This is a genomic window from Pigmentiphaga sp. MLSB6-MA01, assembly GCF_058793475.1.
This window is the reverse complement of sequence record NZ_JBXAFV010000004.1, coordinates 394,275-436,525: the sequence shown is the minus strand read 5'-3', so window position 1 is coordinate 436,525 and position 42,251 is coordinate 394,275. Positions and strand designations below refer to the sequence as shown.

The 42,251-nt window shown below is 66.4% G+C and carries 42 protein-coding genes (1 of these 42 only partly in view); 22 read left to right on the top strand and 20 right to left on the bottom strand.

All coding sequences use genetic code 11. The annotated features are described in order from the left end of the window. Positions 1-81: 81 nt before the first annotated feature. Positions 82-2,190: an LVIVD repeat-containing protein gene (locus AC1Q6E_RS09735; protein WP_152792917.1), complete on the bottom strand. Its 2,109-nt coding sequence runs from the start codon at positions 2,188-2,190 to the stop codon at positions 82-84. Positions 2,191-2,248: 58 nt separating this feature from the next. Then, positions 2,249-2,854 carry a hypothetical protein gene (locus tag AC1Q6E_RS09730; RefSeq protein WP_296556831.1) on the bottom strand — a complete coding sequence of 202 codons (606 nt, stop codon included), beginning with the start codon at positions 2,852-2,854 and terminating at the stop codon, positions 2,249-2,251. A 269-nt stretch (positions 2,855-3,123) separates the two neighbouring features. Here AC1Q6E_RS09730 and AC1Q6E_RS09725 point away from each other — a divergent pair, with 269 nt between their 5' ends. Continuing rightward, positions 3,124-3,594 carry a hypothetical protein gene (locus AC1Q6E_RS09725; RefSeq protein ID WP_152798495.1) on the top strand — a complete coding sequence of 157 codons (471 nt, stop codon included), beginning with the start codon at positions 3,124-3,126 and terminating at the stop codon, positions 3,592-3,594. Continuing rightward, entirely contained in the window at positions 3,584-4,078 is a 495-nt protein-coding gene (locus tag AC1Q6E_RS09720) for a Cif family virulence factor (protein WP_296556830.1), read from the top strand. Before AC1Q6E_RS09725 ends, AC1Q6E_RS09720 begins: the two co-directional genes overlap by 11 nt. 9 nt (positions 4,079-4,087) lie before the next feature. Here AC1Q6E_RS09720 and AC1Q6E_RS09715 read toward each other — a convergent pair whose 3' ends face one another. From AC1Q6E_RS09715 to AC1Q6E_RS09705, 3 genes are all read right to left on the bottom strand, one after another. Beyond that, entirely contained in the window at positions 4,088-5,524 is a 1,437-nt protein-coding gene (locus tag AC1Q6E_RS09715; protein WP_492572632.1) for a hypothetical protein, read from the bottom strand. A gap of 61 nt (positions 5,525-5,585) precedes the next feature. Then, entirely contained in the window at positions 5,586-5,945 is a 360-nt protein-coding gene (locus AC1Q6E_RS09710; RefSeq protein ID WP_152798498.1) for a cupredoxin domain-containing protein, read from the bottom strand. 14 nt (positions 5,946-5,959) lie between these two features. Next, positions 5,960-6,940, bottom strand: a complete 981-nt coding sequence (locus AC1Q6E_RS09705; RefSeq protein ID WP_152798499.1) for a tripartite tricarboxylate transporter substrate-binding protein — start codon at positions 6,938-6,940, stop codon at positions 5,960-5,962. Here AC1Q6E_RS09705 and AC1Q6E_RS09700 point away from each other — a divergent pair. Continuing rightward, the gene (locus tag AC1Q6E_RS09700; protein WP_492572631.1) at positions 6,892-7,659 is read left to right on the top strand and encodes a LysR family substrate-binding domain-containing protein; all 768 of its coding nucleotides are present in this window, start codon (positions 6,892-6,894) and stop codon (positions 7,657-7,659) included. The two genes, AC1Q6E_RS09705 and AC1Q6E_RS09700, sit on opposite strands and share 49 nt — an antisense overlap. Here the strand turns inward: AC1Q6E_RS09700 and AC1Q6E_RS09695 are convergent. Beyond that, the gene (locus tag AC1Q6E_RS09695; protein ID WP_492572630.1) at positions 7,637-8,125 is read right to left on the bottom strand and encodes a nuclear transport factor 2 family protein; all 489 of its coding nucleotides are present in this window, start codon (positions 8,123-8,125) and stop codon (positions 7,637-7,639) included. The genes AC1Q6E_RS09700 and AC1Q6E_RS09695 overlap by 23 nt on opposite strands. A 244-nt stretch (positions 8,126-8,369) precedes the next feature. Between AC1Q6E_RS09695 and AC1Q6E_RS09690 the strand changes: the two genes are divergently transcribed. Next, complete coding sequence (locus AC1Q6E_RS09690) at positions 8,370-9,353, top strand: Bug family tripartite tricarboxylate transporter substrate binding protein (RefSeq protein WP_492572629.1); 984 nt, start codon at positions 8,370-8,372, stop codon at positions 9,351-9,353. Positions 9,354-9,577: 224 nt separating this feature from the next. Further along, positions 9,578-10,321: an IclR family transcriptional regulator gene (locus tag AC1Q6E_RS09685; protein WP_296556827.1), complete on the top strand. Its 744-nt coding sequence runs from the start codon at positions 9,578-9,580 to the stop codon at positions 10,319-10,321. Positions 10,322-10,344: 23 nt separating this feature from the next. On the opposite strand, the gene AC1Q6E_RS09680 is transcribed toward AC1Q6E_RS09685, so the two are convergent. From AC1Q6E_RS09680 to AC1Q6E_RS09665, 4 genes are read right to left on the bottom strand one after another with little or no spacing between them, the layout of a single operon-like run. After that, the gene (locus tag AC1Q6E_RS09680) at positions 10,345-11,337 is read right to left on the bottom strand and encodes a Bug family tripartite tricarboxylate transporter substrate binding protein (protein WP_492572628.1); all 993 of its coding nucleotides are present in this window, start codon (positions 11,335-11,337) and stop codon (positions 10,345-10,347) included. Positions 11,338-11,378: 41 nt separating this feature from the next. Further along, positions 11,379-12,986 carry a rhodanese-like domain-containing protein gene (locus tag AC1Q6E_RS09675; protein ID WP_492572627.1) on the bottom strand — a complete coding sequence of 536 codons (1,608 nt, stop codon included), beginning with the start codon at positions 12,984-12,986 and terminating at the stop codon, positions 11,379-11,381. Positions 12,987-13,022: 36 nt separating this feature from the next. Then, a complete protein-coding gene (locus AC1Q6E_RS09670; RefSeq protein ID WP_152798505.1) occupies positions 13,023-13,574 on the bottom strand; it encodes a cupin domain-containing protein in 552 nt (183 codons plus the stop codon). A 10-nt stretch (positions 13,575-13,584) separates the two neighbouring features. Next, positions 13,585-13,992, bottom strand: a complete 408-nt coding sequence (locus AC1Q6E_RS09665; protein WP_296556824.1) for a VOC family protein — start codon at positions 13,990-13,992, stop codon at positions 13,585-13,587. A gap of 144 nt (positions 13,993-14,136) precedes the next feature. On the opposite strand from AC1Q6E_RS09665, the gene AC1Q6E_RS09660 reads away from it, so the two are divergent. Then, positions 14,137-15,090 carry an alpha/beta hydrolase gene (locus AC1Q6E_RS09660; protein ID WP_152798507.1) on the top strand — a complete coding sequence of 318 codons (954 nt, stop codon included), beginning with the start codon at positions 14,137-14,139 and terminating at the stop codon, positions 15,088-15,090. A 10-nt stretch (positions 15,091-15,100) separates the two neighbouring features. Here the strand turns inward: AC1Q6E_RS09660 and AC1Q6E_RS09655 are convergent, their stop codons facing one another. Both AC1Q6E_RS09655 and AC1Q6E_RS09650 read right to left on the bottom strand, forming a co-directional pair. Beyond that, positions 15,101-15,895, bottom strand: coding sequence for an IclR family transcriptional regulator (locus AC1Q6E_RS09655; RefSeq protein WP_152798508.1), 795 nt, complete (start codon positions 15,893-15,895; stop codon positions 15,101-15,103). Beyond that, positions 15,895-16,704 (bottom strand): IclR family transcriptional regulator, encoded by an 810-nt coding sequence (locus AC1Q6E_RS09650; RefSeq protein ID WP_296556823.1) that lies wholly within the window; start codon positions 16,702-16,704, stop codon positions 15,895-15,897. The genes AC1Q6E_RS09655 and AC1Q6E_RS09650 overlap by 1 nt, the downstream gene beginning before the upstream one ends. Before the next feature lie 231 nt (positions 16,705-16,935). Between AC1Q6E_RS09650 and AC1Q6E_RS09645 the strand changes: the two genes are divergently transcribed. From AC1Q6E_RS09645 to AC1Q6E_RS09600, 10 genes are all read left to right on the top strand, one after another. Beyond that, complete coding sequence (locus AC1Q6E_RS09645) at positions 16,936-17,382, top strand: MaoC/PaaZ C-terminal domain-containing protein (RefSeq protein ID WP_152798510.1); 447 nt, start codon at positions 16,936-16,938, stop codon at positions 17,380-17,382. A gap of 31 nt (positions 17,383-17,413) precedes the next feature. Then, positions 17,414-18,553, top strand: coding sequence for an acyl-CoA dehydrogenase family protein (locus tag AC1Q6E_RS09640; protein WP_152798511.1), 1,140 nt, complete (start codon positions 17,414-17,416; stop codon positions 18,551-18,553). Positions 18,554-18,617: 64 nt separating this feature from the next. Then, positions 18,618-19,598, top strand: a complete 981-nt coding sequence (locus AC1Q6E_RS09635; protein ID WP_492572626.1) for a Bug family tripartite tricarboxylate transporter substrate binding protein — start codon at positions 18,618-18,620, stop codon at positions 19,596-19,598. A 126-nt stretch (positions 19,599-19,724) separates the two neighbouring features. Then, the gene (locus AC1Q6E_RS09630; protein WP_296556822.1) at positions 19,725-20,735 is read left to right on the top strand and encodes a LacI family DNA-binding transcriptional regulator; all 1,011 of its coding nucleotides are present in this window, start codon (positions 19,725-19,727) and stop codon (positions 20,733-20,735) included. 139 nt (positions 20,736-20,874) lie between these two features. Continuing rightward, positions 20,875-21,858 (top strand): Bug family tripartite tricarboxylate transporter substrate binding protein, encoded by a 984-nt coding sequence (locus tag AC1Q6E_RS09625; RefSeq protein ID WP_296556821.1) that lies wholly within the window; start codon positions 20,875-20,877, stop codon positions 21,856-21,858. A 17-nt stretch (positions 21,859-21,875) separates the two neighbouring features. Then, complete coding sequence (locus tag AC1Q6E_RS09620; RefSeq protein ID WP_492572625.1) at positions 21,876-22,607, top strand: HpcH/HpaI aldolase family protein; 732 nt, start codon at positions 21,876-21,878, stop codon at positions 22,605-22,607. Between the two features lie 17 nt (positions 22,608-22,624). Further along, entirely contained in the window at positions 22,625-23,896 is a 1,272-nt protein-coding gene (locus AC1Q6E_RS09615) for a 3-isopropylmalate dehydratase large subunit (RefSeq protein ID WP_492572624.1), read from the top strand. A 28-nt stretch (positions 23,897-23,924) separates the two neighbouring features. After that, positions 23,925-24,464, top strand: coding sequence for a 3-isopropylmalate dehydratase small subunit (locus tag AC1Q6E_RS09610; RefSeq protein ID WP_492572623.1), 540 nt, complete (start codon positions 23,925-23,927; stop codon positions 24,462-24,464). A gap of 95 nt (positions 24,465-24,559) precedes the next feature. After that, positions 24,560-25,222 carry an FABP family protein gene (locus tag AC1Q6E_RS09605; protein ID WP_152798518.1) on the top strand — a complete coding sequence of 221 codons (663 nt, stop codon included), beginning with the start codon at positions 24,560-24,562 and terminating at the stop codon, positions 25,220-25,222. Between the two features lie 161 nt (positions 25,223-25,383). Further along, positions 25,384-26,118, top strand: a complete 735-nt coding sequence (locus AC1Q6E_RS09600; protein WP_492572622.1) for a hypothetical protein — start codon at positions 25,384-25,386, stop codon at positions 26,116-26,118. A 54-nt stretch (positions 26,119-26,172) separates the two neighbouring features. Here the strand turns inward: AC1Q6E_RS09600 and AC1Q6E_RS09595 are convergent, their stop codons facing one another. Both AC1Q6E_RS09595 and AC1Q6E_RS09590 read right to left on the bottom strand, forming a co-directional pair. Continuing rightward, positions 26,173-26,730, bottom strand: a complete 558-nt coding sequence (locus AC1Q6E_RS09595) for a hypothetical protein (protein ID WP_152798520.1) — start codon at positions 26,728-26,730, stop codon at positions 26,173-26,175. 76 nt (positions 26,731-26,806) lie between these two features. Continuing rightward, entirely contained in the window at positions 26,807-27,730 is a 924-nt protein-coding gene (locus tag AC1Q6E_RS09590; RefSeq protein ID WP_152798521.1) for a LysR family transcriptional regulator, read from the bottom strand. Between the two features lie 131 nt (positions 27,731-27,861). On the opposite strand from AC1Q6E_RS09590, the gene AC1Q6E_RS09585 reads away from it, so the two are divergent. Genes AC1Q6E_RS09585 through AC1Q6E_RS09565 form a run of 5 tightly spaced genes read left to right on the top strand, consistent with a single transcriptional unit; the run spans position 27,862 to position 33,117 of the window. Then, the gene (locus AC1Q6E_RS09585; RefSeq protein ID WP_152798522.1) at positions 27,862-28,563 is read left to right on the top strand and encodes a pirin family protein; all 702 of its coding nucleotides are present in this window, start codon (positions 27,862-27,864) and stop codon (positions 28,561-28,563) included. A gap of 36 nt (positions 28,564-28,599) precedes the next feature. After that, a complete protein-coding gene (locus AC1Q6E_RS09580; RefSeq protein WP_152798523.1) occupies positions 28,600-29,280 on the top strand; it encodes a hydrolase in 681 nt (226 codons plus the stop codon). Between the two features lie 59 nt (positions 29,281-29,339). Next, entirely contained in the window at positions 29,340-29,618 is a 279-nt protein-coding gene (locus tag AC1Q6E_RS09575) for a XapX domain-containing protein (protein ID WP_152798524.1), read from the top strand. Beyond that, complete coding sequence (locus tag AC1Q6E_RS09570) at positions 29,615-31,501, top strand: amidohydrolase (protein WP_492572621.1); 1,887 nt, start codon at positions 29,615-29,617, stop codon at positions 31,499-31,501. Before AC1Q6E_RS09575 ends, AC1Q6E_RS09570 begins: the two co-directional genes overlap by 4 nt. An 11-nt stretch (positions 31,502-31,512) precedes the next feature. Then, entirely contained in the window at positions 31,513-33,117 is a 1,605-nt protein-coding gene (locus AC1Q6E_RS09565; RefSeq protein ID WP_296556817.1) for an MFS transporter, read from the top strand. Between the two features lie 36 nt (positions 33,118-33,153). Here AC1Q6E_RS09565 and AC1Q6E_RS09560 read toward each other — a convergent pair whose 3' ends face one another. Then, a complete protein-coding gene (locus AC1Q6E_RS09560) occupies positions 33,154-35,445 on the bottom strand; it encodes an NADP-dependent malic enzyme (protein WP_152798526.1) in 2,292 nt (763 codons plus the stop codon). Positions 35,446-35,631: 186 nt separating this feature from the next. Between AC1Q6E_RS09560 and AC1Q6E_RS09555 the strand changes: the two genes are divergently transcribed. Then, entirely contained in the window at positions 35,632-36,570 is a 939-nt protein-coding gene (locus tag AC1Q6E_RS09555) for a LysR substrate-binding domain-containing protein (RefSeq protein WP_492572638.1), read from the top strand. 8 nt (positions 36,571-36,578) lie between these two features. Here the strand turns inward: AC1Q6E_RS09555 and AC1Q6E_RS09550 are convergent, their stop codons facing one another. The 5 genes from AC1Q6E_RS09550 to AC1Q6E_RS09530 all read right to left on the bottom strand — a co-directional run. Continuing rightward, complete coding sequence (locus tag AC1Q6E_RS09550) at positions 36,579-37,253, bottom strand: ankyrin repeat domain-containing protein (RefSeq protein ID WP_152798528.1); 675 nt, start codon at positions 37,251-37,253, stop codon at positions 36,579-36,581. Between the two features lie 371 nt (positions 37,254-37,624). Further along, entirely contained in the window at positions 37,625-39,385 is a 1,761-nt protein-coding gene (locus AC1Q6E_RS09545) for a sensor histidine kinase (protein WP_492572620.1), read from the bottom strand. A 68-nt stretch (positions 39,386-39,453) separates the two neighbouring features. Further along, the gene (locus AC1Q6E_RS09540) at positions 39,454-40,116 is read right to left on the bottom strand and encodes a LuxR C-terminal-related transcriptional regulator (protein ID WP_492572619.1); all 663 of its coding nucleotides are present in this window, start codon (positions 40,114-40,116) and stop codon (positions 39,454-39,456) included. Positions 40,117-40,301: 185 nt separating this feature from the next. After that, positions 40,302-41,393 (bottom strand): 4-oxalomesaconate tautomerase, encoded by a 1,092-nt coding sequence (locus tag AC1Q6E_RS09535; RefSeq protein WP_152798531.1) that lies wholly within the window; start codon positions 41,391-41,393, stop codon positions 40,302-40,304. Between the two features lie 2 nt (positions 41,394-41,395). Further along, positions 41,396-42,251, bottom strand: the 3' portion of a protein-coding gene (locus AC1Q6E_RS09530) for a Bug family tripartite tricarboxylate transporter substrate binding protein (protein ID WP_296557206.1). The gene runs 155 nt beyond the window's last position; the window shows 856 of its 1,011 coding nt (coding positions 156-1,011); its start codon lies beyond the right edge, outside the window; it ends in the stop codon at positions 41,396-41,398.

The window sequence follows — 42,251 nt, the reverse complement described above, 5'->3', positions numbered from 1 at the left end:
TTCTGCCCCCCCGCCCCCCGCTCCGCCCCCGGGCGGCGGCTTGCCGGTCTGTTTCGAACGGCGTGCCGCCGCCGGGGTCCGTCAGCCCTTCTGGCCTACCGCCAGCTTGTTGTCACCGCTGTTGTCCATGTAGCCGCTGGTCGAGAAGTCGCATCCCGACGTGCAGGTGAAGGAGAAGATGCCGGTGTTGTTGCTGTTGTCCTGCACCAGGACGCGGAACGTCGCCGGCTTGCCGTCGAAGGTGCCGCTGCCGTCGATCTGCACCGAGTTCCGGGTCGCGGTGATGTCGCCGCTGGCATCGATGGCCGAGCCGAGTCGCGTCACCGAGGTCAGTTGCGCGTCGTGGCCCTGGCCCTTCAGCGTCATGCTGGCCACGGCGGGGGCGCCGTTGCCGTTGCGGCTGGCTTCCACGGTGACCTCCAGGTTGCCCTTGGCCGAAGCCACCTTCCCCTTGACGCTCGCGCTGCGGCTCATGCAGGCGTTGTATTCGGGGTTGGTCAGCTCCACCGATACCAGGCCGCCCTGGTTCCACCCGGTGTAGTACAGGCAGTTCTCGGTGTCGTAGCGCGGGTCGGGACGCGTGAAATCCATCTGGTCGCTGGTGTTGCGCTCCTTGATGTAGTAAGCGACTTCGATGGGATGGGTGGGGTCTTTCCAGTCCACGAAGCGCATGCCGCCGTAGGCGCTCGCATAGACCGCCAGGCGCATGTTGCTGCGGTCGTCAAAGCCGAGATAGTGCGTCATGCCTGCCCAGGTATCCTCGGCCAGGTTCTTCTCGCAGTTCTCGGGCTTGTTGGCATCGGACTTGTAGGTGCCGACGACTTGCGGGTTCTTCTCGTCCGAGATGTCGATCATGCGGGCGTAGGATTGGTGCCCGCAGATTCCCGAAGGCGTGCCGCCCAGGCCACCGCCCGACTCTTCGGTCGAAACGATGTATTCCTTGCCGTTGACGTGGCGCACCCATTCGGTCGCATGGGCCGAGGCCGTCTCGCCGTTGCCGAAGTCGGGGTCGATCATCTGCTTCTCGTCGCACCACGAGACGAAGCTGATGTACTTCAACTTCGGGTTGGGCACCCGTTTGACGACGTCGCTCGAGTCCATGATGAGCAGGCCGTTGCCGCACCGCTGGGTTCGTGCCTCGATGGCGGTCTTGTTGCCTCCGCCCAGGGAGTTGGTGCCGCCATACAGCGCCATGTAGACGCGCGTTCCATCGTCGTTGGTGCTGACGTCGTGGAAGTGCGTCGTGTTCAGGATCTTCCAGCCCAGGTTGTCCTGGACTGCCTGGGGCAGGTCCAGGCGGTTCCAGTTCAGCAGGGCCTTCGGTTTCTTGGGATCCGAGAGGTCGGTCACATGCATGTCGATGCGATTGACGGCCTCGGGAACGACCTGGTTCTTGTTGCCGTTGTCGACGTTGCCGCGGCCGATGATCGGATCGCCGCTGAACGGGATGCCGTAGTAGGTCTTGCCGTCGGGCGTGAGCCAGCCGTCGTGGTTGCCCTGGGGTGTGTTGTAGGTGGTGCTGAGCGGAACGGGGTGCAGGCAGTCGCTGACGTCGTAGACGTCCAGCGGGTTGGTGACCTTGCCGTCCACGGTGGGGCCGTTGTCCTTGTAGGCGCCGATCATGATGTTGCCCTGCAGTTCGAGCGCCGAATAGGCGCGGATCATCGCGGGCGTGCGCAGGACCTTCCCGTACGGGTTCGGGCCGGCCGGGTCGAAGGAAGCGTGGCCGACCTGATCGTCGTCGGGCGTGATGACCATCTTCGTCGGGGTCTTCATGTCGAACACGATGGTTCCGACGTATTGCTTCTGGTCGGTAATCGGCTGGCCCAGGGCATCCTTGGTGCCGTCGCGCCGGGAGGCGTAGGCGCAGCGGTCCTTGAGTTGCAGGTCGCCGAAGGCGCCGCGATCGAACAGCTTGTGCTGGGCGACCTTGCGGGCGCCGCACCAGAAACCCTTGAAGGTGATGTCGTTCTTGGAGGGGCCGCGATCGGCCGCGGGGATCGCGCCACGCAGGCCGGTCTCGGGCTGGTCCCCGGGGCCCGGTTCGCAGTAGTCGATCTTCTTGGCCGGGATGGGGTCGCCGGCGACGGGTTTGTCCGTGCCGGGCACCGGGTTGTCGTCGCTGCCGCAGGCGGCGATCAACGCGACCGTGGCCAGGGCGGCCATCGATAGGCCTAGATGCGTTTTCACTGGGTGTCTCCTCTCGTTTCAGAGTGGTTGTGGGTAAGCGGAGCGGGGAGTGTTCGGGTCAATGCCCTTCGACTTCGTTCCCGGGCGCGGGCCCTCTGTACGCCTCGGGGAGTTGCTCGATGGGAAGCAGGGGAGGGGGCGCCTCGGCGCCGGCCGGTGGAAGCGGTTTTGCAGCGGCGGGGGCCGGGGCAGGGGCCGGGGCCGCGGCTGCCTGGGTCCAGGTCTCGATCGCGACAGGTCCCCCCGTGCCGGTCAGCACGACCCTGCCGGATTCGATTCCGGTAACGACGAAGTCATCGACGCGGTCGCCCACGCGAAGCTGCAACAGCCGCGAATCGGTCGTGTGCCGCACCATCGCGAAGCTGCCCGCGCCGCCGACGACCGTGCCCTCCAGCTTGAACGCCGGCACGGGCGAGGTCGTCGCGGCCTGGAGGGAGGCGGTGGATTCATCCGTATTGGAGGCACACATCGGCGCGGAGTCCGGAACCCAGGCCGTCGCCGGCTCGGCCGGATCGTCGTGCCATGGTTGCCACCACATCCCCGCCAGTACGGCAACGATCGTGGCCAGGAGCCACCACGGCCAAGGTTTTCTCTCTGTCAGGGAAGATTGCATGTCATGTTGTTCAAATTCATCAATGCGGATCACCGAAGTCGTGTGAACCATGGCCGTGGCCCCGGTTATAGACGCGGGCCTCCGTACGCCGGAAGACAACTGGCGGTTAACTCGTTCGGCACAGGTGAACAGCCCGGCCTTGCGGCCGGCAGGCCAGGGCTGTTGTACCGGCCGAAAACCCGCGCGAATGCTGGTTCCCACGCGTTCAGGCGATGCCGGCATCGCACACGGGCCCGGATTGGCGGCCGGCACCTCCCTCTTGCACGCGCTCGCGGCGCTGGTTGATACTGCGAGCCTTCAAGCCAAGGACGGGGACGACGATGTTGCTGAAATGGATCTCGAGCGGTGCTCGGGCCTCGTTGATGGCGGGCGCCTTGCTGCTGGCGCTGGATGCCTCGGCCGATCCCGCGTGGCGCGGTGGCGTGCTGCTCGCCGGCCATGACCCGATCGTCGATCCCGTGCTGCGGCGCTTTCCCGGCAAGGTGACGGGTCTTGGCTCGGCCAACAAGGCGGGCCGGATCTACACGCTGCGTCTCCAGCCGCTTGGCCCGAAAGCGGTGCCGCCCGCACCCAATGCACTGCGCGGCTGGCGGTTGACCGTGCTGAAAGGCGCGCGTTTCGGGAACGTCTACTGGGTCCAGAGCAATACCGCGGACGCGATCACCGTGCGCAGCAAGGACGGATCGCTGGAAGGGATGGCCGCGGGCGACCTGTTCGTGGTCGAAGAACTCGATCCCAACCCGCCGGCAACCTCGCGCGGCGACGACAAGGAAATGCAGCGTGTGGCCTGAACGGGGGCGCGCGCTGCTGGTTGCCGCGAGCCTGTCGCTGGCCGGCACGGCATGGGCGCAGAGCGGGAAGCTGCCCGCCGATGCGGTCGACGGCTTCCATGCCGCCCTCAAGCGCAAGGATACGGGCGCGGCGCTTTCGCATCTGGACCGCGGGCTGGTCGTATTCGAGTTCGGCACCATGGACGCGACGGTCGAAGCCTATGCGTTGAGCCATCTGCCGAGCGACATCGACATGGCCGCCATTTCCGATTGGAAACTGCAGGCCAGGCGCCTGGGCGGCAGCGGCAACGAACGCTGGGTGCTGAGCACCTACCGCGTTACCGGCAAGCTGCCCAACGGCCGGGAAATCGACCAGGTCACGCTGGAGACGGCGATCGTGCGGCGTGTCGGCGACAGCTTCCGCATCGTCCACCTGCATTGGTCGAGCGATAAAAGCGACTTCCAGTCCTGGGCGCAGGCGCAGCAGCAGCGCCCCGCGCCCTGATATCGGATATCAGCCCACGATGGGCTGGGCCATGATCCACAGGCTCAGGCTGGTATAGGCCACCATCAGCGCGAGCATTGGCAACTGGCTTGTCAGCGCCGCGCGGTGGCTGGCGAAACGCCGCGCCGCTTCCACGTGCGCGACGATGACCGCCAGCACATGGCCGACGACGATCAGCGTGACCGCGACGTACCAGTAGACGGCCGGGCTGAGGATGCCCAGGTCGACGGCGCGCCCGCGCGTGCCGAACAGATTCCAGCCCCAGCCGAACGGATCCGACGCGAGGGGGATGATGAACTGGCCGGTGGTCAGCAGTAGCGACGCGTAGTGCGCCAGGTGGTAGGCCACGGCAATCGGCACCAGGCTCCAGACCATTGCGTTCAGATCCGCCTGGGCACGGCCGGCGTGGGCCGTTTCGCCGGCCAGGCGCAACATCCATGCACTGACCCCGCGAAAGATCAGCACGAAGGCGATCGGGAACAGCAACAGCAGCAAGGTGTTCAGCCACTGTGTCTCGTCCAGCGCCGTCACGGAGGAAAGCGCGAACAGTGTCTCGGCCACGGGACGCGACATCTGCGCGGCGGTTCCGATGCGATCCATCAGGGGCGTCTCGTGGAAGCCGTCGAAGGTAACGGTTGCGAGCATCAGCAGCACGAAGGCCGCCACGGAATTCGACACCGGCTCCTTCGTCAGCAGCCCGGCGGCGTAGGGGCGCAGGCGCAGGCGCGCGGGTTCGTCCGGTGTCGAACCGCGTATTTCCAGAGGCGCAAAGCGGCCCAGCACCCGGAACACCATCGCGAATGCGTCGGCCTGGCGGCGCCAGGCCTCCACGCCGAACAGCAGCATGCCTATCCAGCCCAGCACCGAATACGCCAGCAGGGCGGTGGCGATGGCGCCCGGCACGTCCTTGTCCTGCCAGATCAGTTCGGCCCAGGCGAAGGCGAAGAACAAGATGACCGCCGGCCACGCGGCCCAGCGCGCCGGGTAGGTCCAGCCCAGCGATTCCCGGCAGCCGATCATGCGCACGGCCGCGCGATACAGCGTGGGCAGCGGGTTGACGATTTCCCACAGATCGCCGACCAGCGCGCAGAAGAAGGCCATGCCCACCCACCACAGCACCCAGACCATCGTGACGGTCAGGTTCGCGTACGCGTCGGCATTGCCGTAGAAGCCGGTGGCCAGGGTCAGCAGGAACAGCGCGCAACTGGCCGTGCGCAGTACGGCAGCGAGCGGATGGGCCAGGCGGCGCAGCAGGGAGAACCGCAGCAGATCGGTGCTTCGAAGGAAGGCTGCGCCGAAGTCGCGTTGGCGCGCGAACAGCGCCAGCGCCGCGAAGGTGAGCACGATGGTCGCGCCGGCCCCGGTCAGCCACAGCCACAGGGGCAGCGGCAGATCGAAGCGCTGCCCGAATCCGTGCGCATGCGCTTCGGGCGTGGCGGTTGCCATGGCCAGAACCGGAAATGCCCCGCTCAATCCTCGCGATAGGGATCTGCTCGGCGCCGCGCCGCTATGGATGGACTTCGATGAATAGCACGGCACGATGATTGCCAGCCCCATGGGTATGCACGTGCACGGGAAAGCGGCCCGCCAGATCGGCCTTGAATGCCAGCAGCGCCGGCGCCGGCGGTTCGACCTTGACCTCGATCTCGTAGCCGTGCAGGTGCAGCATCATCGGCTGGTCGCTGGTCATGCTGACCCGGACCTGGTCGCCCTTGCGTACCTTCAGCGTCTCGTCGCCCTGGACCCGGCCGCCAACGATCGCGATGGAAAAGGCTTGCGTGGAAGCCGCGGCGGCGGTGGCGGCGGTGCCGCCGAACGCCGCCACCGCCATCCATGCAATCAGCCGCCGGCGCGTATGGTCCGTCATGGCCGTCCCCGTCTTCATTGCACGTACTGTTGGCCGGTGGCCTTGATGACCGCGCCCCATTTCGCTATTTCGGCCTCGACGAATTTCTTCTGTTCCGGGCCGTTGACCCGGGCGTCGTTGATGATGACCGCGCCCAGCCCTTCCTGGCTTTTCACGAAGACGGGATCCTTCAACGCCAGCTTCAGCGCCGAGTTCAGCTTGTCGGTGATCGCCTTGGGCGTGCCCTTGGGGGCGAAGAGGCCGTGCCAGATCGTGACGTTGAAGCCCTTCAGCCCGCTTTCATCCAGGGTGGGCAGCGCGGCCAGCGCCGGCGTCTTCAACCGTTGCTGGGTCGTCACCGCGAACGCCTTGACCATGCCGGCCTCGATCTGCGCGGTGGTGTTGGTGGTCTGGTCGCACATGAGATCGACCTGGCCACTGATGAGATCGGTCATCGCCGGCGCGGTGCCCTTGTACGAAATGGGCTGCATCTCGACCTTGAGCGCATCCTGGAGCATGAGTCCGCACAGGTGCGAGGCGGAGCCGACACCGGCGTTGGCCAGGTTGATCTTTCCACGGTGGCCGTCCAGCCACTTGCGCAGTTCGGCGAAGTCGTTGGCGGGCAGTTTCTTCGTGCTGATGACGGTCATCGGCACTTCGTTGACCATGCCCAGGTACTCGAAGTCGTCGAGGGTCTTGTAGGGCAGCTTGCTGTACAGCGCGGGCGAGGTGGCCAGGCTGACGTGGTGCAGCAGCAGCGTATAGCCATCGTTGGGGGCGCGCGCCGCCTTGGCGGCCCCGATCGTACCGCCGGCGCCGCCGGCGTTATCGACGAGGACCACGATGTTGCCCAATTGCTTGCGCAGCGCTTCCGCGAAGTCGCGTGCCACCTTGTCGGTCGGCCCGCCGGCGGCGAACGGCACGACGAGCGTTACCGGCTTCTCGGGATATTCGGCCCAGGCGGGAAGTGCGGCGGTGGCCGCCATGGCCATCGCGATCGTGGACAGACGCTTCATGGGTCGTCTCGCAGGATGTGAAAGGGCGATCCTATCGAGAGCGTGAGCGGCGCAGAAGACGCACAATCGTTAAGTCGTTCACTTCAGGTGAACGCTACACCCGTTGCCGCGATGCTGAAGCTGTCCCGAAGGCGGGCGGACGTGCCGGCGATGTCCTGGTCGACCGGCTGTGCGCCGTGCTGCCCGATGACCACCCCCTGGCGTCGCGGCGTTCGATTCCGTTGGCGGCGCTGGCGCGGGAGCGATTCGTTTCCTATTCCGCCGACCGGGTCCCCGCTTTCCATCAGCGGATCGTCGGGGCCTGCATCGAAGCCGGCTTCCAGCCCAACATCGTCCAGGAGGCGGCGCACATCTACATGATCATGGCGCTGGTCGCCGGCCGCCTGGGGGCCGCGCTGATACCGGGGTCCACGGCGGCGAGCGGGCATCGCGGCGTGGTCCGGGTGCCGATCGGGGGAGCAGCCGCCTGCTGGAGACACGCATCGATGTCGTCCATCCGCGCAGCGGGGCATCGGCCGCCGTGGTCAATGTCCTGTCGCACTGCTGCCGCCGGTCAAGCCTTGCTTCGTCATGAAAGTCGGCCACATGCCCGTCATCCCGTACCTGCGCCCCGGTGCGCCGGCAACCGCCGACGCGGTGGAACGGGCCATCGTCCGCCACGGCGCCCTGGGCGCGCCCCTGCGGGCCGTCGTCCTGTCAGCGACTCATCCGTCGGGTAGCGAGCGTGTTCGCAAAGGTGGCCGCCGTCTCGCAGCTCCAGTCCAGCGTATGGACACGCTCGCAGATCCTCCATCCATCCGATGTTCGTCTTAGCTGGTCCAGATATCGAAGGCTGCGCATTAGAATCGTGCCCATTTCGTCGGCCATGGCAAGAAACGCAATGGCGCTTGTCTCTGTTTCCGCCGCATTTTCATAGAGCGAGCAGAAATTCAGATTCCCCATGAAATGCGTGGTGATCCTGACCGTGCCTGCCTTATGGCGCTTGAAAGTATTCATGGAATCCATAAGAGGCTCGATACCCTTGACCTCCTCTCTGCCGTCATATGAAGCGCAGATGTCCTCTGTGAAGCAGTTGCGGACGCATCCCGGGTCACATCGATCGATGCCATGAAAGTACCGGGTGATGACGTCTTCGATCGCGGCACGATCCAGAAGACGCTGCAATGTGTCCTGATGCTGCGGCATGGCGTTCTCCTCGCTGTAATTGATTTCTCAAAGAGGTGTTTTCCATCTGGAGCCAAACGGAACCGAAGGTCCGCGGAAGTATTCGGCAGAACTGGCAGCCCGTCACTTTGGTTTCATTTATTGAAACTTTGACTGATGATCGGAACCGGTGTTAGTCTTCGAACAGGCTAACCAAGCGTCGTATTCGTCGACACAAGGTCAACCGTCAATAAGAAGAAACCACCTGCCCGGATGAGGAGGCGACATGCAGAGACGCACCGTTTTGCGGGGGCTGGCCAGCACCGTAGTGGCAGCCCCGTTCGTTGGTTCGGCTCGGCGTTCAGATGCCGCCACGCAGGCGTATCCGATCCGCCCTATCCGATGGATAGTCCCCTGGCCTCCGGGCGGGGGAGCGGATCTGATGGCTCGGATGGTCAATGCAAGGGCCGGAGAGATTCTGGGTCAACCCTTGGTCATTGATAACCGTGGCGGGGCGGCCGGAAATATTGGAACCGCCATTGGAGCGACTGCGGCGGCCGACGGGTACGCAATCACTTTCGGCTACTCCGGAACGTTGTCCATAAATCCGTTCGTCTATCCAGAATTGAACTGGAAACAAAGCGATTTTGAGCCCGTCATCTTCCTGACTCAGGTGCCGCTGACCCTGCTCGTCAACACCAGCCTGGGTGTGACGAGTGTTCGCGAGTTCATACAGCTCGCCAGGACACGGCAGCTTACTTATAGCTCTTCGGGGCCTGGATCGATCAACCATCTGGCCGGTGTGCTGTTTGCCGAGATGACCGGTGCGGATCTTCTGCATGTTCCGTACCGCGGCGGCGGACCGGCCATGACCGCCATACTCGGGGGACAGGTAGACGCTTTGTTCGTCGTTCCGGTTGTCGCCGCACCTCAACTAAAAGGGACAAAGTTGCGCGTGATCGGAGTGACGAGTTCCAAACGTTCCAATGTGCTGCCGGGGATACCCACCATCGCAGAGGCAGGGGTTCCGGGGTATCAGGTCAGCTCTTGGAACGGGGTGATGGTTCCGGCAGGAGCGCCCGCACCGATCATCGATCGCTTGAATACCGCGTTCAACGAGTCCATGAAAGACGACGCTGTTCATAGGCATCTCGTCGAGGCTGGTTATGAGATAGAGGGCGGGGAGCCGGCACGATTCTCCCGATGGATAGATAGCGAACGGGCGAAGTGGGGGCCGATCGTGAAGAAGGCGAACATTCGCCCTGAGTGAGGTTGTGTCGCCACGTAGGGGCATTTGGCGATTCCGCCGCCAGGGGATGGTCGGCATCCTGGATTGAATGGAACCGGCCAAGTCGCGCGGTCATCATTGCCCGAGACCTGCTGCTGGAGCGAGCTTTGCGCTGGCACTGTCATCGCGGCGATAGTGCGGTGCCGCGAGGCGCGTTTGCTATGATTGGCCGCGCCTCCTGCGCCACACGAAAATCTAGCCCGCGAATGGATAAAACAGTCATCAAAGCCTTCCAGGTGTTCGAGCGCCTGTGCCAGCACGACGGGCCGGTGAGCCTGTCCGAACTGACCCGCGAGACCGCGCTGCAGAAAAGCAATGTCCATCGCCTGCTCAACACGCTGATGCATCTGGGGTATGTGTGCCAGATGCCCGATGCGAGCTACATGCCCACGCTCAAGACCTGGACGCTGGGCAGCAGCATCCGCGAGCGCTACAACGTGGCGGCGTTGGCCCGGCCGGCCCTGGTGGCCTTGCGCGACGAGCTGGGCGAGACCTCGTACCTGGCCGCCCTGGACCGGGACAGCATCGTGTACCTGGACGTGGTCGAGGGTACCCACCGCATCCGGGTCAACGCGAAGACGGGCGGGCAGGCGCCCATGCATGCGACGGCTTCGGGCAAGGTGCTGCTGGCGTTTTCGTCCGAGTCCGTGCTGGATGCGCTGGCCGAGCCTTATCCGAGCTTCGGTCCCAACACGCCGACGACGCGGGCCGCGCTGGAGAAGATCATGGCGAAGGTCAGGCGCGACGGCTACGCGGTCAACAACGAAGAGTGGGCCGAGGGGGTGATGGGCATTTCCGTGCCCATTCGCGATGCCGGCGGCGAGTGCGTGGCGGCGATAGGCGTGACGGGCCTGGCCGTGCGATTGGCCAAGGCGCCACCCAAGCGGATCATCGCCTTGCTGCAGGAGCACGCGCAGGCGATCTCGGCGACGCTGGGCTTTCCCGGCTGAACGGGAAAGCCCTTCCCGCATGGTCAGTTGGACGCGGCCAGCTTGCCGTCCACGATGACCTTGTTCCAGTAGGCGGTTTCGGACGCCATGAATTTCGCGAAGGTGGGCGGATCGCTGAAGTCCACCGGCATGCCCGCGGCATTGAAGCGTTCGACCACGGCGGGTTCCGACAATACCTTCTTCAAGACGCTGCTGTAGCGCTGGACGATGGCCGGCGGCATGCCGGCGGGCCCCGCCAGCCCCATCCAGCCCGACCAGTCGATCTCGCCGAAGCCCTGTTCGCCCAGCGTGGGAACGTCGGGAAGGTCTTTCGAGCGTTCCTTCGAGGTGACGGCCAGCACGCGCATCTGCTTGCTCTGGATGTAGGGCATGACCTTGCTGGGAAAGCCGACCACCATGTCTATCTGTCCACCCAGCGCATCCTGCAGCGCGGGCGCGGCGCCCTTGTAGGGGACGTTGAGCAGTTCGAAATTGCCCAGGCGCTGGAGTTGGAGCATGACCAGGCTGCCCAGCGTGCCCTGCGAGACGCCATAGCTGGCGCTTCGGGGTTTCGCCCGGGCGGCCTCGGCCACGTCGCGGAAGGTCTTGTAGGGCCGCTGCGCGTTGACGCCGATGGCCATCGGCGCGCGCGTGACCAGGCCGATGGGAGTGAAGTCCTCCAGCGGGCGATAGCCGGCGTCCTTCATCAGGCTGGGCACGATGGTGTGGGCATCCATGATCAGGCTGATCGTGTAGCCGTCGGGTTCGGCGCGGCGGACGAAGTTGGCGCCCAGCGAGCCGCTGGCGCCGCCGCGGTTGTCGACGATGACGGGCTGGCCGAGTTCGTTCGCCATTTCGTTCGAGAAGGCGCGCGCCATCTGGTCGACCGGGCCGCCCGCGGGGTAGGCGACGATGAGCTTGATGGGCTTGGCCGGTTTCCAGGCGGCGTCCGCCGCGTGCGCGGCGGGCAGGCCTGCCCAGGATAGCGCGAGCGCCACCAGGGCAAGAGCGGGCTTGCCGGGTCGTTGCTGTGTCATGAGATGTCTCCGGTTTTTATCGTTGCGAACGGTGCGCGGCCTCAGGTGGGCCGCTGCGGGGCATAGGCCTGGAAATTCAGGCTGCCGTCCAGGCGTGCCTGTTCCAGCAGGTCGACTTCCCACGACAGGTATTCGTCCATGGCTTGGCGGGTCTGGGTCGGCCTTTCGAACGGGCGCAGCCAGACGTCTTCGGGTTCCACCGACCAGCGTTGTCCGTCGCCGGTCAACGGCAGGCTGGCCGCGGACCAGGCCGCGATCCCGCCCGCCAGGTAGTGGACGGGTTTTTTTGTAAGGGCCTGTGCCTCGGCCAGGGCGAAACCCGAGACGCGGCCGTCTTCGCAGGTCAGCAGGTAGCCGGCGCTGCCGGCATGGGCATCCAGGGCCGTGCCCAGATGGCTGCGCGAGGCGAAGACGGCGCCCGGCACATGGCGGCGCTTGTACTGGCGGCTCCAGGACAGGTCCAGCACCGTGATGTCCATGGCTTGCATGTAGGCCTGGGCTTCGGCCGCGTTCAAGCCCGGCCGGGCCGGCGCCGGCCGCGGTGCCGGCCGCGCCGCCAGCAGGGCCGCCATGTCGCGAACCCGGCGCGGGGCCGCGACGTAGACGTCTCGCCAGCCCATGCAGCGCAGCCAGGCTCCTGTCATCAGCGCTCGCGTATGTTCCGGGTCGAGCAGGAGGATGCGCGATTGCAGGGTGCCGACATAAAGATCGGTCGCCTGCACCAGTTGGCCGCCGGGCGCGGACAGCGTGCCGGGCAGTGGATCCCGCGCCGTCTCGTCGGGAGTGCGCACGTCCAGCGCATAGAGCGTGCGCGCCTCGCGTTCGTCCAGCCATTGGTGGAGCATGGGCAGATCTGCCTCGCGCACGCCGGCGGCGTCGGCGAAGCGCCGCGCGGCCGCACGCGAGGCTTGCGCGGCGTCGTGCGAGGGCGCGGCCAGGCGGCGTTCCGCGCCGGTTTCCACCGTCAGCCCGGCCAGGCGCCATCCCATGGTGCCGTTGCGCAAGGCGACGACGCGCTGCGGCAGGCCGGCATTGATGATGGACTGTGCCCCCAGGATGCTGCGGGTGCGGCCGGCGCAGTTGACGACCACCAGGGTGCCGTCGTTCACGACCGCTTCGGGAACGCGGAACGCCAGTTCCGCGCCCGGCGCGCTGGTGGATGTGGGGATGGTTTCGGCGGTGTAGTCGTCGTAGGGACGCGAGTCGAACACCTGCACGTCGGCGCGGGCGTCGATCAGGTCCTGCAACTCCTTCGCGTCGATGGACGGTGTGTGATAGGCATGCTCGACGAACTCGCCGAAGGCCTTGCTGGGCACGTTGACGCCGCTGAAGACCGGCAGGCCGGCCCGGGCCCAGCCATCGAGCCCGCCTTCCAGGGCGGACACGTCCGTATAGCCCAGGCTGGCCAGCCGCCCGCGCGCCCGCTCGTTCAGCGTCGCGTCGGCGCACAGCACGATGGGTGTCGAGCGCCGGGGGATACGCTGGGGCATCAGCACTTCCAGCCGGGACAGCGCGATGCAGCGTGCCTGCAGCAGGTGTCCGCGCGAGAAGGGCAGCTCTTCGCGCACGTCGACCAGGGCGAGCTCCCCATCGCGCCGCAGGCGCTCCCGCAATTCGGCGGGTGTCACGATCCGTTCTTGTCCAGGCATGTTCATGTCGGTTGTTCCATGGTGCGAGGTTCCACGTCAGCTCGCCCGCTGCGGAGTCATGCGGGTGACCGTTCCCGCCTCGAGATCGAACATGTCGCGATGGAAGGCATCCAGGTCGCGGCCGGTGACGCGCGCGAAGATAGCCTGGTCGGGGTAGTCGATCGCGTGGATGGCGTCCTGCGGGAACAGCCGGGCCTGTCCGGGTTCGAGCCGGAACGACTCGGTCAGCGTCAGATCGGCGCGGCCGGGCTGTTGGCCGTCGTCGTTGCGCCGGTAGTTGGTGATGTCCACCCAGCGGGTGACCTGGCCATAGATCGCCCAGGATTCGCCGTGGTCGTGGGGCGGAGACTTGCGCGCCGCCTTGTTCAGGTGGACCAGGACCTCGAAGCCGAGTTCAGGATCGGTGTGGACGCGGTACAGCTTGCGTTCGAGCTCCGGTCCGCAGTACTTGTCCACGAATGCCGGCGATTGCAGCAGCCGTTCGAAGTCGACACAGACGCGCTCCTGGCCGGCGCGGCCAGGGTCCTGGCGCAGGGTGGCGCGGGTGTTTTCGCAGAACTGCTCGAGGGTGTATGGGTGATTCGACATGGATCGCTCCTTACACGATTTGCGGCAGGCACCACACGCGCTCGGCATGCTCGCGCGTGACGATGTCGAACACGATGCCGTTCGGATCGCGGTATTTGCGCTCGGTGGCCGGGCCCTTGCCCACGCCATTGATCTGGCCGTGGTATTCGGCGCCGGCGCCAAGCACCCGATCCGCGGCGTCTTCCATCTCGCCGATCAGGAATCCCATGTGATGCAGGCCTTCACGTTCCTCGGCGTTGGGATTCTTGGTCGAGCTGATGATGGCCAGGCTGACCACGCCGTCGGACATCATGACGGCGACGTTGGACTGGCGCACGCGGAACATGCCGAATGCCTGTTCGTAGAAGCGTGCGGTTTCTTCGATGTCCTTCACCGAAAGGGAGAGGTGGCGGAGCTTGCCAAGCAGGGGTTGAGTCATGGTGGGGATGTGCCTTGTCATGTGTACCGAGTGCATCCGCCGGCCCCGCACCTTGTACATTCCAAATATTGGACCGACTGTTCTAAAATAATAATTGGCTGATCCGATCCCGGTCAAGCACGAAAAAATCCATGGAGAAGACGCATGATGTTCCATCCACCACCTGCTACTTCCGCCGATGCGCCCGCCGTTCCCGACAGCGTGCGCGCGCTGATGCGCGAACTCGGGCCCGTCTGGGGCCGCGACATCAAGGAGCACACCCGGCGCATGATCGAGGCCTACGACGTGCTGCATGCCACCGCGCCCAAGGTGGGCACGCGTGAGATGGACCTGTCCTACGGCCCGCACGAGCGCAACCGGCTCGATGTCCATGTACCGCCTTCATCCGAAGGAGCGGGCACCCGCACGGCCCGTCCTGTCCTGATGTTCGCGCACGGCGGGGCCTTCGTGGATGGGGAGAAGAACCGTACGTCCGAGATCTACGCCAACGTGTTGTGGTTCATGGCCCGCCACGGCGTCGTGGGCGTCAACGTGGAGTTTCGTCTTGCCCCCGATCATCCTTTTCCGAGCGCGACGGAGGACATCGCGGCCGCGGTGGCCTGGGTGCGCAGGCATGCCGCGCAGTGGGGCGGGGATCCGGAGCGGATCTTCCTGATGGGGCATTCGGCGGGGGGGACCCACGCCGGCCACTATGCCGGCGACAGCCGCTTCCACCCGCAGGGCCAGAGCGGCCTGGCCGGGCTCATCCTGGTGTCGGGGCGGGTGCGCGCCGAAGCCAGCGCGGAGAATCCCAACGCCCGGCGCGTCGAGGCCTACTACGGTGTCGACGCCCGGCGCATGGAGGAGGGTTCGCCGGTCACCTATGCTACCCAGGGCCTGGCCAGGCTACCGGTCATGCTCGCGGTGGCCCAGTACGAGAACCCGCTGATCGACGTGCACAACGCGGAGCTCTATCACGCCCTGAGCGCCCATCGGCGCCGGTCGCCACGCTTCATGTGGCTGGCCGGGCACAACCACACGTCCATCATCGCGCACCTGAACACCGCCGATGCGGACTTCGGGATGGCCTTGCTGGACTTCATCAGGCATGGTGCCTGAAGGGGACGATTCACACCCGCCGGACCTCGCGGCGTATCGTGCCGGCCGCCTGCAACAGGGCCGGCGTGCATTCGTGCTCGATGCGGCTTCGCTCCTGCGGCGCGGCGCAGGTGTGCACGCCGGCGATCACCGCGCTGTCGCCGCCGGCCAGCGCGACGGGCGCTGCGATGAAGCCTACGCCGGACCGCCAGGTGCCGAACGAGGCGCAGGTGCCGCCTTGCACGAGGTCGTGGAAGGCCTGGTAGATGGCCGCGGCGTGCGTGTGCTCGGCCGGGTTCGCCGACGCGCGCATCGGCGTCAGCCATTTACCCTGCGTGGCGACGGGCTGGGTCCACAACCAGGCATGGCCCGGCGCGGTGCGGGCGATGGGCAGCCGCGTCCCGGCCCTGAGGGGGCAATGCGCCGTGCCGGCGCCGGCCTGGTGCGCGAGCACCAGCATGTCGCCACGATCGCGCACGCACAACAGGCAATGCAGGGCGTGCCGGTTGGCCAGCCATTGCAGTACCGGCGTCGCACCGCGCACCAGTTCCGAGCCCGACAGCACCGCCTGGCCCAGGACGAAGCTGGCGACGTGCAGGCGGAAGGCATCGCGATCCGGGACGCTGAACAGGAAGTCATGCGCGGCCAGCGTGTTCAACAGCCGGCGTGTGGTCGTTCGTGGCAGATCCAGCCGGCGGGCGATCTCGGCAACGGTCAGCGCATTCTCGCCTGGCTGGAAGCAGCGCAGGACTTCCATGCCCCGCTGCAGGGAGTCGATGCCGCGATTGCTCTCGGTGGCGTCCAGTGCCTGGGTGCGCTTGCGCATCAGGAGCCTCCCGCGCCGCCGGCTGTTTCCAGGCCGGCTTCGATCCGGTCGCGCAAGCCGAGCAGCAGCGGACCGATCTCGGCGACGCAGCGCTCGCGGGGATAGCGAAAGGCCGGCACCGAGCAGCCGAGCACGTATGCGCCGGGGGACCGCGCGGCGTCGATGGGGGTCGCGACGCTGTTGACGTCGGGTTCCAGCGAGCCGACCGTGACGCAGAACCGGGACTGGGCGATTTCGGCCGCTGCTTCGTCCAGCGCTGGATGCAGCGGATCATCGGGGAAGGCCAGCTCCAGTTCGCGCAGGACGGCGGCGCGCCGGGAGGGGGCAAGAGAGGCCATCCAGGCGCGGCCCATGGCCGAGCGCGGCAGCTTCAGCCGCGAGCCCGCGGCGACACGGATGGTGAGTGCGCCCCGCCCACGGCAGACCTCGTGGCAGACCATCACGTTGCCTTCGCGTACGGCCAGCACGACCACCAGGTCGTTGTCATCCGCGAAGCGCTGCATATGCTCGCGGGCCCGTACGCGGATGTCCTGCGTGGACAAGGCGCCGAAACCCAGCGCGACGGCGGCGTGGGCCAAGCGGTATCGGGCCGACTCGTCCAGGTATTCGAGGTAGCCCAGGCGGGTCAGGGTCGCGGTCAGGCGCGACACGGTGGCCTTGGGCAATGCGGTCATCTGCGCCAGTTCGCCGTTCGAGCGGGCGGCGTTGCGCGGGCAGAAGGCCTTCAGCAGGGCCAGTCCGCGTGCCAGGACCCGTATTTCGTCGCTGGGCGCCGTGGCCCTAGGGAAAGTCCCTAAAGTGTCATCCATGGAATGGAATTCGATGTGATGGAAAGAAACAGCTCTGGTGAATTTCCAAGCAATATCAACGACTTCGCCTCGATCCGCCACGCCGTGGCAATGTGAAATTTGCCCGTTTCCCCGGCGGTTCGTTCTGTCATTCTACATAATTAAAATGGAATTAGACTTTTAAAAACGAAATAAGAATCTAGAATTCGGCCATTCCCCTTTCCCCCATTCACGCATGGAGGTCCGGATTCGATGATCACCCAGCCTTTCGACGAACTATCCCTGGGCCAGCGCCGCCGTTCCGGCGGCCGCACCATGACCGAGACCGACGTCGTCAATTTCTGCGGCCTGACCGGCAACTGGCTTGCCATCCACGCGGACGCGGAGTTTTCCAAGCGATCGCTCTACGGCCAGCGCGTCGTGCAAGGGGGGCTGGTGTTCGTGGTCGTGAATGCGCTGCTCGGCTTCGATTCGAGCGTCGTCGAGGCCTTCTACGGCGTGGACAAGTTGCGTTTTCTCAAGCCCACGTTCATCGGCGACACCCTGCATGCGGAAAGCGAAATCATCGACCTGCGCGCCAAGGGCGACCGGCACGGTATCGCGACCACGAAACTGGTCGCGGTCAATCAGCGCGGCGAGACCGTGCTGAGCTGCGAGTTCAGCCTGCTCGTACGCCGCCAGCGCCTGCCGGCCCAATGATCATCCCCTACCTTCCCACAAAGAGAGCGACATGGATTTCCTGAACGAAGAGCAGACGTTGTGGCGCGATACCGTCGCGCGCGTGATGGAGCAGGAGATCGGCCGCGAGTATGTGCGCCAGTGCGACATCGACCGCGCCTATCCCTATGAAGCCTATGAAAAGGTTGCCAAGCTGGGCTGGCTGCGCCTCTTGATACCCGAGGACCAAGGCGGCGATGGCGGCACGATTTTCGACTATGCGCTGATGTGCGAAGGCCTGGCGCGCTATGGCTTCGATTTCGCCACCGCCTTCATGGTCGCGACGTTTACCGGCATGAACATCGTCAAGTTCGGCACGCCGGAGCAGAAGCAGCGCTACCTTCCCGCGTTCATGCGGGGCGAGTTGCGTTTCTCGATCTCGATCTCCGAGCCCCAGGCCGGTTCCGACGCGGCGTCGACGCGCACCCGGGCCGAGCCTCGCGACCAGGGCTGGGTGATCCGGGGCCAGAAGCTGTGGTGCTCCGGCGCGGCGGCCCGGGACGTCGTGATCGCGATGCTGGTGCGCACCGACAAGGAGGCGAAGAAGCACAAGGGCCTGTCGGTGCTGCTGGTGCCCAACGACACGAAGGGCCTGGACATCCGGCGGCTGCCGACGATGGCGCGCCGCGCCACGGGCACCACCGAGATTTTCGTCGACGATGCGTGGGTGCCCGATGCCAACATGATGGGTGAGCCGGGCGACGGCTGGCGCATCATCACCGACCACCTGGAGCTGGAACGGATAGCCGTGTCCGCCGCCTACGTCGGCAACGCGCAGCAGGCCGTCAGCGACGCCTTGCGCTATGCGCACGAACGCATCCAGTTCGACCAGCCGATCTACGACTTCCAGGTGATACGCCACATGCTGGCCGACATGCAGACCGCGGTCGATGCGTCGCGCCTGATGGTGTATCGCGCCGCCGACATGGCCTCGCGGGGCCTGTCCTGCTCGCGGGAAGTCAGCATGGCCAAGCTCATGGCGTCCGAGACCCTGCAGACGGTGACGCGCCAGGGCATGCAGATCCTGGGCGGGCACAGCATGCTGCCCGAGTCCGACATGGAGCGCTATTTCCGCGAGGGCATGCAATCGACCATAGGCGGAGGGACCTCGCAGATCCAGCGCAGCATCATCGCCAAGGCGATGCGCATGTGAGCGCGGGTAAGGCGACCCCGCCGTTCATCCGCCGGATGTGCAAGTCCATCAAAGGAGACATGAGATGAGAAAAATCCACACAATGCAAGCCCTGTTGCTGGGGGGATCGCTGGCGTTGGCCGCCTCGCCGCAGGCCTGGGCCCAGGCGGGGAGCTTCCCCGGCAAACCCATCACCATCGTCGTGCCGTTCGGCGCCGGGACCACGACGGATCTGGCCGCCCGCTTCGTCGGCAAACACATCACCGAGATCACCAAGCAGCCGGTCATCGTCGACAACAAGCCTGGCGCCAGCGGGTTCATCGCTTTGCAGCACGTCCTGCGCCAGCCCGCGGACGGTTACACCATCGTCATCGGCACGAATACGACGCATGCCGCGAATCTCGCGCTGTTCAAGAAGCTGCCGTACGATCCGGTGGCGGATTTCGTGCCGATCACCGCGATGATCGTGGGCGGCGTGGTGCTGACGGTCGCGCCCGGCGCGCCCTACCACAACGTGCAGGAGCTGATCGCCGCGGCCAGGAAGAACCCCGGCAAGCTGACCTTCGGCTCTGGCAACTCCTCGTCCAGGGCCGGCGGCGAAGTGCTCAAGGAGCTGGCCGGCATCGACATCCTGCACGTGCCGTACAAGACGCTGCCACTGGCGGTCACGGATGTGATGGGCGGACAGATCGACATCGTGTTCGGCGACGCGCCGGCCGTCATGCCGCACGTGCGCGCCGGAAAGCTCAAGGCCCTGGGCGTCTCCACGCCCACGCGCATGCCCGGCTACGAGGACATCCCCACGATCGCGGAGCAGGGCGTTCCCGGCTACGAGGCCAGCGGCTGGCTGGCGGTGTTCGCGGCCAAGGGCACCCCGAACGACATCGCCGACAAGCTCAACGCGCTCATCGTTCCCATCATGCAATCGCAGGAGGCCGCCAAGTACTTCGGCGACAACGCCTGGAAGCCGATCCCGGGCACCCGCCAGGAGCTGGCGGAGTTCCAGAAGGTCGAAATCGCCCGATGGACGAAGCTGGTCAAGGCGGCGGGCATCGAGCAGCAGTGACGAACGAAAGCAGTCACTGGCGGATCGACTATTCCGGTTCCTTGCCTCACAATCGTCAGGTTGCGCCGCCGGCTCCACGAGGAGTGCTGCCGGCCGGTTCTCACGATTTCAGTGCAAGCAATCCGAATGAAAAAAACGTCGAACGACAGAGTACGGATGGTGGACGTCGCCCGCCTGGCCAATGTGGCGCCCATCACCGTATCCCGGGCGTTGAGCCATCCTTCTTCCGTCGCGCCGGAGACCCTGGACAAGATCCATCGTGTCATCAAGCAGCTCGGCTACGTGCCCAACGGCCCCGCCGGCAGCCTGAAGTCTCAGAAAACCCAACTGATCGCGGCGGTCATTCCCAGCATCAACCACCTGTTTCTGACCGCGATGGTGCAGGGGGTCAGCGATTTCCTGTCGCCCATGGGCTACCACCTCATGCTGGGGACATCCGGCGAAACCCTGGAGGGGGAAGAGGCCATCGTCCGGGCGTTCCTGTCCCAGCGGCCTCGTGCGCTGCTGCTCCACAACACCGTCCATACCGCCGAGTGCGTCAGCCTCATACGCGCTTCGGGAATACCGGTCATCGAAACGGGCGACCTGTGCGAACAGCCACTGGATACGGCGGTGGGCTTCTCGAACTTCGACGCCGCCTACACGTTGACCCGGCACCTGATCGACCGGGGGTACGAGCACATCGCCTGCGTCTATGCGCGGTCGCCCCACAATGAACGCACGCAAACACGGATCAAGGCCTATCGGGCCGCGGTGAACGACGCCGGATTGCGCTCCGGTCCGGATCTGGAGATCGCGACCGACGGCGACGTGGCGTCGGGCGCCGTCGTGCTGCGCGATCTGATCGATGTCCGGTCGAAGGTGGACGCGGCGGTGTTCTTCGGCGGCAACATGGCCCTGGGCGCGCATCTGGAATGCCAGAAGATGCAGGTTCCCATCCCCGGCCGCATTGCCATCGTGGCCTTCGAGGATACGGAGATAGGCGCCATGCTGGCCCCGGCCATTACCGCGCTGCGCATTCCCCGCTACACGATAGGCCGGGAGGCCGCCCGCGTGGCGCTCACGCGGATCGGCGGCGGGAGCCCGGCGGGCCATGTGGATGTCGGGTTCGAACTCTGCATACGGGAAACTTCCTAGTAGTTCTGGATGGCCAGCATGGTATGGTATCGATACCATAACCAGTCATCGCATCTGTAGCAGAGCGATGCCGTATGAGCCATCGCCCGCGGCGGCTATGCTTGCTTGGCGATGGTATCGATACCATAAAGGAGGAGAAATGAAGACCAGTCGAATCGGGATGGGGGTCCTCGTGTTGCTGGCCTGGCTGGCGGGGGCGCCGTGCATGGCCCTGGCCAGCGAGTGGCCGGGCCGGCAGGTGAGATTCATCGTCGCCCAGGCCCCGGGGTCGTCGGCGGACGGGTCCGCCCGGCAGATCGCCGCCGCCCTGGCGACGATCTGGAAGCAGCCGGTCGTGGTGGAAAACAAGGCGGGGGCGAACGGCATCATCGGCATGTCCGCGGTCCAGCAGGCGGCGCCCGATGGCTACACCATCGGTTATGCCGCGCCGGGGAACATGACGGTCAATCAGTTCATCTACAAGGAAATACCGTTCGATCCGCTGAAGGACTTCACCCCGATCACGCAGATGACCAGCATTCCGTTCGCGCTCGTCATCAACGGAAAGCTGCCTGTAAAAACCGTCCCGGAACTGATCGCCTACATCAAGAACAAGCCGCAAGGCGTCAATTACAGCTCGGCGGGGGTAGGCAACGTGGGGCACCTGGCGGCCGAACTGTTCGCCACCCGGGCGGGCGTGAAGCTCTATCACATCCCTAACAAGGGCGACAGCCCGGCCCTGCTCGATGTCGCCAGCGGCACGACCGATTTCATGTTCTTGCCGCTGCCCGGCGCCATGGCGACGATCCGGTCTGGAAACGTGCGCTTGATCGCGGTGGGAGGCAGGCAGCGCATCGACGCGTTTTCCGACGTTCCTACCCTGGACGAGTCGGGGCTGAAGGGCATGTACGTGGAGGGCTGGTCAGGCGTGGTCGCGCCGCCGGGACTGGCGCCCGGCATCGTCCAGAAAATACAGGCGGATTTCTCAAAGGCGCTGGCCGAGAAAAGCGTGGCCGACTACTTGCGGACCAGCAGCACCCTGGCCGTGGGTTCGACGGCGGAACAGTTCAAGTCCTTCATGGACGACGAGGCAAGCAAGTGGTCGGGCGTCATCGACTCGATCGGACTCAGGAATTCCCACTAGACACTATCGAGGTGATTATGTACTTCCCCAACAAGGTGAAGGTGGCCTTGAACGATGGCAGGAAAAGCTATGGCGCCATCCTGAGCTGGCCCTCTCCGCAAACCGTGGAGATCGTCGGCAGGCTGGGCCTGGATTTCATCCAGATCGACGGCGAGCACGGCGCATTTTCCCTTCGGGAAATCGAAGAGACCTGCCGCGCGGCGGATCTTTGCGGCATGACGACGTTGGCGCGGGTGCCGGATATTCGTTCCAGCACCATCCAGCAGTTCATCGACCGGGGCGTGCAGGGAATCGTGGCGCCGCACATCTCGACCGTGGAGCAGGCGGAGCAGGTCGTGCGCGCCGCCTATTTCGGGCCGCTGGGCGACCGCTCGTTCGGGAGCGCGCGAGGCGTCGATTACGCGATGGACAAAGGAGACCGGCCCGCGTTCTATCGTCGGTGCAACGACAACATGGTGGTCTGCCTGATGATCGAGGATCGCGAGGGGTTGGAGAACCTGCCGGGAATGGTCAAGGTCGATGCCGTCGATTTCTTCTACATCGGGATGAATGATTTCTCGCAAGGCCTGGGCTATCCGGGGCAGGCGAAGCATCCGGAGGTCCTGAAGGCCCGCGCGAAGGCTTTCGACATCGTCCATGCGGCCGGCAAGCGCATGCGGGAGGATTTCATCGAGGATGTGAGCTCGAAGGAAATCGTGATCGAGGGCACCCGGTGCCTGTGGCAGCACACGATCGAACAGGCACGATAAAGAGGCAGACCATGGGAATGACAGCGTTCGAAAAAATTGTTGCGCGGGCGGCCGGCGTGCAGTCCGTCAAACCGGGGGATGTGGTCTATCCGATTCCCGACCTGATGTTCATGCATGACGGGCAGGTGGGTTCGACCAAGGAGGAACTGGACGACATCGGCATCGACCAGTTGTGGGATCCCGCGCGGGTGGTGATCGTGACGGACCACGACGTGGTGTATACGACGCCGAAAGCGGCGCAGAAGGGCATGAAGATCCGCGAGGCGGCCAAGGCTTGGAAGATCGAGAAGTTCTATGACATCGGCGCGGGCGGCCACGGGCACATCTTTCCCATGGAGCAGGGCCTGGTCAGGCCCGGCATGTTCATCTTCGCCAACGACATGCATTGCACCAACTTCGGCGCGATCGGGGCCGTTGCGCTAAGAATGGGGACCGAGATCGCGACCGTCATCGCGCGGGGAACGACCTGGTTCACCGTCCCGCCGACGGTGCGCCTTGTCTTCACCGGGAAATTGAAGGCGGGCGTCTATGGCCGGGACGTCGGCTACCGGATATCGCGGGACATGGTGGATGGGAGGCTGTTCGGCGGCCGGTTCAGCTATCGCGTCATCGAGCTGGCGGGAACGGTCCATGACATGGATTTCTCGAACCGCGTGGCGCTCTGCAATTCGCCGACCGAGATCGGCGTGGCGACCTTGTTCATTCCGCCGTCGGAGCGGTTGAGAGGGGCGATCCCGCTGGACGGCGACCTGGACCTGGCCGCCATTTGCAGCGACGAGGATGCCCGCTACGAGGCGGACGAGGTCTTCGATCTTGGCGCACTCGAACCCCAGGTGGCGTTGCCCGGCAGCCCCGACCGGGCCGTGGACGTCAGCGAAGTGACCGGGGTTCACGTGCACCATGCGTTTATCGGTTCGTGCGGATCCGGCACCTACGAGGACCTGGTCATCGCGGAGTCGCTGATCCGCGGCAAGCGGATTGCGGCGGGCACGCGCCTGTATGTCGCGCCGGGCTCGGTCGAGACGGCGCGGCGCGCCGCGGACGAGGGACTCATATCGAGCATACAGCGGACGGGCGCGATCATCCTGCAGCCCGGCTGCGGTGTCTGCTCGGGCGGCAAGGTCGGCCCCCTGGGGCCGGGCGAGGTATCGATTTCCACGGCGGCCACCAATGCGCCGGGCCGGATGGGGCCGCGCGACGCGCAGGTGTACCTGGCCAGCCCGGCCACCGTGGCGGCTTCGTCGCTGCGCGGCGAGATCGCGGATGCGCGCGGACTGGCGGCGGCGTGACCGCCGATCGACATGCAAGGAGCGGAAAATGATCAGTGAGACCTGGCTGTACGAAGGACGTTGCCACAAGTTCGGCGATGACGTCCGGCATGACGGATACCTGATGACCCAGCAGTACGTGACGGACAAGGTATTCGACCCCAAGGTGCTCAAGGCCCATGTCCTGGAAGAGGATCGCCCCGATTTCCGGGCCGCCGTGGCGCCGGGGGACATCGTCCTGGCCGGCCGCAATTTCGGCAAGGGCAAGGCCCACGTGCAAGGGTACATCGCGCTGCGTTCGCTGGGCGTCGGCGTCGTTTGCGAGTCCATGCCCTACCTGAGTTTCCGCGGCGCGATCAGTATCGGCCTGGTGTTCATGGCTGATTGCGCCGGCGTCTCCGCCCTGGCCGCCGATGGCGACCGGCTGCGGGTTAACTTCGATACCGGAAGATTCGAGAATCTGACGAGCGGGCTGGTCCGTGACTATCCCCCCCTGCCGGAAGAACTCAGGAAGATCGTCGCCAAGGGAGGGGCGACGGAGATGCTGAGGCAGTGGTGGATGGAGGAGCGGGCAAAAGCGGCTGCGTAGGGATGGGCGTCCGGAAGGGATTTTCCTTGACATCGATCCGGGCTGCTTGCATAAATCCGGCTTCTTCATCATTGCGCATTGCTGCCGGACCGATCATGGAAAACACCCCCAAGGACATCTATACCGAACCGGAACCGGATGTCGACACACTCGCCAACCTTGGTCCGCTGACCGGGATGGCCGGCATCTGGACGGGCGCGCGCGGACTCGACATCAATCCCAAGGCCGATGGGCCCGAGAAGCAGGCGTTCATCGAGCACATCGAGCTGCAACCCATCGATGCGCAGACGAATGGCCCGCAATTGTTCTACGGGTTGCGCTACCACACGCGCATCGTCAAGCCCGACGACGTCGAGACCTTCCATGACCAGGTCGGCTATTGGCTGTGGGAACCGGCGACGGGGGCGATCATGCAGACCCTGACGATCCCGCGGGGGCAGACGGCGATGGCGGTCGGCCGAACGGCGCCCGATGCAAGGCAGTTCACCCTGCAGGCCGTGCGGGGCTCGCTGACGAACGGCATCGTATCGAATCCGTTCCTGGAGTATGCCTTCAGGACCGAGAGCTACACCATCACGGTGACCATCAACGACGACGGGACCTGGTCCTACGAGCAGGATACGGTGCTCGTCATTCCCGGCCAGGCGGAGCCTTTCCACCACACCGACCGGAACAAGCTGCGCAAGATCGGCGAGCCGACGCCCAATCCCACGGCCCGGGCGGCGGCGATGAAGCGGGAGCAGTCCGAGGCTTCATAGGGGCCGGTGAGGGGGAATGCCCGGGCGTCGGTCCCCGACGTTTTTCCCCGTGGCGATGGTACGCTTGGCCGCGGCTGGAAGTCCCGACCGTGCGGGGGAGCACGGAAGATCGACGCATGGACTTGCCGGCCACCTGCCAACAAGAACTGCGGAGACTTCCCTTGAACACCTTTTCTCGCATCGTTCCGCTCGCCTGTGGCCTGGCCGTTGCCGGAACCAGCCTGGGCGCGGAGCCCGACCCGTTGAGCATGCTCGAGGGCGCCAATACGCAGGCCGCGCAGGTCCAGGCGGCCCTGGACTTCTGCAGGCGGGACGCAAGGCCGGTCGTCCGGGCGCTGGATGGATTGATCGGCGCCGCCGGCCTGTCCGCGCCGCAGCGCGACAAACTGCGGCGCACGTACGAGCAGGCGATGCGCGACGAGTCGTCCCGCATCGCCGGCATCGCCAGCCAGAAGGGCTTTGCCCAGGGCGCCTGTCCGGCCACGACGCTGGAGACGCTGGACAAGCAGACGCCCGTCATCGTCAAGTCGCTGGACGACATGCGCCGTGGATGGCGGCAAACCGCGGCTTCCACCCCCATCCCGGCGCCTGCGCGGACGCCGGAACAACCGCCCGCGCAGGCCGCCGACATCGCCCCGGGCAAGTACACCTGCTACACCTTCGACGCCGGCCAGCTGAACTACGCGTACACCGACGTCGTGGTGCAAAAGGGTGGCCAGTATGCGGTCGGCGCCAAGGGCGGCAGTTATCAAGTGCAGGACGGACGGGTCAGCTTCACCGGACCGCTGTCCAATGCGACCGGCCGCTATGCGGTGAAGCAGACCGGCGTGCCGCAGCTCGATCTGGTGTTCAACGCGGACAACCGGGCGTCGATGACCTGTCCGCGCGGCCGTTGAGCGGATCCGCATGGCGAACGGCCGCCACGCTGCCACGGCGTTGCCGCCCCGGCCTCAATTGCCGGACGGATTGGCGGTGCCTGTGGTGTCGGGCGCTGCCGCGGCCGGTGCATCGTTCCGGGCGACTTCGGCGGCCGCCGGCGCATTCTTGGCTTTCTCGATGGCCGCCACGCTTTGCGTGGGCTTGCCATCCTCGCGGTGCATCCGATCGAATACCTGGGTCTCGCCGAAGATCAGCTGTACCCAGTCCGGGTAGTTGTAGGCCACGCCCTTGCTGTGATCGATGATCGCGCCGATGCCGCCGCCGATGAGGATGTTTCCGAACATGCCGGCGCCGGCGCGCGAAATCAGCTTGCCGGTGGCCGCCTGTTCACCATCCTTCTTGCAGTCGATGGAAAGGTCTTCCGATGATTTCCGGACCGATACCGTCGCCGGCGTCGTGGCGTTGAAGACGCCTCGATCATTGGACAGCGTGCAGGCCGCGCCCGCCACGCTCTTGCCATCCTTGTCGAGTGTCTCGACCCGCAGAGTCTGCATGCTGTCGCTGGTGATCGACGCGCATGCGCCCAAGGCGCCGATGCAGGCCGCGGCCACGATTGAACGAATGAACATCTGAAACTCCCCCGGTGCCTGATATGAGGGAGTGAATGTAATTAAATATTTCAGGGCGGGCAAATGGCACCCCGGGTCAGGCATCGATGGCCCGTGCCCACGGTTCGCCAATGAAGTGCGCGGCCAGGTACTCCATCAGCGCCTGCACGCGGGCGGGCCGGCCGCGCCCGGGCGGCGTGACGAGGTGCAGCGCGATGGGTTCCACCTGCCAGTCGTCCATGACGGTTTCCAGCGCGCCGGACTGCAGGTCTTGCCAGGCCAGGAATTCGGGTTGCAGGGCGAGGCCCGCGCCCGCGCGCAAGGCGGGTGTCAGCGCCTCGGCATTGTTCACCCGCAGCGGCGTGGGCATGGCCTGTGTGAATTCGCCATGGCGGGCATGGCGGAAGCGCCAGCTCGATCCGGTGCGCGCGTAGGCGTATTGCAGCGCGCGGTGCTGGGCCAGTTCGCGTGGGTGACGCGGCCGGCCATGCTGTTCGAAGTAGGCGGGCGACCCCACCAGCAGGATGCGCACCGTGCAAAGCCGGCGCACGAGCAGGCTGGAGTCGGCCAGCGTCGAGATGCGCAGCGCCAGGTCGAAGCGCTTTTCGACCAGATCGACCTGTTCGTCGCTGAAGTGGACATCCAGCGTGACCTCGGGATAGCGCGCCATGAACGGGGGCAGCACGGGCGCCACGTGCGAGATGCCGAAGGACATGGGGGCGGTCATCCGTATCGGTCCGCGCGGGCTGCTCGACTGCTCGGTCACTTCGGCTTCGACGGCTTCGCCTTCCTCGAGGATGCGCGAGGCGCGTTCCAGGGCGGCAAGTCCGCTTTCGGTCAGGGAAATGCGGCGCGAAGTGCGGTGGAACAGCACGGTCTTCATCCGTCCTTCCAGGCGCGAGACGGCCTTGGAGACGGTGGCCTGCGACAGTGACAGCTCCGCCGCCGCCCGGGCGAACGAGCCGGTCTCGGCCACCTTGGCGAAGATGGCCCAGGCTTCCAGGTCGGGGAGTCTGCTCATGGATCGGTTTCCGCAAGGAGAAGGTTGTGATGCAAAAAATGGAAAGTATGGTTTTCAATTAATTCTATTTCAATAGTCTCGACTAGTTTCTATAGTTCTATTCATCGAAGCAAGCCAAAGTGGAGAACGCCATGATCGAACGTCGTCCCTACGAGAGCCTGGGTGGAGCCAACCACGGATGGCTCGACGCCAAGCATCACTTCTCTTTCGCCGGTTATGTCGACCCGGCCCGCATGAACTGGGGCGCGCTGCGGGTCTGGAACGACGACACCATCGCTCCGGGTACCGGCTTCCCGCCGCATCCCCATGCCGACATGGAAATCATCACCTATGTCCGGGAAGGCGCCATCACCCACCAGGACAACCTGGGCAGCCGCGGCCGCACCGAGGCGGGCGACGTCCAGGTCATGAGCGCGGGCTCGGGCATCCGGCACTCGGAATACAACCTGGAGCCTGGCGTGACGCGCATCTTCCAGATCTGGATCCTTCCGGATCGCCGCGGCGGCCAGCCAGCCTGGGGGGCCAAGCCGTTTCCCAAGGGCGACCGTTCGGGCCAGTTCGTCGCGCTGGCCAGCGGCATGCCGGGAGACGAGGAGGCGCTGCCCATCCGCGCCGATGCGCGGGTCTCCGGCGCCACGCTGAAGGCGGGCGAGTCGGTGGAGTACCGCCTGGGATCCGGCCGCCATGCCTACCTGGTGCCCGCCACCGGCCGCGTGGACGTCAACGGCGTGGAATTGCAGGCGCGGGACGGTGCCGCGATCCGGGACGAGGACGTCATACGCGTGACCGCCAGCGAAGATGCCGAACTCGTCCTGGTGGACGTGGCCGGCTGACCCATTTTCTTGTCGTTTCCCCCAAGGAGCACTGCCATGTCGCATTATCTCGATGTCCTTACTCCCCAGAACAGCCAGATCATCTTCATCGACCAGCAGCCCCAGATGGCCTTCGGGGTGCAATCGATCGACCGCCAGGTCCTGAAGAACAATGTCGTGGCGCTGGCCAAGGCGGCCAAGGTGTTCGGCATTCCGGCCACCATCACGACGGTGGAGACCGACAGCTTTTCGGGCAACACCTATCCCGAGCTGCTGGCGGTGTTTCCGCAGAACAAGATCCTCGAACGTACCTCGATGAACTCCTGGGACGACCAGAACGTGCGCGACGCGCTGGCCGCCAGCGGCCGCAAGAAGATCGTCGTGTCGGGGCTCTGGACGGAAGTCTGCAACACCACCTTCGCGCTGTGCGCGATGAAGGAGGGCGGCTACGAGATCTACATGGTGGCCGATGCCTCGGGCGGCACGTCCCTGGATGCGCACAAGTACGCGATGGACCGCATGGTGCAGGCGGGAGCGGTGCCGGTGACGTGGCAGCAGGTCATGCTGGAGTGGCAGCGCGATTGGGCCCGCAAGGAAACCTATGACGCCGTGACCGGCATCGTCAAGGATCACTCCGGCGCCTACGGCATGGGCATCGACTACGCCATCACCCACGTGCACAATGGCGCGGAGCGCGTCCAGCACGGCGAGCGGATCGGCCCCAACCCGGCCCGGTAGCCCTCCGCGCGCATGCCGGCGCCGGGCCGCGGCGCGACTGTCAGGTATCGAGGTCAGCGATGAAGCTCTATGTACTATCCCTGGGGGCCGGCCTGCTGGTCGGCATCGTCTACAGCCTGCTCAACGTCCGTTCGCCCGCGCCGCCGCTGGTGGCCCTGGTCGGCCTGCTGGGCATCCTTGTCGGCGAGCAGGTCATTCCCGTCGGCAAGCAATGGCTTGCCGGGTCCGCGTTCCTGTCCGCCTGCGACAAGAGCTCGGCCGTCGCGCACGTGTTCGGCCAATTGCCCGGCCGCGGCCAGGCCGCGCAGCCCACCCGGTCCACCGAGGAGCAATCATGAGCGCTTCCACCGCCGACGTCATCCTGCGGCACGGCCGCATCACCACGCTGGACCGGGCCAACCCGTCGGCCACCGCCGTCGCGGTCAAGGACGGGCGTTTCCTGGCCGTGGGCGAGGACCGGGAAATCATGGCCCTGGCGGGTCCGGCGACCCGGATCGTCGACCTGGGCGGCCGCGGCGTGCTGCCCGGGCTGATCGACAACCATACCCACGTGATACGCGGCGGGCTCAATTTCAACATGGAGCTGCGCTGGGATGGCATCCGTTCGCTGGCCGATGCGATGGACATGCTGCGCCGGCAGGTCGCGATTACGCCGCCCCCGCAGTGGGTACGCGTGGTGGGCGGCTTCACCGAGCACCAGTTCGACGAGAAACGCCTGCCGACGATCGCCGAGATCAACGCGGCGGCCCCCGATACGCCGGTCTTCCTGCTGCATCTTTACGACCGCGCGCTGCTCAATGCCGCGGCGCTGCGCGCGGTGGGCTACACCAAGGACACGCCCGAGCCGCCGGGCGGGGAAATCACGCGCGACGCCCAGGGCAATCCCACCGGGCTGCTGCTGGCCAGGCCGAACGCGCAGATCCTGTACGCCACGCTGGCCAAGGGCCCGGCGCTGCCGTTCGACTATCAGGTCAACTCCACGCGGCACTTCATGCGCGAGCTGAACCGCCTGGGGGTGACGGGCGTGATCGATGCCGGTGGCGGCTTCCAGAACTATCCCGACGACTATGAAGTGGTCCGGCAATTGGCGGATGATGGCCAACTGACGGTCCGCCTGGCCTATAACCTGTTCACGCAGAAACCCCGGCACGAGAAAGAGGATTTCCTGAACTGGACGTCCAGCGTCCGGTACAAGCAGGGCGACGATTATTTCCGCCACAATGGCGCGGGCGAGATGCTGGTGTTCTCGGCCGCCGATTTCGAGGACTTCCGCCAGCCCCGTCCCGAGATGCCGCCCGGGATGGAGGCAGACCTGGAGGAGGTCGTGCGCATCCTGGCGCAGAATCGCTGGCCGTGGCGCCTGCACGCGACCTACGACGAGACCATTTCGCGCGCGCTGGATGTGTTCGAGAAGGTCGATCGCGAGATCCCGCTGAAGGGCTTGAACTGGTTCTTCGATCACGCCGAGACCATCTCCGATCGGTCCATCGACCGCATCGCCGCGCTGGGCGGAGGGATCGCCGTGCAGCACCGCATGGCCTACCAGGGCGAGTATTTCGTCGAACGCTACGGCGCCGCGGCGGCCGAGGCCACGCCGCCCATCGCCCGCATGCTGGAGAAGGGCGTCAAGGTATCGGCGGGCACCGACGCCACGCGCGTGGCGTCCTACAACCCCTGGGTGTCGCTGGCCTGGATGATCACCGGCAAGACGGTGGGGGGGCTGTCGCTCTATCCCCGGCGCAACTGCCTGGATCGCGAAACGGCGCTGCGCATGTGGACCGAGAAAGTGGCCTGGTTCTCGAACGAGGAAGGACGTCGGGGCAGCATCGCCCCGGGGCAGTTGGCGGACCTGATCGTGCCCGACAAGGATTTCTTCGCCTGCGCCGAGGACGAGCTTTCCTTCCTGACCTCGGAATTGACCATGGTGGGCGGCCGTGTCGTCTATGGCGCGGGCCGCTTTGCCGATCTGGACGACAATCCGCTGCCACCGCCGATGCCGGACTGGTCGCCCGCCCGCTTGTTCGGCGGCTATGCCGCCTGGGGCGAACCCGGGGGGGCGGGCCGCCATTCACTGGGCTCTCGCCGGATGGCGGCGTGCGGCTGCGCGCAAGCCTGCGGCCTGCACGGGCACGCGCATGCCCGGGCCTGGGCGTCGAGGCTGCCCGTGGCCGATGCCCGAGGTTTCTTCGGAGCGCTGGGCTGCTCCTGCTGGGCGGTCTGAGGAGAAACGACGTGGGCGAAGCGGTCAAGAGTACCTCCCAGGGCGGTTTCGCGCCCTTGAAGCAGAAACTGTTCGCCGTGCTGTGGGTCGCGACGATCATCGGCAACACCGGCAGTTTCATCCGCGATGTCGCCAGCTCCTGGCTGATGACGGACCTGTCGTCCTCGCCCACGGCGGTCGCCATGGTGCAGGCCGCCGCCACGCTGCCCATTTTCCTCCTGGCCATTCCGGCGGGTGTGCTGTCCGATATCCTGGATCGGCGCAAATTCCTCATCGCGATCCAGGTCCTGCTGGCCTGCGTCAGCATCTGCCTGATGCTGCTGACGGCCTGGGGGATGCAGACCATAGGCTCGCTGGTCGCGCTGACCTTCCTCGGCGGCATCGGCGCGGCGCTGATGGGGCCCACGTGGCAGGCCATCGTGCCCGAGCTGGTGGAGAAGAAGGACATCAAGAACGGCGTGGCGCTGAATTCGCTCGGCATCAACATCGCGCGCGCCATTGGGCCCGCCGTGGGCGGATTGATCCTGGCGAGCCTGGGCGGCGCGGTCACCTACGGCGTGGACGTCATCAGCTATGCCTTCGTGATTGCGGCGCTGCTGTGGTGGCGCCGGCCGCCCACGCCGCGCGATGAACTGTCCGAGCATTTCACGGGGGCGTTCCGCGCCGGCCTGCGCTACGCGCGGGCCAGCCGCGAACTGCATGTCGTGCTGGTGCGCGCGTTCTGTTTCTTCGCGTTGGCCAGTTCGGTCTGGGCCTTGCTGCCGCTGGTGGCGCGGGGGCTGCTGGGCGGCGGGGCGGGGTTCTACGGCATCCTGCTGGGCGCCGTGGGCATGGGCGCGATAGGCGGCGCGGTGGCCATGCCCAGGCTGCGCGGAAAGCTGGACGCCGATGGCCTGTTGCTGGTGGCCGCGCTGGTGACGGCGGCCGTCATGGCAGGGTTGTCGTTCGCCCCGCCGCAATGGGTGGCGGTCGTCGGTCTGCTGGTGCTCGGCGCGGCGTGGATTACCGCGCTCACCACGCTCAACGGCACGGCGCAGGCCATCCTGCCGAACTGGGTGCGCGGCCGTTCGCTGGCCGTCTACCTGACCGTGTTCAACGGCGCGATGACCGCGGGCAGCCTGGCCTGGGGCGCCGTGGCCGGATGGGTGGGCGTGCCCGCCGCGCTGCTGGCGGGGGCCGTGGGATTGGTGGTCGTGGGCGTGGTGTCCCATGTGCTCAAGCTGCCCAAGGGCGAGGCCGATCTTGTGCCCTCGAACCATTGGCCCGAGCCCTTGGCCGTCGAGCAGGTGGAACACGACAGGGGGCCGGTGCTGATCCTGGTCGAATACCGGATCGACCCGGCGGATCGCGTGGCCTTCCTGCGCGTGCTGGAGCGGTTGTCGGCCGAGCGGCGCCGGGATGGCGCCTACGCCTGGGGCGTGACCGAAGACGCGGCCCAGCCGGGACTCATGCTGGAGTGGTTCCAGGTGGAGTCCTGGGCCGAGCACCTGCGGCAGCACAAGCGGGTGTCGAAGGCCGATGCCGATGTCCAGGACGAGGTGCTGCGCTTCCACCGGGGCGGGCAGCGCCCCGGGGTGCGCCACCTTCTCGCGGTTGATAGCCGGATGAAGGGTTGAACATGCTGCGCGGCGAGCCCGGGGGCGACACAGGCCCTAACCGCGGCCGGCGTTGGCTTCGAGCACGGCCAGGGCGGTCATGTTGATGATGCGGCGAACCGTCGCGCTGGACGTCAGGATGTGCACCGGCGCGTTCACGCCCAGCAGGAAAGGCCCTACGGCGACGTTGCCGCCCGCGGCGGTCTTGAGCAGGTTGTAGGCGATGTTGCCTGCATCGACGTTGGGGCAGACCAGCAGGTTGGCTTCGCCCTTCAGCGTCGAGGAAGGCAGGATGCGCAGCCGCAGGGCTTCGTCGAGCGCGCAGTCGCCGTGCATTTCGCCGTCCACTTCCAGGTCCGGCGCCCGCTCCCGCAGCAGTTCCAGCGCGCGGCGCATCTTGCCGCCCGAGGCCGAGCTGCCCGAGCCGAAGTTCGAGCGCGACAGCAGCGCGGCCTTGGGCGCCAGGTCCAGCCGGCGCATGGCCTCGGCCGCCGCCTGCGTGTATTCGGCGATCTGCTCGGCGCCGGGATCATCGTTGACGTGCGTGTCCACCAGCGCGATGGTCCGCTCGTTCAGCAGCAGGATGTTCATCGCGGCGTAGACGGCGTGTCCGGGCCGCCGGCCGATGACCTCGTCGACGAAACGCAGGTGGTCGTGGTAGGCGCCGACGGTGCCGCAGATCATGCCGTCGGCATCGCCCAGGTGGACCATCATGGCGCCGATCAGCGTCATGCGGCGGCGCATTTCCACGCGTGCCATTTCCTTGGTGATGCCGCGGCGGCACATTTTTTCCCAGTAAGTGGTCCAGTACTGGTGGAAGCGTTCGTCGAACTCGGGGTTGGTCACCTCGACGTCCTGGCCCAGCCGCAGGCGCAGCCCGAATTTCTCGATGCGTGCCAGCAGCACGGCGGGGCGGCCGACGAGGATGGGTTTGGCCAGGCCCTCGTCCACGATCACCTGCACGGCCCGCAGCACGCGCTCGTCCTCGCCCTCGGTGAAGACGATGCGGGCCTTGCCGCCGTGGCGCACGAAACGCTTGGCGTTGGCGAACAGCGGCTTCATGAAGGCGCCGGAGCGGTAGACGAACTGCTGCAACTGTTCGGCATAGGCGTCCAGGTCCGCGAGGGGGCGGGTCGCCACGCCGCTTTCCATCGCGGCCGCGGCCACCGCGGGCGCGATGCGCACGATCAGGCGCGGATCGAAGGGCTTGGGAATCAGGTAGTCGGGGCCGAAGCGCAGGTCGTAGGTGCCGTACGCGGCGGCCACCACTTCGTTCTGTTCTTCCTCGGCCAGGGCGGCGATGGCGCGGACCGCGGCCTTCTCCATCTCGCGGGTGATCGTGGAGGCCCCGACGTCCAGCGCGCCCCGGAAGATGTAGGGGAAGCACAGCACGTTGTTGACCTGGTTGGGGAAGTCCGACCGGCCGGTGGCCATCACCACGTCGTCCCGCACGGCGTGGGCCACGTCGGGCAGGATCTCGGGGGTGGGATTGGCCAGTGCCAGGATCAGCGGGCGCGGGGCCATGGCCGCGACCATCCCGGGTTTGAGCACGCCGCCCGCCGACAGCCCCAGGAATACGTCCGCGTCGGCGATGACCTCGGCCAGGCCGCGGGCGTCGGTCTTCTGCGCGAAGGTGGCCTTCTGTTCGTCCATCAGCACCGTGCGGCCTTCATACACCACGCCTTCGATGTCGGTGACCCAGATGTTCTCGCGCGGCAGGCCGAGGTCCATCATCAGTTCCAGGCAGGCCAGGGCCGCGGCGCCCGCGCCGGAGGTCACGACCTTGACCTGCCCGATGTCCTTGCCCACCACCTTCAGGCCGTTGATGAACGCGGCGCTTACCGTGATGGCGGTGCCGTGCTGGTCGTCGTGGAAGACCGGGATCGTCATGCGCTCGCGCAGCTTGCGCTCGACGGCGAAGCACTCGGGCGCCTTGATGTCTTCCAGGTTGATCCCGCCGAAGGTCGGGCCCAGCGAGGCGATGATGTCCACCAGCTTGTCGGGATCGGTCTCGTCGATCTCGATGTCGAATACATCGATGCCGGCGAATTTCTTGAACAGCACGGCCTTGCCTTCCATGACCGGCTTGGAAGCCAGCGCGCCGATGTTGCCCAGGCCCAGCACGGCGGTGCCGTTGGAGATCACGCCCACCAGGTTGCCGCGCGCGGTGTAGCGGAAGGCATTGGCCGGATCCGCGACGATTTCCTCGCAGGCGGCCGCCACGCCCGGCGTGTAGGCCAGGGCGAGGTCGCGCTGCGTGACCAGCGGCTTGGTCGGGTAGATCGATACTTTTCCCGGAACGGGGAATTCGTGGTAATCGAGGGCGGCCTGGCGAATCGTGGTGCTCATCTTCCTGTCCTCCGGATGGCGGCGGGTTGTGTCAAGGTCCAGCCATTCTAGGCAACAGTTATCATTGAAATATTCTGATTGTCGATACATCCATAATATTTGACTGATATCTTGGGTTCCCCAGGCATGCCGGATTCCGTGTTTCCCTCCGATGAGGTCGTTCGACGGCTGGTTTCCCGGCTGAAGATGCGCCATCTGCAACTGATCGTGCAGGTCCACCGGCTTGGCTCGCTGACGCGGGTGGCCGAACGGATGGCCACCAGCCAGCCCGCGGTAACCAATGCGTTGTCCGAGCTGGAGTCCATGTTCGGCGCGCCGCTGTTCGCCCGCACGGCGCGGGGCATGGCGCCCACGGCCATGGGGAAAGTGGTGGCGGGCCGGGCACGGGCCATGTTGCAGGACCTGGGGCATCTGGTGCGCGATATGGAGGCTTCGTCGGCCGGCCTGGCGGCTCGCCTGCACGTAGGGGTGACGCCCTTCGTGTCCGGGAGGCTGGTGGCCGAGGCCGTCTCCACCGTGCAGGCGGGGGCCCAGCGATTGGCCGTGCGCATCCACGACGGCACGAGCGAAGACCTGCTGCGCGCGCTGCGCGATCATGAGCTGGACGTGGTCATCGCGCGGGCGAGCCCCATGCTGGACCTGCAGGGGCTGGCGTTCGAGCCGCTGTACCGCCAGCAGGCCCGGCTGATCAGCAACCGGCGCCTGGCGTCGCAGCTCGGGCGCGCGCCGTTGTCGTGGCCCCGCCTGGCCGAACTCGATTGGGTGCTGGGCGAGCCCGGCACCGCGCTACGCGAGCAGGTCGCGGGCCTGTTCATCCAGGCGGGCGTCACGCCGCCGGTGCCCATCACCGAAGGTTATTCGGCGAAGCTGATCGGCGAACTCATCGCTTCGTCCGAGCGCGCGGTTTCGCTGCTGCCCGCCGATATTGCCGAAGAGCTGGTGCATGTGGCCGGGGTGGCCATCGTTCCGTACTCCATCGCGTGGAGCCTGCCGCCCATCGCGGCCATCGTCCGTGGCGACAGCGGCGAGAGCGAAACGCATCAGCGTTTCCTGGGAGCCGTGCGCCAGGCCGCCGGCGGCATGCGGCGCGAGGCGCCGGACCCGGGCCGGCAGACCGAGTTCTGATCGGTCCGCTAGCGCGCGCCAGCCTGGCGCAGAATGCGCTCGATGCCGCTGAAGCCGCGCTGGCGGGCATGCTGGAGCGGGGTGACGCCGTTGCCGTCGGCCAGGTTCACGTCGGCATGCGCGGCCACCAGCAGGCGCACGATTTCCGTGTGGTCCGCACCTCCTGAGCCCAGGATGATGGCTTCGAGCAGCGCGGTCCAGTGCAGGTTGTTGACGTGGTTCACGTCGACCCCCGCCGCGATCAGCAGGCGGACCGTTTCCACGTGGCCGCGTTCGGCGGCCGGAATCAGGGCGGTGCCGCCGTAGCGGTTGGTGCTCTTCAGGTCGGCGCCATGCGCCAGCGTCATCCGGAGGATCTCGTCGCGTCCCCGCGCGCCCGCGTACAGGTAGGGGCTGTCGTTGATCCCGTCCTTGGCATTGACGTCGGCGCCGGCGTCGATCAGGGCACGGGCAGCGGCCACGTTGTTGTGGTGGGTGGCGATCAGCAGAGGGGTGGCGCCCGCGGCGTTGCGTGCCTCGATGTCCGCGCCCTGGCCGATCAAGGCCCGGACCTCGGCGGAGGTGCCGCGCTCGGCGGCGGTCCGCAGCCGGCCGTCGAGGCTGGCGCCGGCCGCGGGAGATGAAAGCGAAGCCAGCAGCGCTGCCGCGACCCCGAGGCGGATGGATAGGCGCTTCCACAGCATGCGCGAGCCTCCTTCAAAAGTGGAGACGTGATGGTACGGGAGCCGTGGGGGATTGGAAAACCGGATGCGCGGGTGGGCCGGGCCGGAAAAGCACTGGCGCCCGGCTTGGTCAGCAGCGGCGGGGAACTTGGTCCAGTAGTTGCGTCAGGTGGATGAGTTGCTTCGTGCCGCAGGCGTGGCACAGGAACAACTGCCGTCCGGGGAAAAGCCGCATCCAGAAGCGCCTGGGCAGGCGCGATCGGCGTGCTTGGCACGGGCAGGGGCGAAAAAGCATGGGGATCCTCGGGGCCTTCCAAGGTGTGTCGCACCGGCGCCATGTCCGACGCCGGTCGCGTGCGGAAAGTCATTAGAGGGCGCGGCGATGCCGGCGGCTATCCCGAGAAATGAGTAATTGCGGGCAGGTGGGCGCGCAGGCGCGTGCCGCCGGCGTCCGATTCGATCTCCAGCCGCCCGCCCAGGCGCGCGATGCGGGCCCGCATGCTGCGCAGTCCTATCCCCGTCATGGAGCGGTCCGCCAGGTCGATGTCGAAGCCCGCGCCGTCGTCTTCGACGCTCAGTGTCAGTGCCCCGTCGCCGGCGTCGGCCAGCGTGACGGCGATCGCGCTGGCGCGGCTGTGCTTGATCACGTTGGTCAGGGCTTCCTCCAGGAAGCGGGTCAGGGCGAGCCGGCGGGCCGTATCCGGTTCCGAGGGCCAGGCCTGGGCGATCCGCCAGGCGCACCGGACCCCCTGTTCGTCGAACAGCTCGCCGAAGCGGTGGCGCAGCGGCGCGATCCAGTCCGCCGGCGAGACCGCGGCCGAGGGAGCCGCCGCGAAGCTTTGGTCCAGCACTTGCCGCAGGTCGTCGCGCAGGCTTTTCAATACCGACAGATATTGCCGGGGAGGCAGCGTGGCGCCGTCTTTTTCCGCCATGACGATGGAGCGCACAAGCGAGCTGCCCAGGCCGTCATGCAGGTCGTGGGAGATCTGCAGCCGTTCGTTCAGCCGGGCATTGGCCACTTCCAGTTCGTACTGCCGGCCCAGCGTGTGCGCGAGCTCCTGCCGGGCCTTGTCGACGTGTTCCGCCAGTTCGCGGTTGAACCGCTCCACGCGCCCGAGGGTGGTGGTGAAGCTCCAGGCCAGGACCAGGGCCATGCCTATCATCATCAGCGGCGCGGTGCCCGATGTATAGCCATGGACGTCGTCGATGATGCGCAGGAAGGCCAGTATGTCGTGCGTGGCGGCCACGAGGAAACTCAGCATGCAGGCGGCCAGGAACAGGTGTTCGGGACGGCGGGTGCGCAGGGCGTGCAGCTGGAATTGCACGCAGGTTCCGACGAACACGGCGGCATAGCTCACCGCCACCAGATAGAACACGATCTTGGGCTGGACCGGACCCAGCGCCAGCAGCGACGCGCACACGGCGCCAGTGATGATCCAGAGCGCTTTTTCCAGGCGCGGGAATCGCTGGCCGCCGAACCGCCAGGCGAACATCGAGAAGGCGCTGCAATAGACGGTGAAGATGAGGGTGATCCAGGTGGACCAGCCGTGCGTCGTGGCGAACGGCCAGGGGGTCGTGACGACCGAGTTCAGGCCGAACAGCAGCCAGGCCAGCGAAGTCAGCGCATACCAGCCGTAGGCCTGCTCGTTGCGCCGGAGGAGCCAGACCACCAGGAAGAAGCAGCCCAGCGTGACCGAGATGATCAGGTTGACCTGGGGGACGATGCGCCGCAGCAGCCATTCCTGTTCGTAGAGCGGGCGGATTTCTTCGGGCGGGCCGATGTGTACGCCACCCAGCCCGGAACTGTAGAGGTCGTAGCCCACCGTCCTGAACCAGAGGGTGTTGGCGCCGGCGCGCAGCGCCGAAGGCGGCAACAGGGAATAACGCGGCATGTTCCAGCTGCGGGACAGGGGTTCGACCAGGCTGTCGTCGGCCCAGAGCGGATCGCCGTTGATGCTTGCCACGCCCGCCATCGAGAGGTATTCGAGGAATGCGGCCACGGGCGTGCCGGGGCAGTGGGTCCATTCCACGCGATACCAGACCGTGCCGTCATGGCCGGGCCAGCGTGTCGACCAGATGTCGGGCAGGTGGACGGTTTCCCAGCCGGAGGCGGGCGGGGTGTCCGAGACGCTGTCCGCGCGCGCGGCGCTCACGGACGAGATCGCCGGACGGCACGTATCCGCGCGGACCGTGTCCGCCAGGAGCAGCCAGAGCGCGAGGACTAGAGCAAGCCAAGCGAGCGCGCTTCGTGGATCGCGCGCGTGCGGGACGTGACCGCCAGTTTCCGGTAGATGTTCTTGATGTGGCATGCGGCGGTGTGGGGGGAGACGAACAACTGCTCGGCGATCTCGCGATTGGTGTGGCCGCGGGCGACCAGTTCGAGGATTTCCTGCTCGCGCTTGCTCAGCGGCACCTCGGCCGGCGCCTGGGCCGGCGACGCGGGCGGAGGCAGCAGCGCCAGCAGGCGCCGGGCGACGAACGGGTCGATGGGGGCGCCGCCCCGCAGCACGCTGCGCAGGGACATCGCGATTTCCAGGTCGTCCCGCTCCTTCAGGACGTAGCCGGTGGCGCCCAGTTTCAGCGCCGCGAGAATCACGTCCTCGGTGGTGCAGGCCGAGATCACCAGGATGCCCGCCTGGGCATCGCGCGCGTGCAGGAGTTCGATCAGTTCCAGGCCGCTGCCGTCAGGCAGTCCCAGGTCGATCAGCGCGAGCGGAAAGCGGGCGCCGTTGTCGAGGTGGAAGCGGGCTTCGGCCAGCGTGGCGCAGGCGACCAGCGCACTCGGAGGGTAACCGAGGTCGGCCAGGAGACGCAGAATCCGCTGGCGTATCAGCGGTTCATCGTCGACGACGAGGACGGGTGCGGAAAGAGGGAGGTCGGTCATGGGGGAGGCGAAGCGGAGCGGCGGGTCCGGGCCTGGTGTCGGCCGAACCTCGCGGGCTGACGCCAAAATTGTAACACAATGTTTTGGTGTTGCAAATACCGAGGAGATGGTACTCGATGCAAAACGGCCGCGCCGGCAGGTCCCGATGGAACCTGCCGGCGCGGCCGTGCGTGGACAAGCTGGGGTCAGGCTTCTTGCCAGACCTCGGCGGGAATCAGCACGCTGCCTTCGAACAGCCTCCGGGCGGTGCGGATCACGGCGGCGCGCCGGATGGCCGGCGTGGCGCTGACCAGATCTACGTCAAGGTCGATGGAGATCGTGCCGGACGGGTGCTCGATGTGTACCACACCCTGCGGCGGCGCGCTGTCCAGGCCGGACAGGCGGGCCGCGATGGTGCCCGGCACGGCGCAGGCCGATGCCACGCACAGCGCGCCGGTGACGGCATGCGCGCGGTGGCAGGAATAGGGCACGAAATAGCGCGACGAGATCGTGCCGCCGTGCCGCGGCTCGGCCAGCAGTCCGATCTTGGGCACGACCGATGCGCTGACGTCGCCCAGCCCCATCAGTTCGCCGGCCTTGCGCCGTATGGCCTCCATCCGGGCGATCAGCGCGGTGTCGGCATCGAGCTCCTCGGCGCTTTCATGGCCGGTCTTGCCCAATTGCTTCGCCGGGAACAGCACCATGGGCATGGCGACGTCCACGCAGCTGACCTCGATGCCGTCGATCACGTCCAGCGGCCGTCCGGTGGGCAACAGCTTGCCGGTGATGGAGCCGATGGCGCTGCGGAAGTTCAGCTTGACGGGCGCGGCGGTGCCGGGCACCCCGTCGATCGCCGTCTCGCCCGAATAGGTCACGGATCCGCCCGGCGTCTGGACAATGGCGTGGATCTCGGCCTGGGTGTTCACGTTGAAGATGCGCACGGTCGTCTCGTCGCCCTGCGCCGGCACCAGCCCGGCGTCGATGGCGAACGGGCCGACCGCGCCCAGGATGTTGCCGCAGTTCGGACGGGTATCGACCAGGCGTTCATTCACCAGGACCTGGGCGAACAGGTAGTCGACGTCCATGCCCGGGCGCTGCGACGGGCTGATGATGGCGACCTTGCTGGTGAAGGGCGTGGCGCCGCCGATGCCGTCCACCTGGTAGGAGTGGGGCGATCCCATGGCGGCCAGCAGCACTTCATCGCGCCGCGCCGGATCGGAGGGGAGGTCCGAGGCAAGAAAGAACGGTCCGCGCGAGGTCCCGCCCCGCATCATGACGCACGGTATCTTCGTCTGCATGGTCATTCCACCTGGATCTTGGCGTCGGTCACGACGCGCTTCCAGAGCGTCAGCTCTTTCTGGATCTGCGCCATCAACTGCTCGGGCTTGCCGATGGCCGGCTCTTCGCCGTTGGCCTTCAACTGCTCGACGGTTTCCGGCAGCGCCAGCGCGATGTTCATTTCCTTGTTCAGCCGTTGCTGGATGTCGGCGGGCAGGCCCTTGGGGGCGATCAGCCCGTACCAGACGATCACTTCATAGCCCGGTACGCCGGCCTCGGCTACCGTGGGGATGGAGGGCTCGGCCTGGATGCGCTTGGGCAGCGTCTCGGCCACGACCTTCAGCCGGCCGTTCTTCATGTAGGGAAAGGCCGCGCCGGCGGTGCTGAAGAAAAGGTCGGTCTGGCCCGCCACGGTGTCGGTCAGGGCCGGGGCCGTGCCGCGATAAGGCACGTGGGTCATCTCGATGCCGGCGGCGCGCTGGAACAGTTCCGTGGCCAGGTGGGAGATGCCGCCCTGGCCGGACGAGGCGTAGGTCAGGCCGCCCTTCCTGGTCTTGGCGAGCTGGATCAGGTCGGCCAGGTTGTTGACCGGCAGCGAGGTCGGCACCGAGATCAGGAGCGGGCCGCGCGCGATCATGCCGATGGGCGTGATGTCCTTGACCGGGTCGAACTTGATGGGGTAGAGGCTGGGGTTGACGGAATAGCTGTTGGAGATCAGCGTGAGCGTGTAGCCGTCGGGGTCGGCCTTCACGCCGGCTTCCACGCCCAGCTTGCCGCCGGCTCCGGCGCGGTTCTCGATCACCACGGGCTGGCCCAGCGCGTCGCCCAGGCGCCGGCCCAGGGTGCGGGCGATGGCGTCGTTGCCGCCGCCGGGGGCG

What these genes read in the sequence shown, in the direction of transcription:
- AC1Q6E_RS09730 (WP_296556831.1), bottom strand. Translation starts at nt 2,854, where the DNA reads ATGGTTCACACGACTTCGGTGATCCGCATTGATGAATTTGAACAACAT.
- AC1Q6E_RS09725 (WP_152798495.1), top strand. Translation starts at nt 3,124, where the DNA reads ATGTTGCTGAAATGGATCTCGAGCGGTGCTCGGGCCTCGTTGATGGCG.
- AC1Q6E_RS09715 (WP_492572632.1), bottom strand. Translation starts at nt 5,524, where the DNA reads ATGGCAACCGCCACGCCCGAAGCGCATGCGCACGGATTCGGGCAGCGC.
- AC1Q6E_RS09710 (WP_152798498.1), bottom strand. Translation starts at nt 5,945, where the DNA reads ATGACGGACCATACGCGCCGGCGGCTGATTGCATGGATGGCGGTGGCG.
- AC1Q6E_RS09705 (WP_152798499.1), bottom strand. Translation starts at nt 6,940, where the DNA reads ATGAAGCGTCTGTCCACGATCGCGATGGCCATGGCGGCCACCGCCGCA.
- AC1Q6E_RS09695 (WP_492572630.1), bottom strand. Translation starts at nt 8,125, where the DNA reads ATGCCGCAGCATCAGGACACATTGCAGCGTCTTCTGGATCGTGCCGCG.
- AC1Q6E_RS09690 (WP_492572629.1), top strand. Translation starts at nt 8,370, where the DNA reads ATGCAGAGACGCACCGTTTTGCGGGGGCTGGCCAGCACCGTAGTGGCA.
- AC1Q6E_RS09685 (WP_296556827.1), top strand. Translation starts at nt 9,578, where the DNA reads ATGGATAAAACAGTCATCAAAGCCTTCCAGGTGTTCGAGCGCCTGTGC.
- AC1Q6E_RS09680 (WP_492572628.1), bottom strand. Translation starts at nt 11,337, where the DNA reads ATGACACAGCAACGACCCGGCAAGCCCGCTCTTGCCCTGGTGGCGCTC.
- AC1Q6E_RS09675 (WP_492572627.1), bottom strand. Translation starts at nt 12,986, where the DNA reads ATGCCTGGACAAGAACGGATCGTGACACCCGCCGAATTGCGGGAGCGC.
- AC1Q6E_RS09670 (WP_152798505.1), bottom strand. Translation starts at nt 13,574, where the DNA reads ATGTCGAATCACCCATACACCCTCGAGCAGTTCTGCGAAAACACCCGC.
- AC1Q6E_RS09665 (WP_296556824.1), bottom strand. Translation starts at nt 13,992, where the DNA reads ATGACTCAACCCCTGCTTGGCAAGCTCCGCCACCTCTCCCTTTCGGTG.
- AC1Q6E_RS09660 (WP_152798507.1), top strand. Translation starts at nt 14,137, where the DNA reads ATGATGTTCCATCCACCACCTGCTACTTCCGCCGATGCGCCCGCCGTT.
- AC1Q6E_RS09655 (WP_152798508.1), bottom strand. Translation starts at nt 15,895, where the DNA reads ATGCGCAAGCGCACCCAGGCACTGGACGCCACCGAGAGCAATCGCGGC.
- AC1Q6E_RS09650 (WP_296556823.1), bottom strand. Translation starts at nt 16,704, where the DNA reads ATGGATGACACTTTAGGGACTTTCCCTAGGGCCACGGCGCCCAGCGAC.
- AC1Q6E_RS09645 (WP_152798510.1), top strand. Translation starts at nt 16,936, where the DNA reads ATGATCACCCAGCCTTTCGACGAACTATCCCTGGGCCAGCGCCGCCGT.
- AC1Q6E_RS09640 (WP_152798511.1), top strand. Translation starts at nt 17,414, where the DNA reads ATGGATTTCCTGAACGAAGAGCAGACGTTGTGGCGCGATACCGTCGCG.
- AC1Q6E_RS09635 (WP_492572626.1), top strand. Translation starts at nt 18,618, where the DNA reads ATGAGAAAAATCCACACAATGCAAGCCCTGTTGCTGGGGGGATCGCTG.
- AC1Q6E_RS09630 (WP_296556822.1), top strand. Translation starts at nt 19,725, where the DNA reads ATGAAAAAAACGTCGAACGACAGAGTACGGATGGTGGACGTCGCCCGC.
- AC1Q6E_RS09625 (WP_296556821.1), top strand. Translation starts at nt 20,875, where the DNA reads ATGAAGACCAGTCGAATCGGGATGGGGGTCCTCGTGTTGCTGGCCTGG.
- AC1Q6E_RS09620 (WP_492572625.1), top strand. Translation starts at nt 21,876, where the DNA reads ATGTACTTCCCCAACAAGGTGAAGGTGGCCTTGAACGATGGCAGGAAA.
- AC1Q6E_RS09615 (WP_492572624.1), top strand. Translation starts at nt 22,625, where the DNA reads ATGACAGCGTTCGAAAAAATTGTTGCGCGGGCGGCCGGCGTGCAGTCC.
- AC1Q6E_RS09610 (WP_492572623.1), top strand. Translation starts at nt 23,925, where the DNA reads ATGATCAGTGAGACCTGGCTGTACGAAGGACGTTGCCACAAGTTCGGC.
- AC1Q6E_RS09605 (WP_152798518.1), top strand. Translation starts at nt 24,560, where the DNA reads ATGGAAAACACCCCCAAGGACATCTATACCGAACCGGAACCGGATGTC.
- AC1Q6E_RS09595 (WP_152798520.1), bottom strand. Translation starts at nt 26,730, where the DNA reads ATGTTCATTCGTTCAATCGTGGCCGCGGCCTGCATCGGCGCCTTGGGC.
- AC1Q6E_RS09590 (WP_152798521.1), bottom strand. Translation starts at nt 27,730, where the DNA reads ATGAGCAGACTCCCCGACCTGGAAGCCTGGGCCATCTTCGCCAAGGTG.
- AC1Q6E_RS09585 (WP_152798522.1), top strand. Translation starts at nt 27,862, where the DNA reads ATGATCGAACGTCGTCCCTACGAGAGCCTGGGTGGAGCCAACCACGGA.
- AC1Q6E_RS09580 (WP_152798523.1), top strand. Translation starts at nt 28,600, where the DNA reads ATGTCGCATTATCTCGATGTCCTTACTCCCCAGAACAGCCAGATCATC.
- AC1Q6E_RS09575 (WP_152798524.1), top strand. Translation starts at nt 29,340, where the DNA reads ATGAAGCTCTATGTACTATCCCTGGGGGCCGGCCTGCTGGTCGGCATC.
- AC1Q6E_RS09570 (WP_492572621.1), top strand. Translation starts at nt 29,615, where the DNA reads ATGAGCGCTTCCACCGCCGACGTCATCCTGCGGCACGGCCGCATCACC.
- AC1Q6E_RS09560 (WP_152798526.1), bottom strand. Translation starts at nt 35,445, where the DNA reads ATGAGCACCACGATTCGCCAGGCCGCCCTCGATTACCACGAATTCCCC.
- AC1Q6E_RS09555 (WP_492572638.1), top strand. Translation starts at nt 35,632, where the DNA reads ATGCGCCATCTGCAACTGATCGTGCAGGTCCACCGGCTTGGCTCGCTG.
- AC1Q6E_RS09550 (WP_152798528.1), bottom strand. Translation starts at nt 37,253, where the DNA reads ATGCTGTGGAAGCGCCTATCCATCCGCCTCGGGGTCGCGGCAGCGCTG.
- AC1Q6E_RS09540 (WP_492572619.1), bottom strand. Translation starts at nt 40,116, where the DNA reads ATGACCGACCTCCCTCTTTCCGCACCCGTCCTCGTCGTCGACGATGAA.
- AC1Q6E_RS09535 (WP_152798531.1), bottom strand. Translation starts at nt 41,393, where the DNA reads ATGCAGACGAAGATACCGTGCGTCATGATGCGGGGCGGGACCTCGCGC.